We start from the raw sequence: 44,969 nt of genomic DNA on the forward strand, positions 1-44,969 counted from the left end.
ATTGACCTACTTCGACTCGGAGCGTCGACATCGACCTTCGGAAGATCGACATCCACCCTCGGAGCGTCGACATCGACCTTCCGAAGATCGACATCGAGCCTCGGAGCGTCGACATCGACCTTCCGAGCGTCGATATCGAGCCTCCGCGGGTCGACGTCGAGCCTCGGAACATCGACGTCGACCTTCGGAGCATCGACGTCGACCCTCCGAACCTCGACGTCGCCCCTCCGAGGCTCACCCGCCGTGCGGTGCACGAAAAACGGGCCGCCTCCCGGGGGAGCGCGGCCCGTCGTGGGGTGAGGGGGCGCCTCAGCCCAGCTTCTTCTTCAGGATCTCGTTCACCTGGGCCGGGTTGGCCTTGCCCTTGCTGGCCTTCATGCACTGGCCGACCAGGGCGTTGAAGGCTTTCTCCTTGCCGGCGCGGAACTCCTCCACCGATTTCTGGTTGGCGGCCAGCACCTCGTCGATGATCGCCTCGATGGCGCCGCTGTCGGTGACCTGCTTGAGGCCCTGGGCTTCGATGATGGCGTCGGCCGACTCGCCTTCGCCGCTCCACAGCGCCTCGAAGACCTTCTTGGCGATGGCGTTGGAGATGGTGTTGTCGGCGATGCGTGCGACCAGGCCGGCCAGCTGCGCGGCGCTCACCGGGCTGGCGGTGATGTCGAGCTCGGCCTTGTTGAGGCGCGCGGCGAGATCGCCCATCACCCAGTTGGCGCAGGTCTTGGCGTTGGCGGCGCCGGCGGCGGCGACCACGTCCAGGTAGTACTGGGCGGTCTCGCGGCTGGCGGTGAGAGTGGTGGCGTCGTAGGCCGAGAGGCCGTATTCGCCCTGGAAGCGCGCCGACAGCGCAGCCGGCAGCTCGGGCAGTTCGCCCTTCACGCGTTCGATCCAGGCACTGTCGATGACCAGCGGCAGCAGGTCGGGGTCGGGGAAGTAGCGGTAGTCGTGGGCGTCTTCCTTGCTGCGCATGGCGCGGGTCTCGCCGGTATCGGGGTCGAACAGCACGGTGGCCTGCTGCACCTTGCCGCCGTCCTCGATGAGGTCGATCTGCCACTGGATCTCGTAGTCGATGGCCTGCTGCAGGAAGCGGAAGCTGTTGAGGTTCTTGATCTCGCGGCGGGTGCCGAACTCGGCCTGGCCGCGCGGGCGAACCGACACGTTGGCGTCGCAGCGGAAGGAGCCTTCCTGCATGTTGCCGTCGCAGATGTCGATCCAGCGCACCAGGGCGTGCAGCGCGCGGGCGTAGGCCACGGCCTCGGCGGACGAGCGCATGTCGGGCTCCGAGACGATCTCGAGCAGCGGCGTGCCGGCGCGGTTGAGGTCGATCCCGGTCATGCCGTGGAAGTCTTCGTGGAGGCTCTTGCCGGCGTCTTCCTCGAGGTGGGCGCGGGTGAGGTTGACGCGCTTCTCGTAGGCGCCACCCTTGCCGTCGGGCACCAGCAGGTCGATGTGGCCGCCGACCACCACGGGCAGCTCGAACTGGCTGATCTGGTAGCCCTTGGGGAGGTCGGGGTAGAAATAGTTTTTACGGGCGAAGACGCTCTTCGGGGCCACCGTGGCGCCGATCGCCAGGCCGAAGCGGATGGCTCGCTCGACGGCGCCCTTGTTGAGCACCGGCAGCACGCCGGGCAGCGCGATGTCGACGCCGCAGGCCTGCACGTTGGGCTCGGCACCGAAGGCGATGCTGGCACCCGAGAAGATCTTGGATTGCGTGTTGAGCTGGGTGTGGATTTCCAGCCCGATGACGACTTCCCAGTCGGTTCTGCTCATGTTTTTTCTCTGGATTCCGGTTTGTTCAGTTCAGTCGCATTGGCCGGTGGCCTTGTCGATCAGCAGCGGCCACACATAGTCGTGGGCGCTGGCGGGGGAACACATCTGGTGGCAGTCGGCGAAGGCCACGGTGATCTGCTCGGCCTGCTCCCAGATGTGGATGCGGCAGTTGCGCGGGCCGGTGAGCTCGATGGACGGCAGGGCCTGGGTCTGGCGGAAGCTGCCCAGGTCGTAGCGGCAGCTGCCGCGCTTGGGCATCGTGAGCTCGACCTTGAGGGCGTTCACCTTTGAGCTGGCGATGTCCACCGTCGCCTTGCCGAAGTTGCCGGTCTCGTCGCGGAAGTTGCACTGGGTGTTCACCGAGAAGCTGCGCAGCGGCATCGGCTTGAGGCGGGCCTTGCCGCCGCTGGCCGGGCGTTCGGTGATGCCGCCCTGGTCGGGCTGGCGGCCGGGCAGCTCGACCGGCAACACCGAGCAGCCGGCCAGGCCGGCGAGCAGCCCGGCCAGGGCGAGGCGGCGGAGCAGGGCGGGCATCAGGCCTCCTGCACCGCCGGGGCGCGGGTGTGCCAGTCGGTGGCTTGCTGAAACTGGTGGGCGGCGCCCAGCAGGTTCGCCTCGTGGAAGTATTTGCCGATCAGCTGCAGGCCCACCGGCAGGCCACCGGCGCCGAAGCCGGCCGGGTGCGACAGGGCGGGCAGGCCGGCCAGGTTGACGGCCACGGTGTAGATGTCGCCGAGGTACATCTGCACCGGGTCGGACGTCTTCTCGCCGAGGCCGTAGGCGACGGTGGGGTTGGTCGGCCCGGCGATGATGTCGCACTGCTCGAAGGCGGCGGCGAAGTCCTGGGCGATCAGGCGGCGCAGTTTTTGCGCCTTGATGTAGTAGGCGTCGTAGTAGCCGTGGGAGAGCACGTAGGTGCCCACCAGGATGCGCCGCTTGACCTCGGGGCCGAAGCCTTCGGCGCGGCTCTTGCAGTACATGTCGTTGAGGTCGGTGTACTGGGCGGCGCGGTGGCCGTAGCGCACGCCGTCGAAGCGGCTGAGGTTGGAGCTGGCCTCGGCCGGGGCGATCACGTAATAGGCCGGGATCGCCAGGCGCGCGTTGGGCAGGCTGACCTCGACGAGGGTGGCGCCGAGCCTGCGGTATTCGGCGATGGCGGCGTCGACGGCGGCGCGAACGTCGTCGGACATGCCCTCGGCGAAGAACTCGCGGGGCAGGCCGATGCGCAGGCCGGCCAGCGGCTGGGCCAGGCTGGCGCCGCAGTCGTCGTAGCTGCGCTCGAGGCTGGTGGAGTCGCGCGGGTCGTGGCCCATCATCGCGGTGAGGAGCGTGGCGCAGTCTTCGGCCGAGCGGGCGAAGGCGCCGCCCTGATCGAGCGACGAGGCGTAGGCGATCATGCCGAAGCGCGACACGCTGCCGTAGGTGGGCTTGATGCCGGTGATGCCGCACAGGGCCGCCGGCTGGCGCACCGAGCCGCCGGTGTCGGTGCCGGTGGCGATCGGCACCATGCGCGCGGCCACCGCGGCCGCCGAGCCGCCCGACGAGCCGCCGGGCACCTTGGTGGTGTCCCAGGGGTTGCGGGTGGGGCCGGCGTGGGAGCTCTCGTTGGAGGAGCCCATCGCGAACTCGTCCATGTTGGTCTTGCCGACCATCACCGCGCCGGCGGCCTTGAGCAGGCTGACCACGTGGGCGTCGTAGGGGCTGGTGAAGTTGGCGAGCATCTTCGAGCCGCAGGTGGTGAGCACGCCTTCGGTGCAGAACACGTCCTTGTGGGCGAGGGGGATGCCGGTGAGCGGGCCGGCGCTGCCGTCTTTGATGCGCGCGTCGGCGGCGCGGGCGGCGGCCAGGGCGCCACCCTCGTCGACGGTGACGAAGGCGTTGATCTGCCCGTCGCGGGCCTGGATGCGGGCGAGGCTGTCGGTGGCCAGTTCGACGGCGGAGACGGTTTTCGCGCGGAGGGCCGCGGCGATGTCCTTGAGGCTGGAATCAATCATGGGCGTGGGCGACGATGAATGCGGTACGGGGCGCGGGCCGTGGGGCCCGGGCCGGGGGTCGGGGCGGCGGCTTACTCGATGACCTTGGGCACCAGGTAGAGCCCGGCCTCGGTCTGCGGCGCGACGGCCTGGAAGGCGGCGCGGCGGTCGGTTTCGGTGACCGCGTCGGGGCGCAGGCGCTGGGCGAGCTCCTGGGGGTGGCTCATGGGCTCGACGCCGTCGGTGTCGACCGCCTGCATCTCCTCGATGAGGCTGAAAATCCCGTTCAGTTTGGCCTGCGTGGCTTCGAGTTCGCCGGGGGCGAGTTCGAGACGGGCGAGCTTGGCGATGTGGCGGACTTCATCGAGGGAAAGTGACATGGCAATTTACAAAGTTGCTTAAACGACAAAGGTTTGTAGGTTATCATAAGCGATTCTGTTGCCCCAATTCCCAACCCTTTCAACGGTTTTTCCGGGATTTTTCTCCGATGTTTGGTTCTCTGCGCTCTTATTTTTCGAACGATCTCGCTATCGACCTCGGCACCGCCAACACCCTGATCTACGTGCGTGGCAAGGGTATCGTCCTCGACGAACCTTCCGTGGTGGCGATCCGCACCGAAGGCGGGCCGAACGCCAAGAAAACCATTCTTGCGGTGGGCATGTCTGCCAAGCAGATGCTGGGCAAGACGCCGGGCAACATCACGGCCATCCGACCCATGAAAGACGGCGTGATCGCCGACTTCACCGTGACCGAGCAGATGCTCAAGCAGTTCATCAAGAAGGTCCACGACACCCGCCTGTTCTCGCCCAGCCCGCGCATCATCATCTGCGTGCCCTGCGGCTCGACCCAGGTGGAGCGCCGGGCGATCCGCGAATCGGCCCTGGGCGCCGGCGCCAGCAATGTTTACCTGATCGAGGAGCCGATGGCCGCGGCGATCGGTGCCGGCATGCCGGTGGCCGACGCGACCGGTTCGATGGTCGTCGACATCGGTGGCGGCACCACCGAGGTGGGCGTGATCTCGCTGGGCGGCATGGTGTATGCGGGCTCGATCCGCGTCGGTGGCGACAAGTTCGACGAGGCCATCGTCAATTACATCCGCCGCAACTACGGCATGCTGATCGGCGAGACCACCGCCGAATCCATCAAAAAGGGCATCGGCTCGGCCTTCCCGGGTTCCGAGGTGCAGGAGATGGAAGTCAAGGGCCGCAACCTGGCCGAAGGCATCCCGCGCGCCTTCACGATCTCCTCCAACGAGATCCTCGAGGCCCTCACCGAGCCGCTCAACCAGATCGTCTCGGCGGTCAAGATCGCCCTCGAGCAGACCCCGCCCGAACTCGGCGCCGACATCGCCGAGCGCGGCATGGTGCTCACCGGCGGCGGCGCGCTGCTGCGTGACCTCGACCGCCTGCTGATGGAGGAAACCGGCCTGCCGGTGATCGTTGCCGACGACCCCCTCACCTGCGTGGTGCGCGGCTCTGGCATGGCCCTCGAAAAGATGGACCAGCTCGGCTCCATCTTCACCAGCGAATAAGCATCGGCTGAACGGCCGGGCGCCCACGTGAATCTCCCGATCCACCGTGAGCGTCAGCGACCCGGGCATGTCCCGGGTCGTGCCGTTTGTCGAGCGACCTGATCCCGCCCAGTCGTGGTCGGCCATTCGCCTCCTCCCTTCTTCAAGCGCGGGCCGGCTCCGCTGGCCAAGCTCGTCTTCTTCGTCATCGTCTCGCTGGCGCTGCTGATCTCCGACCTCAACCTGCGCTACCTCGACGCCTTCCGCCAGGGCCTGTCGGTGCTCGCCTATCCGCTGCAGATGGCGGCCGCCACGCCGGCGGATTTCGTGCGCAACGCCTCCAATTATTTTTCGTCGCTGGTGCGCTTGCAGATCGAGAACAAGGAGCTGAAGAGCCGCCAGCTGCAAGGCGCCGAGCGCCTGCTGCGGCTCGACCAGCTGGAGCAGGAAAACCGCCACCTGCGGGCCCTGCTGGAAGCGCGGGAGCGCCAGCCGGTGAAGTCGGTGGTGGCGGAGATCATGTACACCGCCAAGGACCCGTTCTCGCGCAAGGTCATCCTCGACAAGGGCGACCAGGCCGGCATCGCCGCTGGGCAGGCAGTGGTGGACGAATCCGGCGTGATCGGCCAGATCACCCGCGTCTTTCCGATGCAGTCCGAGCTCACGCTGCTCACCGACAAGGACCAGGCGATCCCGGTGATGATCGTGCGCAGCGGCCTGCGGGCGGTGCTGTTCGGCTCAGGCAATGGGCTGATGGAGCTGCGCTACCTGGCCGCCAACGCCGACGTGCAGCCGGGCGACAAGGTCGTCACCTCGGGCCTCGACGGCGTCTTCCTGGCCGGGCTGCCGGTGGCCACGGTGGCCAAGGTCGAGCGCGACCAGGCGCAGACCTTCGCCCGCATCCCGTGCCTGCCCGCCGCGGGGGTCGAGCAGTTCAGCCACGTGCTGGTGCTGGGACACCGGGAAAACCTGCCGCCGCGGCCGCCGGAGGCCGAGGTGATCAACAAGGGCAAGGGCGCCAAAGGCCGCAAGGCCAAGGCAGGCAAGGAGTAAGCCGTGCAACCGACCAACCGCTCGAGCCGCATCCTGCTCCCGGTGAAGATGTGGTTTGTCTACCTCACCCTCTTCATCGCGCTGTTCCTCAACTACATCCCCACCGGCCATCTGCCGGCGGTGCCGGATTTCGTCGCCCTGGTGCTGGCCTTCTGGTGCGTGCGCGAGCCCCTCAAGATCGGTATCGGCGCGGGCTTCGCGTTCGGCCTCCTGACCGACATCGGCGTCGGGGCAGCCCTCGGCCAGCATGCCTTCTCCTACGTGCTGCTGGCTTACGCGGCCAATGAGCTGTCGCGCCGGGTGCTGTGGTTCACGCCGGTCGAGCAGGCCCTGCATGTGCTGCCGCTGCTATTCATGTCCCAGGTGGTGATGGTGCTGGTGCGCCTGATGGCCGGCGCCGAGTTTCCGGGCTGGTGGATGTTCTTTGGCGCCTTCGTGGCCGCGCTGCTGTGGATCCCGCTGCATTACGTGCTGCTGCTGCCCCAGTATCAGCCCGTCTCGCGGGACGAGAACCGGCCGATCTAGCCCCCCATGACCGTCATGCGTACGCCCGAGCAGGAGCTCGCCCGTTTTCGCGGCCGTCTGGCGGTGGCCGGGGTGGTCGCGCTGCTGTGTTTCGGGCTGCTCGCGGCGCGCTTCTTCTACCTGCAGGTGATGCGCTACGACTACTACTCGACGCGCGCCGAGGACAACCGCATCTCCCTGGTGCCCATCGTGCCCAACCGCGGGCTGATCACCGACCGCCATGGCACCGTGCTGGCCCGCAACTACTCGGCCTACACGCTTGAGATCACGCCCTCCCGGGTTGCCGACCTCGACGCCACCATCGAGGAGCTGTCCACGCTGGTGGATATCCAGCCTAAAGACCGGCGCCGCCTCAAGAAGCTGATGGACGAGAGCAAGAGCTTCGAGTCCCTGCCGATTCGCAACCGGCTCTCCGACGAAGAGGTCGCCCGCTTCATCGCCCAGCGCTACCGCTTTCCCGGCGTCGAGCTGAAGGCGCGGCTGTTTCGAGACTATCCGATGGGCAGCTTCGCCTCCCACGTGATCGGCTATATCGGCCGCATCAACGACCGCGACCTCGAGCGCATCGAGGAGAGCGACGATTCCGCCAACTACCGGGGCACCGACCACATCGGCAAGTCAGGCCTCGAGAAGAGCTACGAGCGCGACCTGCACGGGATCACCGGTTTCGAAGAGGTCGAGGTCGACTCCGGCGGCCGCGCCGTGCGCCTCCTGCGGCGCACCCCGGCGATCCCGGGCAACAACGTGGTGCTGACCCTCGACCTCAAGCTCCAGGAGATCGTCGAGAAGGCCTTCGGCAACCGCCGCGGCGCGCTGGTGGCGATAGAGCCTTCCACCGGCGGGGTGCTGGCGCTGGTGTCCACCCCCAGCTTCGACCCCAACCTGTTCGTCGATGGCATCGCGCCCCAGGACTGGGACCAACTCAACACCGACCAGGACAAGCCGCTCCTCAACCGGGCCATCTACAGCGCCTACCCGCCGGGCTCCACCTTCAAGCCCTTCATGGCCCTGGGGGCGCTCACCACCGGCAAGCGCACGCCCGGCCAGACCCTCGCCGACCCCGGCTATTTCAACTACGGCGGCCACCGCTTCATGGACGACAAGGTCGGCGGCCATGGCGGCGTCGACATGTACAAGTCCATCGTGGTGTCGTGCAACACTTATTACTACGTTCTCGCCAACGACATGGGCATCGAATCGATCGCCAACTTCATGCGTCCGCTGGGCTTCGGCCAGCGCTCGGGCATCGACCTGCCGGGCGAGGCGGAGGGCGTGCTGCCCTCGCCCGAATGGAAGAAGCGCCGCTTCAAGCGCCCCGAGCAGCAAAAATGGTTCGGCGGCGAGACCATCTCGGTGGGCATTGGCCAGGGCTACAACGCCTACACACCCCTCCAGATGGCCCAGGCGCTGGGGGCGGTGGTGAACAACGGTGTGCTGTACCGGCCCCACATCGCCCGCCATGTGGTCGACGCCAAGACCGGTGAGAAGCGGACGATCGAGCCTGAGCCCCTGCGCACGATCCCCTTCAAGCAGTCCCACATCGACCTCATCAAGCGGGCGATGGTGGGCGTGAACAAGGCCGGCACGGGCTCGCGGGCCTTCGCCGGCGCGCCCTACGAGGTGGGCGGCAAGACGGGTACGGCTCAGGTGTATTCGCTGAAGGGCGGCAAGTACGTGGAGGGCCGGGTGGCCGAACGCCTGCGCGACCATTCGTGGTTCATCGCCTTCGCGCCGGCCGACAAGCCGGTCATCGCGCTGGCGGTGCTGGTGGAGAACGGCGGTTTCGGCGCCCAGTCTGCCGCGCCCATCGCCCGCCAGGCGCTCGACTACTACCTGCTCGGCAAGGTGCCGGCGGGCATCGCGGCCGAAGATCCGGCGGCCGAGGAGTCGGCCGAATGAACTCGCGCCTCGACCCCCGCCGCTGGCTGCACTACCTGCTGGCGCCGCTGGACGGCCCGCTGACCCTGCTGATCCTGATCCTCGTCGGCTACGCCGCGGTGGTCATGGTGAGCGCCTCGCCAGAGCGCCTCGGCACCCTCGCGCTGAATACCGCCGTCGCCTTCTCGGTGATGTGGATTGCCGCCAAGACGCCGCCGTCGCGCATGATGAGCGCGGCGCTGCCGCTCTACGCGATCGGGGTGCTGCTGCTGATCGCGGTGGCGCTGTTCGGCGATGTCTCGAAGGGCGCCCGGCGCTGGCTCAACATCGGCGTGACTCGCATCCAGCCGTCCGAACTGCTCAAGATCGCGATGCCGCTGACCCTCGCCTGGTACTTCCAGAGCCGCGAGGGGATGCTGCGGGCGCGGGATTTCTTCATCGCCGCCGGGCTGCTGCTGCTGCCGGTGGGGCTGATCGCCAAGCAGCCCGACCTCGGCACGTCCATCCTGGTGGCCGCCTCGGGTTTTTACGTGCTGTTTTTTGCCGGCCTCACCTGGCGCCTGATCCTGCCGGTCGCGGTGGTGGGCATCGTCGGCATCGGTGCCATCGTGGCGATGGGCGACACGATCTGCCAGCCGGGCGTCGACTGGCCAGGCCTGCGGGAGTACCAGAAACACCGGGTGTGCACCCTGCTCGACCCCACCTCCGACCCCCTCGGCAAGGGCTTCCACATCATCCAGTCCACCATCGCCATCGGCTCCGGCGGCGTGTTCGGCAAGGGTTGGGGCAAGGGCACCCAGACGCACCTCGACTTTCTGCCCGAACGGCATACCGACTTCATCTTTGCGGTGCTCACCGAGGAATTCGGGCTTGCCGGCGCCCTGTTTCTTGTTGTAGTCTATATATTGTTGATTTTTCGCGGCCTTTTTATTGCCGCTGGTGCCCCGACCCTGTTTTCGCGCCTCCTCGCCGGCGCACTGACGCTGATCTTCTTCACTTACGCGTTCGTAAACATGGGCATGGTGAGCGGAATCCTCCCCGTTGTCGGGGTCCCGCTGCCCTTCGTCAGTTACGGTGGCACTGCACTCGTTACCCTGTGTCTTGGTGTTGGAATGCTGATGAGCATCCAGCGCCATCGTCGCCGGGTAGGTACCTGAACCCGCGCGCGTCTTGCTGCGCGCGCCCGAACAGGAATGAGCGTCATGCCCCCTGTAGCGATGTTCCGTCGCGCCGGCTCCCTGCTGGCGCTCCTTCTGGCTGCCCTGTCGTTTTCGGCGCCTTCTTCCGCACTTGCCACTGATTCCGCGCCGCTGATGCCGGAAGCCTCCGCACGTTCCGGCCTCAAGCTCTCGTCGCCGGCCGCGTTGGCCGCCGGCCGCTTCAAGTTCGACGGCGAACCCGAAGCCGCCGAGGACGAACCGGCCGCAGACGTCGCACCGCGCCCGATCCACAACGTCGACAAGAGCGAGTATGCGCTGCCGACCACCTTGCCGGGCAGTGGCAGCCAGTTCCGTGAGAAGGGTGTCGCCAGCTGGTATGGCAAGATGTTCCACGGCCGCAAGACCTCCAGCGGCGACACCTACGACATGTACGCGATGACCGCAGCCCACCCGAGCCTGCCGATTCCCAGCTACGTGAGGGTGACCAACCTCAATAATGGCCGTTCGGCGGTGGTCCGGGTGAATGACCGCGGCCCCTTCCATCCGGGCCGCATCATCGACCTCTCCTACGCCGCAGCCTACAAGCTCGGTTATACCGACCAGGGTCAGGCCAATGTCGAGGTGGCGCTGGTGCTGCCTGAAGACGTGGCGCTGGTCCACCCGGCGCGCCCGATCCCGCCGGTGCGCAAGGCCAGGCCGGCGCTGCAGCCGACCATCGCAGCCGCACGTCAGCAAGCGGCTCCGGCGGCGGCCCCTGCCGAGGTGCCGCGCCCGATGCAGCCCGAGTTGCCCGTGGTGGCGAGCGTTCAGCCGGCCGTGGTGCCTGTCGCCTTGGCCACCGTCGCTGCCGCTGGCGGCAAGCAGCCCGAGCGCGGTGGTTCGCAGGTCTTTTTGCAGCTGGGGTCCTTCCCGTCGCTGCCCAATGCAGAGTCCTTCAAGGTCTTCGTCGAGAGTGAGCTCAAGTGGCTCCGCGAGTCGGTGCTGGTGCTGTCCTCCGAGGGCAAGTACCGCCTCCATATCGGCCCCTTTCCGTCGGCTGCCGAGGCTCGTTCGATGGCCGAGCGGATCGCCGGGACGCTCAAGCTCAAGCCTTTCGTCGTCCAGCGCTGACCCTTTTGCCGTGGCTGGCCACGCCCCGGCGTGGGCTGGTTTGCGGGTTGGGTTGCAGGGGTGCAACGCATGTTGTTTTTTTGCGAAAAGCATAAAACCATGCTGGTAACAAGGAAATTTTTCTCATCTCGTCTATAGTGAAATAAACACGCGAGGAGAAAGATCATGAGCTTCATCGATTCGCCCATCAGCCGTTGCGAAGCCGTTCGCGAAATGGTGCTGACCGACCAGACCCAGGGCCAATGTGCGCTTGAGCACGGATGTCCGCCAGGGCGTAACTGCCCGCTGGATGGTTGTTTTGCCGAAATCTCCGGTGTCACCGAAGCGGCCGTGGTTGCCGAGGTGCTCGCTGCCGAAGCGGCCCATCATGTTCAGGAGGAGTCTCCGACCTCATGGCAAACCGAACCCTCGGAACCCGTCAAAAGCTCGTTTTCCGCGGTCCCGACAAAGGACCAGGAAAGGCTGGCAGCCTGAGCAGGCCCCGAAACCCCCTTGTGGCGCCGGCGCTGCTGCGCAAGGCCGGTGCCCACGAGAAGACGGTGGGGGCTATGCGGCAGGCGTCAAAGCGCGAGCTTGCCCGGCAGCTTGAAAAGCCTGCCGGAGGTGAGGGGGCCAAGAAGCCAGGCTGAGAGTTCCGCTGGAAGCCCTGCGGGCTGTGGCTGTGGTGGTATTGACTTGCGAAACGCCTTGTCGGGCAGGCTTGGGAAGCGTTGTGTGCCGGGTTTATGGCCGCAGCGCTTTTTTGCTTTTTGTCGTGGCGCTGTTGCTGTTACCCGTGGCGTTTTCCGAAACACGTTTTTATCCGCCTTTGCTGCAGCCCCGATGCTGCTACAGGTGAGAACAAATTCGCACTTGGTCGGTAGAGCCGGGGTGGGGCCTTTATTTTGGCCTCCGTGCGCAAATGAATTCGCACCGACAGGGAGCCAGGCCGGTTTGGAGTATTGCCAGCGGATGGCTGGGGCAGAGCCTTTGTTTTTGGCTTGCCGAGGTTCGGCCACCCAGGTCGCCGATGAGCGAGCGCCTTCGGTAAAACCCAGGCGCTGCCTCAGCACCCGCTATCGTGTCTCCATCGTGCCCTTGACCCACTCGCCCGACACAGGATGCGGGCTTTCCGCCGGCTCGTCTGGTGAGGGCCCGGCTTTGCCGGCGGGGTGCCCGCGACGGCGCAAGGCAGCTCGGTGCCGTAGCTCGTATTCATGCGCCGCTGGGGGGGCGGCGTGGTGTTTTCGTAACGCCCGACATGCGTCGTTGCCGAGTCGAGGGCTCGCCGGGAAACGGCCGTCGACCGCTTCCCGGCTCCGCGATGAACGCTTGAATACCCGATGTAGTCAGGTTCAGCGCAGTTTCTCTAGCAGGCCTTCGAGCTGGTCCAGGTCACCGAACTGGATGGTGACGGCGCCGGCGCCTTTCTTGTTGGCCTTGATCTTCACCGTCGCGCCGAGGCGGTCGGCGATTTCCTCTTCGAGGCGCAGGATGTCCCGGCTCGGTTGCGGGGTCGGCAGCTTGGACTTGGGGTTGAGCGCCTGCTGGGCGAGGCGCTCGGCTTCACGCACCGACAGCCCGCGGGCGGCGATCAGGTTGGCCAGGCCGATCTGGGTGGCGCCGTCGAGGGGCAGCAGCGCCCGGGCGTGGCCCATGTCGATGTCGCCCGCCATCAGCAGCTCCTGCACCGGTGCGGCCAGCTGCAGCAGACGCAGCAGGTTGGAGGCAGCCGGGCGGGAGCGCCCGACGGCCTCGGCGGCCTGCTGGTGGGTCATGCCGAACTCGTCGATGAGGCGCTGGATGCCGCCGGCCTCTTCGAGGGGGTTGAGGTCTTCCCGCTGGATGTTCTCGATGAGGGACATCGCCAGCGCCGCCTCGTCGGGGATGTCCCGCACCAGGCAGGGCACCTCGGCGAGGCCGGCGATCTGGGCGGCACGCCAGCGGCGTTCGCCGGCGATGATTTCGTAGCGCTTTGCGTCGAAGAGCCCGCCCTGGGGCCCTTCCAGGCGCCGCACCAGGATCGGCTGCATCACGCCCTGGGTCTTGATCGAGGCGGCGAGCTCTTCGAGGGAGCCCGGGTCCATGCGGGTACGGGGCTGGTATCGGCCCGGCTGCAGCTCGGTGGCGGGCAGGGTCTGCAGTTCGCCCCCGGAGCTGTCGCCGTCGTCGTTGTTGGCGGCGAGGAGGGCGTCGAGGCCACGGCCGAGGCCTTTGAGTTTGGGAGGTGCCATGTTCGCTCTCAGGGATTCGCCGGGTGATGCGGCGATCCGGTGGCGCCGCTGTCAGGGGTGTGTCGTTGCATCAGAGGGTCTTGACCCGTTCGATCATCTCTTTGGCGAAGGCCAGGTAGGCCTGGGCGCCCTTGGCGCTGCGGTCGAAGACCACGCCGGGGATGCCGTGGCTGGGCGCTTCGGCCAGGCGCACGTTGCGCGGCACCACGGCCTTGAAGACCTTGTCGCCGAAGTGCGCCTCGAGCTGGGCCGAAACCTGCTGCTGGAGCGTGACGCGGGGATCGAACATGACCCGCAGCAGGCCGATGATGGAGAGGTCGCGGTTGAGGTTGGCGTGCACCTTCTTGATCGAGTTGACCAGGTCGGACAGGCCTTCGAGGGCGTAGTACTCGCACTGCATCGGGATGATCACGCCGTGGGCGGAGCACAGGCCGTTGAGGGTGAGCAGCGACAGCGAGGGCGGGCAGTCGATCAGGATGAAGTCGTATTCGCCGGCGTGCAGGGCGAGGGCGTCGCGCAGGCGGTTTTCGCGGCGGTCGAGGCCGACCAGTTCGATCTCGGCGCCGGCCAGGTCACGGTTGGCGGGGATCAGGTCGTAGTTGCCGGTCTCGGAGCGCACGCGGGCTTCGGCCACGGTGCACAGGCCGACCAGCAGGTGATACACCGACTGGCTGAGGCCGCGCTTGTCGATGCCGCTGCCCATGGTCGCGTTGCCCTGGGGGTCGAGGTCGATGAGCAGCACGCGCTGGCCGGCGGTGGCGAGGCCGGCGGCGAGGTTCACGCAGGTGGTCGTCTTGCCGACGCCACCCTTCTGGTTGGCGATGCAGAAAATGCGGGCCATGTCAGGTTCGTTTCACGATGAGGAGGTGACGCTCGGCGTCAAGGCCGGGCACGGCCAGTTCGATGCTCTGCTCCAGCGCGAAGCCGGCCGGGATGCGGGCGATTTCGTCGGCGGGGTAGATGCCTTTCATGGCGAGGATGCGGGTGTCGGGGCCGGCCAGGTGGGCGGTTAGGGCGACGAAGTCGGCCAGGTCGGCAAAGGCGCGGGAGATGATGCCGTCCGGCGCCTCGGGGGCGTAGGCGGGCTGCCAGTTTTCGATGCGCGCGTGGTGGGCGCGGAAGTTGGGCAGCTTGAGCTCGATGCGGGCCTGGTTCTGGAAGCTGGCCTTCTTTTGCACGGTCTCGACGGAGTCGACCTGCAGGTCGGGCCGGGCGATGGCCAGCACGACGCCGGGCAGGCCGCCGCCGGAGCCTACATCCACCAGCCGCTTGATGCCGGCCAGGGCCGGCAGCGCCGACAGCGAATCGAGCAGGTGGTGGGTGAGCACCTGGCCTTCGTCGCGGATGGCGGTGAGGTTATAGACCTTGTTCCACTTGATCAGCAGCCGGGCGAAGGCGTCGAGGCGCTCGGGCGTGTCGGCGGGCAGATCGAGGCCGAGGGCCTGGATGCCGCTGGAGAGGGCGTCTTGCAGGTTCATTCGGGCTTGTGCTCCGTGCCGCGGGCCAGCTCGCCGCGCTTGAGCCACACCAGCAGCAGCGAGATGGCGGCGGGGGTGATGCCCTGGATGCGGCTGGCCTGGCCGATGGTCTCGGGCTTGTGCTGGTTGAGGCGGCCCTGCACCTCTTTGGAGAGGCCGCGCACGGTGGTGTAGTCGAGGTCGGCGGGCAGGCGGGTGTTCTCGGCGCCGGCGTGGCGGGCGACTTCGTCCTGCTGGCGGTCGATGTAGCCCTGGTACTTGGCGGCGATCTCGAGCTGCTCGACCACCTGCGGGTCGGTCTCGGGGGCTTCGGGGGCGCCGGGCAGGGTCATCAGCGCGGCGTAGCTCACGTTGGGGCGGCGCAGCAGGTCGAAGTAGCTGTATTCGCGCTCGATGCTCTTGCCGAGCACGGCCTCGGCGGCTTCCGCCGGAACCTTGGCCGGGGTCGCCCAGGTGGCGCGCAGGCGGGCGGATTCGCGCTCGATGGCCTCGCGCTTGGTGCAGAAGGCGGCCCAGCGTTCGTCGTCCACCAGGCCGAGGCCGCGGCCGATTTCGGTGAGGCGCAGGTCAGCGTTGTCCTCGCGCAGGCTGAGGCGGTATTCGGCGCGGGAGGTGAACATCCGGTAGGGCTCGGAGACGCCGCGGGTGATGAGGTCGTCCACCAGCACGCCGAGGTAGGCCTCGTCGCGGCGCGGGCACCAGGGCTCGCGGCCCTGCACCTGCAGCGCGGCGTTGATGCCGGCCAGCAGGCCCTGGGCGGCAGCTTCTTCGTAGCCGGTGGTGCCGTTGATCTGGCCGGCGAAGAACAGGCCACCGATCGACTTGGTCTCGAGGCTGGACTTGAGCTTGCGCGGGTCGAAGTAGTCGTACTCGATGGCGTAGCCGGGGCGCAGGATGTGGCAGTTCTCGAGGCCCTTGATGGAGCGCACGATGTCGAGCTGGACGTCAAAGGGCAGGCTGGTGGAGATCCCGTTGGGATAGATCTCGTGGGTGTCGAGGCCTTCGGGCTCGAGGAAGACGTGGTGGCTGTCCTTGTCGGCGAAGCGGTGGATCTTGTCTTCGATGCTCGGGCAGTAGCGCGGGCCGACGCCTTCGATCACGCCGGCGTACATCGGCGAGCGGTCGAGGTTGGCGCGGATGATGTCGTGGGTGCGGCTGTTGGTGCTGGTGATCCAGCACGGCAGCTGGCGCGGGTGCTGGCTGGCCTTGCCGAGGAAGCTGAACACCGGCACCGGGTCGTCGCCGGGCTGTTCCTGCATCACCGAGAAGTCGATGGTGCGGGCGTCGAGGCGCGGCGGCGTGCCGGTTTTGAGGCGGCCCTGGGGCAGCGCGAGCTCCTTGAGGCGCTGGCCGAGGCTGATCGCCGGCGGGTCGCCGGCGCGGCCGGCGGAGTAGTTCTGCATCCCGACGTGGATCAGCCCGTTGAGGAAGGTGCCGGCGGTGAGCACCACTGCGGGCGCCTCGAAGCGCAGGCCGATCTGGGTGACGACGCCGGTGACCCGGTCGCCCACCACGGTGAGGTCGTCCACGGCCTGCTGGAAGATCTGCAGGTTGGGCTGGTTCTCGAGGCGGCGGCGGATCGCGGCCTTGTACAGCACCCGGTCGGCCTGGGCGCGGGTGGCACGCACGGCCGGGCCCTTGCTGGCGTTGAGGATGCGGAACTGGATGCCGCCTTCGTCGGTGGCCGCAGCCATGGCGCCGCCGAGGGCGTCGACCTCCTTCACCAGATGCCCCTTGCCGATGCCGCCGATGGACGGGTTGCAGCTCATCTGGCCGAGGGTTTCGATGTTGTGGGTGAGCAGCAGGGTGGAGCATCCGGCCCGTGCTGCGGCGAGAGCAGCTTCGGTGCCGGCATGGCCGCCGCCGACAACGATCACGTCGAATCGGGTGGGGTGAAGCATTGGGAAACCGGGGAAGGTGGATCGGGGGAGCCGAATAATACGGCCTTGCGCTGCAAAAATACAGCGCTGCGCACCCCGGTTGAGGCGAAAATCAACGCTTTTACAACGGCTTACCGTATTTTGAAGAGCGCTCTGGGGGCGTTGCCGGCAGTCCGATGGCGGGAGTTCGGGCCGTACGTTTCATGGGGGGCTCAATACCGGCGCCGTGCCGCCGTTAAAAAGTGAAGGTCAGACGGCGGTCGGCCGCTTTCCGCCAACCGGAGCGCCGCGAGGACGCTGGCTCTCTGCTGTGGTGATCGCCCGGTGGCTTTCTCCAGCCGGGCCCGGGTAGGGCCTGTTTTCTGGATAATCCGAAGTACGGTATTCGGCTGCAGCGGAAGCGGGTGTGGGTGGGGGTTTCCGGGGCTGAAGGTGCGAGTTCCGTAAGTGTGCAATCTGTGATGGTGATCGAGCGGGTCCATGGTCAATGTCTCCTTCGTCTAATCCTGCTGGTCAGAGCGCCGAGCAACGGCTTGCCGAATACATGCATGTGGAGCTGGTGGCGGTGTCGCCGGCTTTGCCTGTCGCCGAGGCCCTCCGGAGAATGGATGGCGGAGGGGCGTCGTGCGTGGTGGCGGTCGAGGACGGCCGGCCCGTGGGCATCCTGACCGACACGGATGTGCTGCGGCTGCAGGCGCGGGCCGATCTCGCGGGCGTCACGGTTGCCCAGGTGATGACGACGCCGGTGGTGCAGGCTGCTGCGGGCGGCCGCCTGGCCGATGCGGTGAGCCTGATGAGCGAGAAGCGTATCCGCCACCTGCCGCTGGTGGGCCCGGACGGCCGCCTGCAGGGTGTGCTCGGGCGCCAGTGGCTGCTCGACCTGCCCGGGCTGGAGCGGATCGCCAGCACCGAGGCGCTGCCGGAGGTGCAGCGAGCCCGCCTGTTCGGCGCGGCGCTGGCTGTCGAGGCCGAACGCAATTTTCTCAAGGCGATGGTCCGGACCTTGCCCGATCTCGTCTGGCTGAAGGATCCGGATGGGGTCTACATCGCCTGCAACACCCGCGTCGAAGCGCTGGTGGGGGTGCCCGAGGCGCAGCTGGTTGGCAAGACGGACTACGATTTCTTCAGCTGGCCGGAGGCCGATGGCTTCCGGGGCGGTGATCTGGCGGCCATCCATGCGGGCTGTGCGGTGCGTAGCGAGATGGAGGTGGTCTTCGCCGCCGACGGGCACTGGGAGCAGCTCGAGGTGATCAGGACCCCGATGGTCGACGACAACGGCCGCCTGATCGGTGTGCTGGCGGTGGCGCGGGACGTCACCGAGACGCGGGCGATGCAGGCCGCCTTGCGCGACCGCGAGGAGATCTTTTCGAGCATCGTCGGCCAGGCGGGAGATTCGATCGCCGTGGTGGATGCGCGAACGGGGCAGTTCGTCGAGTTCAACGAGGCGGCCCATCGCAATCTGGGCTATAGCCGCGCCGAGTTTGCCCGGCTGTCGGTCCGCGAGATCGACTGCCTGCTGGACGATGCGGTGCTCGGCGAGCGGCTGGCGCAGATGAACACGCCGGCCGGGCTCGTCCTCGAAAGCCGCCTGCGGCACCACAGCGGTCAGGTCTGTGATGTGCGGATCAGCGCCCGGGGCATCAGGATTCGCGGTGAGGCGCATTATCTCTCGGTCATCTGGAGCGACATCACCGAGCGCAAGCGGGTCGAACAGAGCCTCAAGCGCGCCAATCGTGCGCTGCGCACCGTCGGCGAATGCAGCCAGCTGCTGGCGCGGGCCGGCGACGAAATGAGCCTGATGCAGGATGTGTGCCGGCTGATGGTGGAGCTGGGTGAATATCGGATGGCCTGGTTCGGCCTCGCAGAAAACGGCCCGGGGCGCTCGGTGCGGCCGGTGGCCAGTGCTGGTTTTGCCCCGGATTATCTGGACGGGCTGCAGGTTTCGTGGGCCGACGATGAATCCGGCCAGGGCCCCACCGGTACCGCCATCCGTGAGCGTCGTCCGGTCCGCTGCCGCGACATCCAGGCTGATCCGGCCTGCGCGCCGTGGCGGGACGCCGCCGCCGGCCGGGGCTATGCCTCGTCCTGTGCGCTGCCGCTGGTGGACGGCTCGGGCACCTGCTTCGGTGCCCTCAATGTGTATTCGGTCGAGCCGGACGCCTTCGACGACGAAGAGATGCGCCTCCTCGAAGAGCTGTGCAGCGACCTGTCCTTCGGGCTGCGCGCCCTGCGTGACCGTGGCGAGCGCGACGAGGCCCAGCGCCGTCAGCGGGTCGCGGAGGGGCAGCTGGGCCGGCTGGTCGAGGCCAGCCCGACCATCCTCTATTCGCTGCGTCAGGTCGGCGGTCAGCGGGTGCCGACGACCGTCAGCGAAAACGTCCAGCGCATCCTCGGCTATACCCCCACCGAAATGCTGGCGGCCAACTGGTGGGTGGACCACGTGCACCCCGACGACGTGTCCCGGACCCTGCGTGTCCCGGGCGAAATCCTCGCCAGCAGCCAGGTTTTCTCGGAATACCGCTTCGCCCACCGCGACGGGCACTACGTGTGGCTGCGCGACGAGGTGCGGATAGGCGGGGTGGGCGCGGGGGGCGAGGTCGAGGTGTTTGGCGTGATGACCGACGTCACCGAGCACAAGAAGGTCGAGCAGTCCCTCGAGAACCAGCGTCAGGTGCTGGAGATGGTGGCCTCCGGGGCGAGCCTGTCGGCCACCCTAGACAAGCTCGCCCGCGGCCTGGAGGCGCTGCTGCCGGGCATGTGCGCGTCCATCCTGCTGCTCGACGCCGACGGCCTCCACCTGCGGCATGGTGCCGCCCCCACCTTGCCGGAGGGCTATGTCCGGGCCATCGACGGGATCGCCATCGGGGAGGGGGTTGGGTCCTGCGGAACCGCGGCCGCCATCGGCAAGGCGGTGATCGTCGAGGACATCGCCCGGCACCCCCTGTGGGCGCCCTATGTGACGCTGGCCGCCGCCTATGGCCTGTGCGCCTGCTGGTCGTTCCCGATCCTGAGCCGGGAAGGGCGGGTGCGGGGAACCCTGGCCCTCTACCCGCCGCGGGTTTCCCGGCCCACGCCGGCGCACCTCGAGCAGGTTCGGCTGGCCACCGACGTGGCCGCCATCGCCATCGGCCGCCACAACGAGGAGTCGGCGCTCCGGGCCAGTGAGGCGCGCTTCCGCAAGCTGTTCGATCTGGCCCCGGTGCCCTTTGTTTACATCATGGCCGACGGCCGGATCGGCGACGTGAACCGCAGCTTCGTCGACGCTCTCGGCTATGTACCCGCAGATCTTCCCACGACCGATGCCCTGTGGGAGCGGGCCGTGCCCGACCCGGAATACCGCAGGTGGGCCCAGGACGTGTGGGCGCAGTCGATGGACCAGGCCCGCCGCAGCGGCCGGCCCGTCGAGCCCCGTGAGTTGAGGGTGGTCAGCCGGGATGGCACCGAGCGAACCCTGATGGCGTCCGGCATCCCCGTGGACGACAGCCTGCTGGCCACCTTTTTCGACATCACCGAGATCCGCCAGCTCGATGCCCAGCTGGCCCATTACCATCACCATCTCGAGGAGCTCGTCGCCGAGCGCACCGCCCAGCTGGCCGAAGTCAGCCAGCGGGCCGAGGCGGCGAGCCGCGCCAAGAGCGCCTTCCTGGCCAACATGAGCCACGAGATCCGCACGCCGATGAACGCCATCCTGGGCCAGGCGCGGCTGCTCGAGCGCAGCCGCCTCGAAGCCGGCCAGCAGGACCGCCTGGCGCGTATCCGCCATGCCGGCGCCCATCTGCTGGCGATCATCAACGACATCCTCGACATCTCGAAGATCGAGGCGGGCAAGCTGCACCTGGATGCCGTCGATTTCTCCCCCGAGGTGCTGTTCAGCCAGACCCATTCGCTCATCCACGACCGCATCGTCGCCCGCAAGCTGGGTTTCCGCAGCGACACCGGCGACCTGCCGCCGGTGTTGCGGGGCGACGTGACCCGCCTTCGCCAGGCCCTGCTCAACTATCTGAGCAATGCGGTGAAGTTCACCGAGCACGGTGCCGTGACCCTGCGCGCGCATGTCGAGGACGACGCCGGCGATACGCTGCTGGTGCGCTTCGAGGTGAGCGACAGCGGCATCGGGATCGCGCCCGAACAGCTCGGCCGCCTGTTTCAGTCCTTCGAACAGGCCGACGCCTCGACCACCCGCAAGTACGGCGGCACGGGCCTGGGGCTGGCCCTGACCCGGCACCTGGCCAGTCTGATGGGCGGTGAGGCGGGGGCCCAGAGCGAGCCCGGCCGGGGCAGCGTGTTCTGGTTCACCGCACGCCTCCAGAAGCGGCCCGGCGTTGCGCTGCCGGCGGCCGAGCCCGATGCGCCGGTCGAGATCATGGCCTCGGCCGCCGGCCAGCTGGCGGGCGCCCAGGTGCTGCTGGTCGAGGACAATCCACTCAATCAGGAGGTCGCCGTGGACATGCTGACCGATCTCGGGCTCGCCATCGACCTGGCCAACAACGGCAAGGAAGCCGTCGAGCGCGCAGCCCGGGGCGATTACGACTTGATCCTGATGGACATGCAGATGCCGGTCATGGACGGCCTCGAGGCGACCCGGCAGATCCGCCGTCTGCCTGGCCACGCCGACATCCCCATCCTGGCCATGACCGCCAACGTCTTCGACGAGGACAAGGCCGCCTGTCTCGCAGCCGGCATGAACGACTTCATCACCAAGCCGGTGGCGCCCGAGGCGCTGCAGCGCGTGCTCTTCCGCTGGCTCACCGCTGACGATCCGGCACCGCCCCCCGAGCCGCCTCCTGCGCCGCCGGCAGCCCCGGCGCCCGGCAGCGACATCGACTGGACCGCCCGGCTGGCGGGTATCGACGGTTTCGATCCAGCCCGGGGCGTGGCCATCGTGCGGGGCAAGTGGCCGATCTACCTGCGCATCCTCGGGGTTTTCCTGAGCTCCCAGGCCGACGTGGCCGACGGCCTCCTCGCCTGTCTGGCCGACGGGCGCCTCAAGGAGCTCGAACAGCTGGCGCATTCGCTCAAGGGCTCGGCCGGCAACATCGGCGCGGTCCGGGTCTTCGAGCTGTCCGCCGAAGTCTGCGCCACGGTGCGTGGGCAGCGGGATGCGGCCGGGCTGGCGGCGACCGTCGAGGCCCTGGCCGGGAGCACCAAGGCTCTCATCGGGGCCCTGCGCGAGCGCCTGGCCGCGGAGGGCTGCCCATGAGCGCCCCGGCCATCAACCCCTTTGTGTGGGCCGACTACTTTGAAACCGGCTTCGATGATGTCGATGGGCAGCACCACAAGCTGGTGGACTTCATCAATGCCCTCGCCGGCCGTGCCATCAGCGGTGTCCCGATCCGGCCGGACGAGCTCTCCCATTCCCTCGACGGGCTGGCCCGCTATGCAGTACATCACTTTGCGACCGAGGAGGCCCTGATGGAGCGGGCCGGGCTGGACCCGCGGCACATCGGGGCCCATCGCAAGGCGCACGCTGATTTCGTCACCCAGGTCGAGGCGATGCGTGGCACCGCCGACCCGATGGGGGCGCTGCCGGGGCTGTACAACTTCGTGACCAGCTGGCTGAGCTTCCATATCCTGGACACTGACCAGAGCATGGCGCGTCAGCTGCGCGCCGTGGCGGCCGGCGCCTCGCCAGCGCAAGCCTTCGTCGCCGACCAGGCCCAGAGCCGCGACCCGGGCAGCACCGCCCTGATCGCTGCGGTGCGCAGCCTGCTCGGGCTGGTGGCCGAGCGCAACAAGGAGCTGCAGAACATCAACGCCAGCCTCGAGGCCCGGGTCGCCGAACGCACCGCGGCCCTGACCGCCGCCAACCGCGATCTGCTCGCGGCCCAGCGGCGCCTCCACGAGGCCGACCGTCTTGCCGTGGTGGGGCAGCTGGCCGCCGGCGTCGCCCATGAAATCAACAACCCGCTGGGCTTCATCACCGCCAACCTGCGGACGCTCCATCAATACGCCAGGCGTCTGCTCGCCCTGACCGAGGAGGCCGGCCGGCTGGCCGAGGCCGGCGGGCAGGGCGGCGCCTGGAAGGCCTTGCGGGGGGCGGCCGACCTGGACTACGTGGCGGCCGACCTGCCGGGCCTGCTCGAGGAGAGCACCGGGGGGCTGCAGCGGGTCGGCGATATCGTCCAGGTGTTGCAGGGCCTGGCCAGCCCGGGGCCGCTGGAGTTCGCTCCGGTGCCGATGGCCCAGCTTCTCGACGGGGTGGTCGCAGCGACGGCAGACAGCCGTCAGCCCGGCCAGGTGCTGGAGCGCGACTATGGCACCCTGCCGGTGCTCGAGGTCAATGCCGCGCTGCTCAGCAGCGCCCTGGAGGCCTTGCTCCACAACGCCGCCCAGGCCCTGGGCAGCGGTCCTGGCCGCATCATCCTGCGGGCGCGGGAGCACGATGGCGAACTGGTGATCGAGGTGGAGGACAACGGCTGCGGCATGGACGAAGCCACCTGCGCCCGGGTTTTCGAGCCCTTTTTCACGACCCGGCCGGTGGGGCAGGGGCGCGGGCTGGGCCTGTCTTCGGCCTATCGCTTCGTCGCCAGCCATGGTGGCCGCATCGTCGTGCGCAGCCGGCTTGGCCGGGGCACCTGTTTCCGGGTCACGCTGCCCCTCGAGCGGCCTCGCTGAGCGCCCCCAGGGAACCCATCCCCCGTGGGGGGGCAAGGAGACGTGGGGAGGCCCTGCGTTTCCTTGGGAGAACGATATGAAAAACCCGGCCGCGGCCGGGTTTTGCATCTGGGTATCCGGGGTTACGGGCGCTTCAGCGCCTGCCGCCCGCCAGGGCGCGCAGCCGTGCGACGCGTTCTTCAGTGGCCGGGTGGGTGCTGAAGAGCCCGCGCAGGCCGCCGCCGGAGAGCGGGTTCATGATCATCATCTGGCCGGTTTCCGGGTGGGCTTCGGCGGTCGGCATCGGGATGCCGCGGGCGAAGGCGTCGATCTTCATCAGCGCGTCGGCCAGGGCGTGCGGGTCGCCGGCGATCTCGGCGCCGCCCCGGTCGGCCTCGAACTCGCGGGCGCGGGAGATCGCCATCTGGATCAGGCTGGCTGCCAGCGGAGCGAGCAGGGACACGGCGATCGAGGCGATCATGTTGGTCGGGCGGCCTTCCTCGTCGCGACCGCTGAAGAACATCGCGAAGTTGGCCAGCGCCGAGATGGCACCGGCCATGGTGGCCGAGATCGTCGAGATCAGGATGTCGCGGTGCTTCACGTGGGCGAGTTCGTGGGCCATCACGCCGCGCAGCTCGCGCTCGGAGAGCATCTGCAGGATGCCGGTGGTGGCCGCGACGGCGGCGTTCTCGGGGTTGCGGCCGGTGGCGAAGGCGTTGGGCTGGTCTTCGTGGATGATGTAGACCTTGGGCATCGGCAGCTGAGCCCGGCCGGCGAGCTCGCGCACCATGTTGTAGAGGTAGGGCGAGGAGGTCTCGTCGACCTGCTGCGCGTTGTACATGCGCAGCACCATCTTGTCGGAATTCCAGTAGGCGAAGATGTTCATCGCGCCGCCGAAGACCAGCGCCAGCAGCATGCCCTGCTTGCCGCCCAGCATCATCCCGATCGCGCCAAAGAGGGCGATGATGCCGGCCATCAGGATCGAGGTTTTCAGCCAGTTGCCTAACATTTTTGACTATCCATCCTTTCGGGATGCTAAGTGGGGAACCGACGTTTAGATGATGCCGGCCGCAGAAAATTCAATCGGCCGGCAAGGTTTTCAGTCGAATCGGCTGCCCGCGGCGATCGGCATGCCGCGCAGGAACTCGGCGGCGGGCAGGCGCTTGCCGCCCGGCTTTTGCAGCTCGGTGATGCACAGCGCGCCTTCGCCGCAGGCGACGATCACGCCGGCGCCCTCGGCCAACAGCACTTCGCCCGGCGTGCCGGCGGCGTCGATGGCCCGCGCCCGCCACAGCTTGACGGGTGTTTGCTGCAGCGTGGCGACGGCCCCGGGGAAGGGGTTGAAGGCGCGGATGGCGCGCTCGAGCTCGGCGGCCGGGCGGTTCCAGTCGACGCTGGCCTCGGTCTTGCCGATCTTGGCGGCGTAGGTCACGCCGTCGGCGGGCTGGGGCGTGGCGGTGAGGCCGCCCGGCAGCGCCCGCAGCGCCTCGACGATCATGTCGGCGCCCAGCTGGGCGAGGCGGTCGTGGAGGCTGCCGGTGGTGTCGTCGGCGTGGATGGCTTCGGCGCGGGACAGCAGCATCGGCCCGGTGTCGAGGCCGGCATCCATCTGCATGATGGTGATGCCGGTCGCCGCGTCCCCGGCCTGGATCGCCCGGTGGATGGGGGCGGCACCGCGCCAGCGCGGCAGCAGCGAGGCGTGGATGTTGAGGCAGCCGTGGCGCGGCAGGTCGAGAACGGCCTGGGGCAGGATGATGCCGTAGGCGGCCACCACCAGCACGTCGGCCTGCACGGCCGCCAGCGGCGCCTGCTGCTCGGGCGTGCGCAGTTTTTCGGGCTGATGCACCGGGATGCCGGCGGCCAGCGCGACCCGCTTCACCGGGCTGGGCTGCAGCTGCATGCCGCGGCCGGCCGGGCGATCGGGCTGGGTGAGGACGAGGGGGACGTCGAAGCCGGCGGCGAGGATGGCCTCGAGGGCGGCAGCGGCGAATTCGGGGGTTCCGGCGAAGGCGACTTTCATCAGGCGGTGATCCGGGCCTTCTTGGCCAGTTTGCCCTTTATGCGGGTCTGTTTGAGCTGGGACAGGTATTCGACGAAGACCTTGCCGTCGAGGTGGTCGAGCTCGTGCTGAACGCAGACGGCGAGCAGCCCGTCGGCGTCGAACTCGATGGTCTCGCCCTTTGGGTTGAGGGCGCGCACGCGCACCTGCTCGGCGCGGGCGACCTTGTCGTAGATGCCGGGCACCGACAGGCAGCCTTCTTCACACACCTGTTCGCCCGAACGGGCGATGATCTCGGGGTTGATCAGGGCCAGCAGGCCGGATTTGTCCTCGGAGACGTCGATGACGACGACGCGCTTGTGCACGTCAACCTGGGTAGCCGCGAGGCCGATGCCGGGGGCTTCGTACATGGTTTCGGCCATGTCGTTGACCAGCTTGCGGATCTCGTCGTTCACCTCGACAACTTGGGTAGCGCGGGTGTGGAGGCGGGGGTCGGGGTAGCGGAGAATGGGTAGGAGAGCCATAAAGATTGCCGGATTAAGACTTTACGTGCAGAATTTTGAGCCAAATCTGGGATGCTCGCGTCGTGTCGAGGCGAACATCCGGCTCTGCACATCAGACCGCTGAAAGCGCGCGAAATTCGAAAGCGAGCAAAATTTCAATGATTCGCATTATATCCGCCCTCCTGATTGGCGTCGCCGCTCTGGTTCCTGCAGCTGCCGGGGCCGCCGGCCCCATCCAGATTGCCGATGGCGCGCCCGATAGCCATGAAGTCGTGCCCGGCGATACCCTGTGGGGTATTTCCGGCAAGTTCCTCAAGGAACCCTGGCGCTGGCCCGAAGTCTGGCGCCTCAACCGCGAGCAGATCCGCAACCCGCACCTGATCTACCCGGGCCAGATGATCTTCCTCGACCGCCGGGGGCCGACCCTCAGCCTGGGGCGGCGCATCGGCCAGGGCGGCAGCAATCGGGCGCTCTACGAAAAGCGCTTCCCGCAGGTGTATTCCGAACCCGCCAAGGCGGCGATCCAGAGTATTCCGGTGCGCGCCATCGCGCCCTTCCTCACCGAGCCGCTGGTGGTGAGCGACCAAGAGGACAACGGCGCCGGGATCATCGTCGCGACCCAGGAAGGTCGGGTGTTCACCAGTGCCGGCGATACCATCTTCGCCACCCGCATCACCCCGGGCGTGCCCACCTGGAACATCTACCGCAAGGCCAAGCCCCTCCGTGACCCGGTGACCGGCGAGGTCCTCGGCTATGAAGCCACCTACCTTGGTCAGGCGCGGGTCAGCTCCGAGGCGGGCGTGCTGTCTCCCGACGATGCCGCAGCCAAGGCCGATGATGGCAAGGTGCAGATTCCCGCCGGCCTCGTGGTGAGCAGCTCCAAGCAGGAAATCGGCAAGGGCGACCGCCTGCTGCCGGCCGGCCGGCCCGAGCTGTTCAGTTACGTGCCCCACGCGCCCGACCAGGATCTGGACGGCCGTGTCGTGTCCGTCGTCAATGGCGTGGCCGAAACGGGCCGCTACAACGTGGTGTCCCTCAGCCTCGGCAAGCGCGAGGGCGTCGAAGTCGGGCATGTGCTGTCGCTCCATCGCAACCGGGGCAAGACCGTCTATCGCGAAGACGACGTGGGGGCGCCGCAGCAGTTCCAGCTGCCCGAGCAGCGCTACGGCCTCGTCTTCGTCTTCCGTGTCTTCGAGCGCATCTCCTACGGGTTGGTGATGGAGAGCGTCGGGCCGGTGACGGTGGCCGACAGCGTCCGCAAACCCTGACGCGTCCAGCCCGTTCGCCTTGCCGTCCAGCGACCCCCTGGCGCCCTGGCTGCGCCTGATCCTCACCCCGGGTGTCGGGCCCGGCCAGCAGCGGCAGCTGCTGGCTGCCTTCGGCCCACCCGAGGGCATCTACGCCGCCGGGCATTCGGCGATTGCGGCGGTCATCGGCGGCCCCGCAGCGCGCACCCTGCTCGAGCACGATGCCACGCCAGCGGTGGAAGTCGCCCTCGAATGGCTGTCCCAGCCGGGCAACCGCCTGCTGACCCTCGGCGACGAAGCCTATCCCGCCGCGCTCCTCGAAATCCCCGACCCGCCCGTCGCGTTGTACGTGAAGGGCGACGCGGCGCTGTTGTCGCGGCCTTCGCTGGCGGTGGTCGGGGCCCGCAACGCCACGCCCCAGGGCGAGGCCAACGCCGAGTCCTTCTCCCGCGCGCTGTCGGAGGCCGGGCTGTGCATCGTCAGCGGCCTGGCGCTGGGCATCGACGCCGCTGCCCACCGGGGCGGCCTGGCCGGGCCAGGCTCCACGGTGGCCGTCATCGGCACCGGCGCCGACCGCATCTACCCGGCGCGTAACGCCGCGCTGGCCCGGCAGATCGCCGAGGCAGGGGTGATCGTCAGCGAGTTTCCCCTCGGCATCGGCCCGCTGGCCCACAACTTCCCGCGCCGCAACCGCCTCATCGCTGGGCTGGCCCAGGGGGTGCTGGTGGTCGAGGCGGCCTTGAAGAGCGGTTCGCTGATCACCGCGCGGCTGGCCACCGACTGTGGGCGCGAGGTCTTCGCGATCCCCGGCTCGATCCATTCGCCGGTCGCGCGGGGGTGTCACCAGCTGATCCGCGACGGCGCCAAGCTCGTCGAGACCGCCGTCGATATACTCGATGAATTACGGCTCGCGCCACGCGAAGCCGCACCGCAGCTTGATTCGGCGCCCGTCGACGACGAGGGTGACGAGGCGCAGGTGATACGTGCAATGGGGCACGACCCGGTTGATATGGATGCCCTGGTGCAGCGCACCAACTTGACGGCGGAAGCGCTCTACGCCATTCTGCTTGCGCTGGAGCTTGACGGACGGGTGTCGCGCCTGCCCGGCGGGCGTCTCCAGCGCCTCTGAAATCGACCGGCCCCAGGCCCCGAGCCATGTTCGACATCCTCGTTTACCTCTTCGAGAACTACGTCCACGCCGATGCGTGCCCCGAGCCCGCACAACTGGCGCGCAAGCTCACCGCCGCGGGTTTCGAGGAAGAAGAAATCGCCGATGCCCTCGAATGGCTGTCGGGCCTGCGCCAGATGTCCGACGGCGAAAGCCCGTCCCACTGCGCGCGCCCCGGTTCGCTGCGCATTTATGCCCAGGACGAGCTGCTGCGCCTGGGCGTCGAGTGCCGTGGCTTCCTGCAGTTCCTCGAAAACTCCGGCATCCTCGATGCGGCCTGCCGCGAGATGATCGTCGAACGCGCGCTGGCGCTGGGCGAGACCGAGATCGAACTCGAGAACCTGAAGGTCATCGTGCTGATGGTCCTGTGGCAGCAGGACAGGCCGATCAATGGCCTGATCCTCGACGAACTCCTCAACGACGCCGACGAGCCCGAGGACGACATCGAGGCCATCGTCCTGCATTAGCCGGCCCCCCGCTTGCAAGCCCGGCGCAGCCTTTCGTATGATGCGCCGCTCCCCCATAACCAGAGTCAGGCGTCTTCGGTCGCACCACGGGCATGAGCAAGCAACTGATCATCGCGGAAAAACCATCGGTTGCGGCGGACATCGCCCGCTCCATCGGTGGCTTCACCAAAGAAAAAGATTACTTCGAGTCGGAGCACTACGTGCTCTCGTCGGCGGTCGGGCATCTGCTCGAGCTCACCGTGCCGGCCGAGTTCGAGGTCAAGCGCGGCAAGTGGTCGTTTGCGCACCTGCCGGTGATTCCGCCGCATTTCGCGCTCAACCCCATCGAGAAGACCGAAGACCGGCTCAAGCTGCTCACCCGCCTCATCAAGCGCAAGGACGTCACCGGCCTGATCAACGCCTGTGACGCGGGGCGCGAGGGCGAGCTGATCTTCAGTTTCATCGTGCAGCATTCCGGCACCACCAAGCCTGTCCAGCGCCTGTGGCTGCAGTCGATGACCGCCACCGCGATCCGCGACGGCTTCTCCCAGCTGCGGGCCGCCTCGGATGTCGAGGGCCTGCGCGAGGCCGCGGTGTGCCGCGCCGAGAGCGACTGGCTGATCGGCATCAACGGCACCCGGGCGATGACCGCCTTCAACTCCAAGACGGGCGGCTTCCACCTCACCACCGTCGGCCGCGTACAGACGCCGACGCTGGCGATCGTCGTCGAACGCGAAGAGAAGATCCGCGCCTTCAAGCCCACCGACTACTGGGAGCTCGAGGCCAGCTTCGGCTGCCAGGCTGGCGCCTATGCCGGCCGCTGGTTCGACGAAGGTTTCCGGAAGCCCGAGGAGGGCGCCCCGCTGTTCGAGCACGCCACCGCCTTCCGGCTGTGGGACAAGGCCCGCGCCGAGGCTATCAAGGCCAAGTGCGAGGGCAAGCCGGGCACGGTGGAAGAAGAATCCAAGCCGTCCACCCAGCTCTCGCCGCTGCTGTTCGACCTCACCTCGTTGCAGCGCGAGGCCAACGGCCGCTTCGGCTTCTCGGCCCGCACCACGCTGCAGCTGGCCCAGGCCCTCTACGAAAAGCACAAGGTCCTCACCTACCCGCGTACCGACGCCCGCGCGCTCCCTGAAGACTACGTGGGCCAGGTCAAGGGCATCCTCGGCGGCCTGCCGGACACCTACGCGCCGTTTGCCAACGAGATCGTCAAGCACGGCTGGGCCAAGCCCAACAAGCGCATCTTCAACAACGCCAAGATCTCCGACCACTTCGCCATCATCCCCACCGGTACGGCGCCCAAGAGCCTGTCTGAGGCCGAGGCCAAGATCTACGACCTGGTCACCCGGCGCTTCCTGTCGGTGTTCTACCCTGCAGCCGAGTACCGCATCACCACCCGCATCACCCGGGTCGAGGGCGAGGCCTTCAAGACCGAGGGCAAGATCCTCGTCAATCCGGGCTGGCTGGCGGTGTACGGCAAGTCCGCCGCGGTGAGCGAGGATGAGGGCGGTGCGCCCCAGCTGGTGGCCGTCGAGCCCGGCGAGAAGGTGAGCACCGACGAGATCCTCGTGAAGTCCCTGGTCACCAAGCCGCCTGCCCGCTTCAACGAAGCCACGCTGCTGTCGGCCATGGAAGGTGCCGGCAAGATGGTGGATGACGAGGAGCTGCGCGCCGCGATGGCCGGCCGAGGCCTCGGCACCCCGGCCACCCGGGCCCAGATCATCGAGAACCTGATCGGCGAAACCTACATGCTGCGGGACGGCAAGGAGCTCATCCCGACCGCCAAGGCCTTCTCGCTGATCACCCTGCTGCGCGGCCTTGGCACCAACGAGCTCACCTCGCCCGAGCTCACCGGCGAGTGGGAGCACAAGCTGGCCCAGATGGAGCGAGGTGCGCTGTCCCGCGCCGAGTTCATGGAGCACATCCAGGCCATGACCCGGGACATCGTCGAGCGGGCCAAGCGCTACGAATCCGACACCGTGCCCGGCGACTTCGCCACCCTGGCCACGCCCTGCCCCAAGTGCGGCGGCGTCGTGAAGGAGAACTACAAGAAGTTCGCCTGCCAGAGCTGCGACTGGAGCGCCTGGAAGATCGTCGCTGGCCGCCAGTTCGAGATCGACGAGATCGAGATGCTGCTGTCGTCCGGGCGGGTCGGGCCGCTGCTGGGCTTCCGCAACAAGATGGGGCGCCTCTTCAACGCCGAGATCCGCCTCAACGACGACAAGCAGCCCGAGTTCGACTTCGGTCAGCCGAAGGAGGACGAGAACGCCGAGCCGGTGGATTTCTCCGATCAGCAGCCCCTGGGCGCCTGCCCGAAGTGCGCGTCGCGGGTCTTCGAGCACGGCCTTTCCTACGTCTGCGAGAAGTCCGTCGGGCCGGGCAAGTCGTGCGATTTCCGGTCCGGCAAGATCATCCTGCAGCAGCCCATCGAGCGCGAGCAGATGTACAAGCTCCTCGAAACCGGCAAGACCGACCTGCTTCGTGGCTTCGTCTCCAGCCGCACCAAGCGCAAGTTCTCGGCCTTCCTGGTGCGGGGCGACGACGGCAAGGTCGGCTTCGAGTTCGAGAAGAAGGAGCCCAAGGCGCCCGCCGCTAAAAAACCCGCAGCCCGCAAGAAGGCCGCGTCCGAGTAGCCCGGCCCTCGCGGCGTAAAAAAAGCCCGCCATCTCCGGCGGGCTTTTTTACGTGTGCGCGGCCTCAGGCGAGGGCGGCGATGATCGTCTCTCGGAAGTCGTCGATCTCGGCATCGGTGGTGCCGAGGAAGATCTTGGCGTTGTCCAGGGCGCGCTCGCTCACGATGTCCGCGTCGTCGACGAAATCGCTGATCACGTGCTCGGCGATCAGGGTGACCGCGATCAGCGCGAGGGCGCCGGCCGGCAGCTCCTTCTCGGGCAGGATATAAACTTCCGGGTCGTGGTGATAGCGGATCGCCGCGGCGATCGTCGGCGGCAGCCCCCAGTTGCGGGCCAGCAGCCAGCCGACCACCGCGTGGTCGCACTTGAAACGCTGCTGCTCCTGGGTGATCAGGGCGGCGGCACGATCCTGGGAGGCGGCATAGACGGCGGCGTAATCCGGGAAGTTGGCCAGCATCACCGGGATCGCCGCGTCGTGGAACAGGGCGTAGGTGTAGGCGCTCTCGGGTGAGATGCCCACATGCTTGCGTGCCAGCACACCGGTGGCCAGGGCCAGGGTCGAGGCGCGGGACCAGAATTTTTCCATCAAGGGCGTGGGTGGGTTGCCCGAGGCATTGCGCAGGGCAACCGAGATCACCACGTTCAGGATGTTGCTGATGCCCAGCCGGCTCACTGCCTGCTGCACGCTGCGCACCGGTGCCGCGCTGCCGAAGATTGGCGAGTTGGCCAGCTTCACCGCCATCGCCGACATGCCCACGTCAGACGACAGGATGCGGGTCAGCACCTTGATGGAGGGGTCTTCGCGCTGGGCCTCGAACATCACCTCGTTGACGGTGGCCGGGCAGGCGGGGATGCGGATGTTGGCGAGGACTCCCTCAAGTTCCGCTTGGGAGGGCGTCTGGAGTAAGGTGTCTGTATTCATGGCGGTGGGGGCCTGTAATGCTGGGTTTGGAACGCTCTCAAGAAACATCTTTCCATCTGGAGGCCATGGCCGGCCGTGTCTGTTCGCCCTTTTGCGGGGAGCGCCAGACCGGCCTTGCCGAGGAACGGAGGGCTGAGCCATGACACGCAAACCGCGCGGCGTGTTGATCGTCGCCAGCCTGGCCTTCGTGTCGTCCCAGACATACCTCGCTTACCTGCTCGGTGGTTTACGGCCAAATATTCTGACTCTGCAGTTAACTTTTCATGCCGGACGCTATTGGGAGATTCTAGGCCTATGGGGTGAGCTTGGGCAAAGAGCATACCAGGGGCATTTTGGTTACGACGGAGTGCACGCCGTCATTTACGCGGTTTTCGGTTACCTGCTGGCCACCCGCAGCGGCCTGTACCCGGCCGCCGAGGCGCAGGCCATGGCCCGCACGGCCTGGATGCTGCCCGGGGCCGCGCTCTTCGATCTGCTGGAGAACCTGCTCCAGCTACAGGTGCTGGCTGGCCCCTTCGGGGCGCAGACGGCGGCGATCCCCTTGTCGGCCCTGTGCGCGGCGTGCAAATGGGGCCTCGCGGCGTGGTTCGCGCTGCGGATCGGGCGCCGCGTGGTGTCTAAATTAGGGGTTTGAGGGCGTGCGTCACGGCGGACCGTCGGACGCCTTGTGTATAAATGGGGGCCGACAAACCGGACGAACACCTTCCCCATCCCCATGACCCAGCAGTCCCGATCCGGCGGCTCACCGGCCGAGCGGGCAGAGGCCCTGCTGACCCGCAGCCGGAGCCGCTTCCTGCAAGCACTCCGCGAGGCGGCGGAGGAGGTCATCCACCATCCCGACTGGCTGGATGCCTTCACTGGCGCGGCCGGGGAGTGTTTCGACGAGCTCTCCAGCCAGCGCCCAGGGCGTGGCCCCGAGGACGTCCGCGGGCTCACCGCGTCGCGGATGAATCTCGTTCACGACAACGAGACGGATTACTCGATCGCCCTGATCAACCTCGATCAGCGCCTGCACGATTACTGCGGGCGTGATCTGGCGGCCCTCCACATGCGCATGAGAATGCAGCTGGTCGGCACGCCGCTGGTGCTGCAGGACGAGTCGCCCCTCGGTACCGAGAGTGTCTGCCGGGCCCTGCGCGGCCTGAAGGAAGCCGAGCGTCTCAGCGCCACCGAGGCCCTGGGCCTCCTCCAGCAGCTCGAGGAGCCCTTGCGCCGGCATCTGTCCGGTTTCTACCGGGCCTTCGAGCACGAGCTGGCGAACGAGGGCCTGGGGGCCCGCGTGCGAGGCCGGCCCCAGCACGTGGAGCCGGACGAGGAGGCCCCTGATTCGGCGGACAGCCCGGCGGCCCGTGTGAAGCTCGGCGTCCATCCGGTGGATGCGCTGCGTCTCTCGGTGCTGGCCCGCCACAAGGGCAAGCCCCAGCCGGCGGGCGGCCTGGACCGCAGCCTCGCGTCGGCGCTCATCGATCGCATCGAGGCCTGGCTGGGCGAGCGCCAGCAATACGGCGCGGGTGTCCCGGTGTCGCTCGGGGCCAGCGAGCTGGGGGCCCTGCTCAGCCCGACCAAGGCGGCCGCGGTCGAGGTCATCGAGACCATCTGTGGCTATGCCGCCGAGGCGCCCAGGCTGCCGACCCCCTTCCGCTCCCTCATCGCCAGGCTGCGGGTGCCCTTGCTGCGCCTGGCTTTGCGTAGCGAGACCCTGCTCGCGGCCGAACGCCATGCGGCCCTGCGCATGGTGGATCAGATCGCCAACCTCGGGCGCACGGTGGCCCCCGATTGCTCGCCGGACCTGCCGGTCTGCCGCGGCCTGCTCACCATCGTGAACACCCTGGCCCAGGCCCCGCGCATCTCCGACAAGGATTTCGAGGCGGCGCTGGGGGCCGTGGAAGCCCTCGTCCTCAGCCGTCAGCGCAGCGCCGTGGCCCGGGCGGCGGCCTTCAAGAGCGAGGTCGAGCGCATGGAGCGGCGCGATGTGGCCCTGCAGCACGCCTGCCGCGCGCTGTATCTGGTGATCGGTCACGCCAAGCCCAGCCCGGTGCGCAACTTCCTCGAAAACTACTGGGTCCATGTGATCGCCAAGGTGGCCTACCGCCACGGCTCCGACAGCGCCGAATGGGCGACCCGCCTGCACACCGCCAACCGGCTGCTGGCCACGGTGGACGACAGCCAGGGCGCGCGGAGCCTGAAACGGCGCGTCGCCGAGATCCCCTATCTGATCGAGGAACTCAAGGAAGGCCTGGGCTGGGTCGGCCTGACCGAATCCCGCATCTGGGACGCCCTGGCGCCCTGCATGGCGCTCCACGCCAACCTGATTGCCGGCAAGCCGGCCCCCGAGTTCGTGCCGCGCCGCTCCTCCTGCCGGCCCACCTTGAGCAGCCGCGCCGAAAAGTCGGGGCTGCGCGTGCTCAAGCACAAGCAGTACGTGCCGGGCGAGCTCCCGCTGCCGCCCGCCTGGGCGGCCCTGGAGGTCGGCGACACGGTCTCCGTCGCGCTGCCCGACGGCAGCGTGATGCGCGGCTTCGTGGCCCAGTTCGCGCCGCTGCGGCAGGTCATCCTGATCGCCGACGGCGATGACAACGTGCAGCTGGCGATCACCGCCCGGGCCCTGTCCCAGCAGGTCGAGCTGCCCGAGACGCAGCTGTTCCGGCCGGTTTCCATCGTGGACGAAGCCGCCAGCAGCAAGCTGGTCCACACTTGAGGGGCTGAGCGGAGGGCCGAGGGCGCACCCGCAGCGCCCGGGCGCTCTACAATGCGGATCGCCCGCATTTATAGCCCCTCGCCATGTGCTCCGATCCCGCCTGCCCGGCCCCCCACGCTGCCGGCCCCGACGACAGCGCCGCCATCCGCATCCGCGGCGCCCGCCAGAACAACCTCAAGAACCTGTCCCTCGACATCCCCCACCACGAACTCGTGGTGGTGACCGGCGTGTCCGGCTCGGGCAAGAGCTCGCTGGTCTTCGACACCCTGTATGCCGAGGGGCAGCGCCGCTACGTCGAGACCTTCTCGCCCTACGCGCGGCAGTTCCTCGACCGCATGGACAAGCCCCAGGTGGATCGCATCGAAGGCGTGCCGCCGGCCATCGCCATCGACCAGACCAACCCGGTGCGCACCTCGCGCTCGACGGTGGGCACGATGACCGAGCTCACCGACCACTTCAAGCTGCTCTACGCCCGGGCCGCGCGGCTGCATTGCCGCGGCTGCGGCCAGCCGGTGAAGCGCGACACGCCGGCCACGGTGTTCGCCGAGCTGTCGGCCCGCGCCGCCGCGGCCGGCGACCCGCGCCTGGTGGTGAGCTTTCCGGTTACGGTGCCGGGCAATTTCAGCGAGGACGAGATCACCGAGCTGCTGGCCCGCCAGGGCTACACCCGCATCCACGCCCGCGACGGCAGCCTGCTGCATGTGGTGCAGGACCGCTTCCGCCTGGCCGGCGCCGAGCACGCCCGGGTGATGGAGGCCCTCGAGACCGCCTTCGCCGCCGGCCACGGCCGCCTCAGCGTGCATGCCCTGGGCGACGGTGACGAAACCCGCTGGAAGTTCAGCACCGGCCTCCACTGCGCCGACTGCGACATCGCTTACGCCGAGCCCACGCCCAGCCTGTTCTCCTTCAACTCGCCCATCGGCGCCTGCGAAACCTGCCGCGGCTTCGGGCGGGTTATCGGCGTCGATTTCGGGCTGGTCATCCCCGACGAATCCAAGACCCTCGCCGAAGGCGCTGTCAAACCCTGGCAGAGCCCCAGCTTCAAGGAGTGCCAGGGCGATCTCGAGAAGATGGCCAAGAAGTACGGCGTGGCCATGGACATCCCTTTCCGCGACCTGCCGGCCGAGCACCGCCGCTGGTTGCTCGAAGGCGACGACAAGTGGAAGAACTGGGATTCGTCGTGGCCGCGCTACTGGTACGGCGTGCGCCACTTCTTCGACTGGCTAGAGAGCAAGGCCTACAAGATGCACATCCGGGTGCTGCTGTCGCGCTACCGCAGCTACACCGAATGCCCGGCCTGCCACGGCGCCCGCCTCAAGCCCGATGCGCTGCTGTGGCGGCTGGGGAGTGGGGCGGTGGGAAGTAGGGAATGGGGAATGGGGGCGCAGGCTGACGCGTCCGCGCCTGACGATCGCCAGCGCACCGACGCCGAGCAAGGCCCACTTCCCACTTCCTGTTTCCCTCTCCCCATCCATCAGCTGATGGCCCGCCCCATCGACGAGATCACGCCCTTCGTCGCAGCCCTCGAGCTGCCCGCGCCGCTGGACGAAGCCACCGAGCTTCTTCTCGGCGAGATCCGCGGGCGCCTCAAGTACCTGCAGGACGTCGGCCTCGGCTACCTCACGCTGGATCGCCAGTCGCGCACCCTGTCGGGCGGCGAGGTGCAGCGCATCAACCTCACCACCGCGCTGGGCACCTCGCTGGTGAACACCCTGTTCGTGCTCGACGAGCCGTCCATCGGCCTCCATCCGCGCGACATCGGGCGCATCCTCGGGGTGATGGAGCGCCTGCGCGACGCCGGCAACTCGCTGGTCGTCGTCGAGCACGACCCGCAGCTGATGCTCGCCGCCGACCGCCTGCTCGACATCGGCCCCGGCCCCGGCGAGCGCGGCGGCGAGATCGTCGCTTACGGTGCGCCCACCTCCATCGCCAATGATCCCGCCTCGCTCACCGGCGCCTACCTGGCCGGCCGCAAGCGCGTCGACACCCGCCGCCAGATGCGCCCGGTGGCCGCCGATGCGCCGCGCCTCAGCCTCACCGGCGCCCGCCAGCACAACCTGCAGGGCGTCGATCTGGCAATCCCGCTGCGGCGCCTGGTGGGTATCACCGGCGTGTCCGGCTCGGGCAAATCCACGCTGATCCAGGACGTGTTGTTCCCGGCGCTGGCCAAGCACTTCGGCCAGCCGGCCGAGCCGCCCGGCGCCTTTGGCGGCCTCCTGGGCACCGAGCACATCAAGGGCGTCGTGATGGTGGACCAGTCGCCCATCGGCAAGAGCGCGCGCTCCAACCCGGTGAGCTACGTGGGTGCCTGGGACGCCATCCGCAAGCTCTTCGCCAACCTCGACGAGGCCAAGGAGCGCGGTTACACGCCGGGCACCTTCAGCTTCAACTCCGGCACCGGGCGCTGCCCCACCTGCACCGGCTCGGGCTTCGAGCACGTCGAGATGCAGTTTTTGTCGGACGTGTATCTGCGCTGCCCGGACTGCGACGGCAAGCGCTACCGGCCCGAGATCCTGGCCCTCGACTGGCGCGGCAAGTCGGTGGCCGACGTGCTCGAGATGACCGTCTCCGAGGCCCTGGCCTTCTTCGCCGATCAAAAGCCCGTGCTCGCCGCGCTGGCGCCGCTGGCCGACGTCGGCCTCGAATACCTGCGCCTCGGCCAGCCGGTGCCCACGCTCTCCGGAGGCGAGGCCCAGCGCCTCAAGCTCGCCGGCTACCTCGCCGAAGCCGCCCAGCTGGCGGCCAAGAAGTCGAAGAAGGGCGCGGTCGGCGCTGTGAGTGATGAGCCCGGCCTGCTCTTCCTGTTCGACGAGCCCACCACCGGCCTGCACTTCGAGGATGTCGCCACGCTGCTGTCGGCCTTCGAGAAGCTGCTGGATGCCGGCCACTCGCTGGTCGTCATCGAGCACAACCTCGACGTGATCGCCGCCGCCGACTGGCTCGTCGACCTCGGCCCCGAGGGCGGCAGCGGCGGCGGGCAGATCGTCGCCGAAGGCACGCCGGCTCAGCTCGTCGCCACGCCGGCCTCCCAAACCGGGCGGGCCCTGGCCGACTACGCCGCCCAGCTCGCCGCGCTGCAGGCGGCGCCGGTGGTGGCCGAGCCGCCGGTGCGCTACCGGGCGGTGCCCGACCCGGCGATCACCATCCGCCACGCCCGCCACCACAACCTGCAGAACGTCAGCCTGTCGATTCCGCGGGACCAGTTCACGGTGATCACCGGCCTGTCCGGCTCGGGCAAGTCCACGCTGGCCTTCGACATCGTGTTCGGCGAGGGCCAGCGGCGCTACCTGGAATCCCTCAACGCCTACGCCCGGCAGTTTGCCCAGCCCTCGGCGCGGCCCGACGTGGACGCCATCTTCGGCATCCCGCCCACCGTCGCCATCGAGCAGCGGGTCAGCCGCGGCGGGCGCAAGAGCACGGTGGGCACCCTCACCGAGATCCAGCCCTTCCTGCGCCTGCTCTACGTGAAGCTCGGCACCCAGTACTGCCCCGGCTGCGATGTGCCCGTCACGCCCCAGAGCTTCGAGGCCATCGTCGCCCAGATCATGCGCGAAGCGGCTGGCGAGTCGGTCGAGCTGCTGGCACCGCTGGTGGTGAACCGCAAGGGCCTGTACACCGACCTCGCCAAGTGGGCCCGCGGCAAGGGCTTCGAGCAGCTGCGCGTCGATGGCGACTACCTGCCCACCAAAAAGTGGCCGCGCCTCGACCGCTACAAGGAGCACAACATCGAGCTGCCGGTGGGCATGCTGGTGGTCGGCCCCGACACCGAAGCCGCCCTGCGCGAGCAGGTGCAGGCCGCGCTTGAGCACGGCAAGGGCGTGCTCAAGGTGAACCGCCTTGACGCCCCCGGCGTGCCGCTGCTCACCCTGTCCACGCTGCGCGCCTGCCCCGACTGCGGCACCAGCTTCCCCGAGCCCGACCCGCGGCTGTTCTCCTACAACGCCAAGCACGGCTGGTGCCCGGACTGCTACGGCACCGGCCTCAAGATCGCCGGCCGCGTCGAGAACCCCGACGAGCTCGATCTGGGCGAACTGGAGGCCGAAAGCGACGAAGCCTGCCCCAGCTGCCACGGCGCCCGCCTCAACCCGGTGGCCCGCGCGGTGCGCTTCCGCGACTTGGGACTGCACGAGCTCGCCTCGCTGCCGGTGGGCAAGGTGTCGGGCTTCTTCGGCGGCCTGCAGCTGGCCCACCGCGAGGCCGAGATCGGCCGCGACCTGGTGGCCGAGATCCGCGGTCGGCTCGATTTTCTGCAGCAGGTCGGCCTCGGCTACCTGGCCCTCGACCGCGCCGCGCCCACGCTGTCGGGTGGCGAGGCCCAGCGCATCCGGCTGGCGGCCCAGCTCGGCTCCAACCTCACCGGGGTGTGCTACATCCTCGACGAACCGACCATCGGCCTGCACCCGCGCGACAACCAGCTGCTGCTCGACACCCTGGAGGCCCTGCGCGGCCGCGGCAACACCCTGCTGGTGGTCGAGCACGATGAGGACACCATCCGCCGCGCCGACCACGTCATCGACCTCGGCCCCGGCGGCGGGGTGCGCGGCGGCCGGGTGGTGGCCGAAGGGCGCCTCGCCGACCTGATGGCGGCCCCCGAATCGGCCACCGGCCGCTGCCTGCTGGCGCCGCTGCAGCACCCGCTCGCCCCGCGCCGCGAGGTCAGCGACGATCACCCGGCGCTCATCGTCGAAGGCGCCACGCTGCACAACCTGAAGAACGTCACCGGCCGCGTGCCGCTGGGCCGGCTGACGGTGGTGACCGGCGTGTCCGGCTCGGGCAAGTCCACCTTCGCCCGCGACGTGCTGCATGCCAGCCTCGCCGCCGACGGCCCGGTGGGCTGCACCCGGCTCGCCGGCCGCGAGCTGATCGGCCGCCTGCTCGAGGTGGACCAGACCCCCATCGGCAAGACGCCGCGCTCCTGCCCGGCCACCTACATCGGCTTCTGGGACGCCATCCGCAAGCTCTTCGCCGATACCAACGAGGCGAAGATCCGCGGCTGGACGGCCTCGCGCTTCTCCTTCAATACCGGCGCCGGGCGCTGCCCGGTGTGCGAGGGCCAGGGCCAGATCACCGTCGAGATGAATTTCCTGCCCGACGTCAAGCTCCCCTGCGAGGCCTGCGGCGGCGCCCGCTTCAACCCCGAGACCCTGGCCGTGCGCTGGAAGGGCAAGAGTGTCGCCGAGGTGCTGAACATGGCCGTCGAGGACGCGGTGGAGTTCTTTGCCGCCCACCCGTCCATCGCCCACCCGCTCAAGCTGTTGCAGGACGTGGGCCTCGGCTACCTCACCCTCGGCCAGCCCAGCCCGACGCTGTCGGGCGGCGAGGCCCAGCGCATCAAGCTGGTCTCCGAGCTGGCCAAGGTGCGCGGCCGGGCCGGTGAGTCGCCCAGCGGCCCGGGCCGCCCGCTGCCGCCCGAAAAGCACACTTTGTATGTGCTCGACGAGCCCACCGTCGGCCTCCACATGGCCGACGTGGAGAAGCTGATCCACGTGCTGCACCGCCTCGCCGCGGCCGGCCATACGGTGCTGGTCATCGAGCACGACCTCGACCTGATGGCCGAGGCCGACTGGATCATCGACCTCGGCCCGGAGGGCGGCGACGGCGGCGGAGAGATCGTCGCCGAAGGGCCGCCGGAGGCGGTGGTGCAGGTGGCCCGCTCCCACACCGGGCGCATCCTCGGCGAGTTCCTGGCCGCCCGGCGGGCGGGCGGGTGATGTGCTCCGCTGCCACGTCTCGACAGGCTTCGGGCAAGTCGCCGACAATCGGGTCGCGGCGCCGGTATGGGTTTGCGGCCACGCAGAATGTGACGAAGAGGTGATGAAAATGTCGTTCGACAAGAACCAAACCACAGGTCGGCCACGCCTGGCCGCGTTGCAGCAGGGGGCTGGTGCGCTCGGCCTCGCCGTGCTGTCGGCCGGCGCGCTGGCCGGCAATCCGGGCGCCTGCGCGGCGATCGCCGACAACACCGAGCGCCTAGCCTGCTACGACGAATCGGTCGGCCGGCCGCACCAGGAGGCGCCACCCCCGGCCGCCGCCGTGCCGCTGGCCCGGGAGCCCTCGGCCCTCTCGAAGCGCTGGGAGCTCGACGCCGAGGACAAGCGCGGCACCTTTCTGATCACCCCCTACAAGCCCACCTACATCCTGCTCGGGCGATGGACCAATTCGGCCAACCGGATGCCGACCTCGCCCAACCCGGCCAACGCGCTGAACGAGCCCGTCGATGTCGATCCGGTGGAGGCCAAGTACCAGATCAGCTTCAAGACCAAGCTGTGGGAAGGCCTGGTGGGCCGCCATGGCGACCTGTGGCTGGGCTACACCCAGCAGTCCAACTGGCAGGTGTACAACAAGAGCTTCTCGTCGCCCTTCCGCGAGACCGGCTACGAGCCCGAGCTGATGGCGGTGTTCCGCACCAACCTGGATGCCGGCCTGGGCTTCAAGGTGAAGATGCTCTCCGTCGGCCTCAACCACCAGTCCAACGGCCGTGGCCAGCCCCTGTCGCGCAGCTGGAATCGGCTGATGCTGCAGGGCGGCATCGAGAGGGGCGATTTCGCGCTGATGCTGCGCAGCTGGAAGCGCTTCGAGGAGACGGCCAGTAAGGACGACAACCCGGACATCAGCCGCTACCTCGGCTACGGCGACCTGCAGGCCATCTGGCGCCTGGATGCCCACGAGCTCTCCTTCAACCTGCGGCCGGGTTTCAGCAGCCGTGGCTCGGCCCAGGTCGACTGGACCTTCCCCATTCACCGCAACCTCAAGGGCTACCTGCAGTTTTTCACCGGATACGGCGAGACCTTGATCGACTACAACCACCGCCAGAGCACCTTCGGCCTCGGCGTCTCGCTGGTGGACTGGCTATAGCACTGGATTCACGACAAGAGGGCACCCGAACGACATCCTGATGTGACGCATTTTGCTGCAAGGCGAAAAAATGCAATTTTGTGTCACGCGGCTTGCAGTTATCATGCTCGACGGAACCACGGTCGCAACATGGCCGAGGGTTAGAGACAGCAATTCAACCCGTCAGAGGTGAAAGTCATGCCCCAGCAAAATCCGTCGACACTCCCGTCGGCCTCCCTTTCTCCCAAGTCCGGAGGCTGAGCGGATGGTCAGTCAATACAAGCTCAGTGTCTGCCCCCACGACACTGCCAAGAACCTGCTCGGCTGGTTCACCCTCAACACCTACCTGCAGCGCAAGCTCGGCACGGGCATCCACTTCGAGCCCCAGGACAACTTCCTGATCGAACGCAAGGCCGTGCTGGAGGAGGAGCATCACGTGGTCGTGTATGCCAACCCGTACAGCGCCCTGTGTTTTGCCCGCGACAAGGGCTTCGTGCCGGTGGCCCGGCCGGTGAATGTCGTCGATGAGACCATCGTGGTGGCCCGTGCCGGCGCCGAGGTGCCGGCGGCGCCGCGCATCGCCAGCGCCACCGACAAGCTCATCATCCACAACCTGGGCCTCAAGGTGCTCGAGCGGGCGGGGATCGACAGCGGGGCGGCGGAGTTCAAGTTTGTCGGCAACCACCTCAATGCGGCCAAGGCCGTGCTTCAGGGCGAGGCCGACCTGGGTTTCGTCTTCAACGAAACCTGGGCCGGCATGAACGCCTCCACCCGCGCCGAACTGCAGGTGATCGGCGAGAGCCACGACGGCCACGCCTTCCACTGCTTCATGGTGGCGCCCGAGTGGGCCGACAAGCGGGAGGCGATCCAGCAGATCCTGTGCGGCATGCACCTCGACCCGGCCGGCCTGCGGGTGCTCGAAGACCTGAAGTTCAAGGCCTTCGAGCCGATCGGCGACGAGATCATCCCGGTGCTGATCAAGCTCGCCGGAGGCTGAGGGGCTCGGTGGCAACCGTCGCAGGGATGGGGGTCGGGGTAAAATCCGGCCCCCATCCACATCCGGCTTTCGCGATGACCGCCGCCCACCTCAAATACCTCGCCGGCTACTCCGCGCACCTCGTCGACCAGGTGGGCGCCTGCCTCGCTGACGGCAGCCTGGGCGAGCGCCTGCTCCGCCGGTATCCACAGCCCCACGCCGTGCGCAACGACGGGGCGCTGTACGACTACGTGAGCGGGCTCAAGGCGAGCCGCCTCAAGAACGCGCCGCCGCTCAGCAAGGTGCTGTGGGACGGCAAGCTCGCGAGCCTCCACAACGCGCTGGGCACCCATACCCGGGTGGCGCGGGTGCAGGGCGGCAAGCTGCGCACCCGGCGCGAGATCCGCATCGCCGATGTGTTCCGCGAGGCGCCGCCGGAGTTTCTGGGGATGATCGTCGCCCACGAACTCGCCCACCTGAAGGAGCCGGCGCACGACAAGGCGTTTTATCAGCTGTGCTGCCATATCGAGCCGGCCTATCACCAGCTCGAGTTCGACGTGCGGGCCTGGCTGTGCTGGGTCGAGGCGGGCGGGGCGGCGCCGTGGGGCGCGCCCGGAGGGAGCCCCGCCCCGTGAATGCATGACGCCAGCCGTGAGGGCTGGCGTCGGCGCCGATGCCTGCGGCGGGCTGGGCGGAGCCCGGCCCTGGGGGCGCTCAGAGCGTCAGGCTGCCCTTCAGCTTGTCGAGCAGCTTGTTGCCGAGGCCCTTGACCTTGAGCAGCTCGTCGAGGCTGGCGAACGGGCGGGCTGCGACGATGGCTGCGGCGACGGTCTTCGAGAGGCCCTTGACCGCGGCGAGCTCGGCGCTGCTGGCGGTGTTGACCGAGACCGCGGCGGGCTTCGCCTTGCTGGGCTTGTCCTTGGCGCTGGATTTGGCCGCGGCTTTGCCGGCCTTGGTGGCCTTGGTGGGTTTGGCGGCCGGTTCGGATCCGGGGGCGGCCGCAGCAGGTGCCGCGGCGGTGGTTTCGGGCCAGCTGACGGGCTGCGCAAAGTTGGCGTAGTCGCGGGTCACGAAGCCGATCGGCGTCCACTCACGCAGCAGCAGGGCGATGTGCCAGCTGCCGGCCGGCTGGCTGGCTGGCAAGCGGCACGTCGACGCGCACGTCGTGCCAGGCTTGCTGGCCGCCCAGGCAGCCGAGCTGGCTGGCGGCGAGCGGCACGCCGTCGGGCTTGCCGCTGGTGTAGGGTGCGGTGAGGGCCCACAGCTCGAGGGACAGGGTGCCGCTGAGGTTGTCCGGGGCGCGGGGGTTGGTGATGCCGGCGGCGTGGAGGGTGGCGCTGCCGTCGCCGAGTTCGAAGCCGGCGGGGCCGTTGATCTCGGGCTGGGCGAAGCTCTCGCGGCGCGGGTAGTTGGCGTAGTCGTGGACTTCGTCGAAACGGCCGTCGTGGCCGGCGGCGAGCACCAGCACCATGGTGTGGGTGCCGTGGCCTGCGGGCGGGAAGGCGGCGCCTTCGGCGCCCACGTACTGCTGCGACTCGGTGCTCAGCGGGCCGATGGGAACCTGGGCGACCAGCGTGCCGGCGCCGGCATGGCCATCGAAGGGTTCGGCGCAGGCCCACAACTGGAGCGCCCAGTCGCGGTCATCGACCTTGGCCGAGGCGGCGACGAGCAGCTCGGCGTCGAGGCGGACGTGGTCGCCGCTGAAGCCGTAGGCATGGGTTGAGCCGAGCCGGACGTCGCCGGTACGCGGGCCCGGGGTGACCCGGAGGAGCTTGGGGGTTTGCATCGTGTGCGGCCTGGCAGTCTGGAAAGCGCACGATTCTGCGGGGGCTGGCGGGGCAGCGTCAATCAAACGGCGATTGATTTTTTGGATGCACCGACAGAGGGCAGAAAACCCCCGAAACCCGCACCAACAAAGGGCTTGCACCACATCGGTGCGGGTCTCGGCGGAGGGCTTTCAGAGTAGCACTCTATCTAACAATGTCATGAAACCCGCGTCAGCAAAGGTGTTCAGGTTTTCACGTTGTGGCGATACCCCTAAATCTACCCCCAGGGCGAATTACGGGGCAGGGAAAGGGCTTAGGCTCGGTGCGTCACTCGCCCTTCGAGCAAGCCCGCTTCACACTCGCAGCCGAAATGCCGAAGTGTTCGGCCGTCGTCTTGATGCTGGCGGAGTTCTCGGCACGCCAGGCGCAGACGGCGGCATCGTCAATGCTCTTGGACCGCCCCAGGGCCTTGCCTTCGGCCTTGGCGCGTTCGAGGCCGGCGAGCTGGCGGGCCTTGAGGTTTTCCCGCTCCAGCTCCGCCACCGCGGCAAGCATGGTCAGCATCAGCTTTCCGGCGGGCGTGGCCAGGTCGAAGCCTTCCCGCATCGAAACCACCGACACGCCCTTGGCCTT

Annotated in this window: 35 protein-coding genes; 19 read left to right on the plus strand and 16 right to left on the minus strand. The window is 68.2% G+C overall.

Going from position 1 to position 44,969, the window contains the following annotated elements; all coding sequences use genetic code 11:
* The 5 genes from ZRA01_RS20860 to gatC form a co-directional block, all read right to left on the minus strand.
* On the minus strand, window positions 1–254 hold a 254-nt coding region (locus tag ZRA01_RS20860; RefSeq protein ID WP_218028714.1), incomplete at its 3' end, for a hypothetical protein.
* 55 nt (window positions 255–309) lie between these two features.
* A complete protein-coding gene (gene gatB / locus ZRA01_RS12285; protein WP_141352584.1) occupies window positions 310–1,770 on the minus strand; it encodes an Asp-tRNA(Asn)/Glu-tRNA(Gln) amidotransferase subunit GatB in 1,461 nt (486 codons plus the stop codon).
* 30 nt (window positions 1,771–1,800) lie between these two features.
* The gene (locus ZRA01_RS12290; protein WP_141352586.1) at window positions 1,801–2,304 is read right to left on the minus strand and encodes a hypothetical protein; all 504 of its coding nucleotides are present in this window, start codon (window positions 2,302–2,304) and stop codon (window positions 1,801–1,803) included.
* Window positions 2,304–3,764 carry an Asp-tRNA(Asn)/Glu-tRNA(Gln) amidotransferase subunit GatA gene (gatA, locus tag ZRA01_RS12295; protein WP_141352588.1) on the minus strand — a complete coding sequence of 487 codons (1,461 nt, stop codon included), beginning with the start codon at window positions 3,762–3,764 and terminating at the stop codon, window positions 2,304–2,306. Before gatA ends, ZRA01_RS12290 begins: the two co-directional genes overlap by 1 nt.
* Before the next feature lie 71 nt (window positions 3,765–3,835).
* The gene (gatC, locus tag ZRA01_RS12300) at window positions 3,836–4,123 is read right to left on the minus strand and encodes an Asp-tRNA(Asn)/Glu-tRNA(Gln) amidotransferase subunit GatC (protein ID WP_141352590.1); all 288 of its coding nucleotides are present in this window, start codon (window positions 4,121–4,123) and stop codon (window positions 3,836–3,838) included.
* A gap of 107 nt (window positions 4,124–4,230) precedes the next feature.
* Between gatC and ZRA01_RS12305 the strand changes: the two genes are divergently transcribed.
* From ZRA01_RS12305 to ZRA01_RS12335, 7 genes are all read left to right on the plus strand, one after another.
* Window positions 4,231–5,274, plus strand: coding sequence for a rod shape-determining protein (locus ZRA01_RS12305; RefSeq protein WP_141352592.1), 1,044 nt, complete (start codon window positions 4,231–4,233; stop codon window positions 5,272–5,274).
* Window positions 5,275–5,388: 114 nt separating this feature from the next.
* On the plus strand, window positions 5,389–6,306 hold the full coding sequence (mreC, locus tag ZRA01_RS12310; RefSeq protein ID WP_141352594.1) for a rod shape-determining protein MreC: 918 nt from the start codon (window positions 5,389–5,391) through the stop codon (window positions 6,304–6,306).
* A gap of 3 nt (window positions 6,307–6,309) precedes the next feature.
* Complete coding sequence (mreD, locus tag ZRA01_RS12315; RefSeq protein WP_141352596.1) at window positions 6,310–6,831, plus strand: rod shape-determining protein MreD; 522 nt, start codon at window positions 6,310–6,312, stop codon at window positions 6,829–6,831.
* Between the two features lie 6 nt (window positions 6,832–6,837).
* A complete protein-coding gene (mrdA, locus tag ZRA01_RS12320) occupies window positions 6,838–8,730 on the plus strand; it encodes a penicillin-binding protein 2 (protein WP_141352598.1) in 1,893 nt (630 codons plus the stop codon).
* The gene (gene rodA / locus ZRA01_RS12325; RefSeq protein WP_141352600.1) at window positions 8,727–9,866 is read left to right on the plus strand and encodes a rod shape-determining protein RodA; all 1,140 of its coding nucleotides are present in this window, start codon (window positions 8,727–8,729) and stop codon (window positions 9,864–9,866) included. The genes mrdA and rodA overlap by 4 nt, the downstream gene beginning before the upstream one ends.
* A gap of 45 nt (window positions 9,867–9,911) precedes the next feature.
* A complete protein-coding gene (locus tag ZRA01_RS21255; RefSeq protein ID WP_218028715.1) occupies window positions 9,912–10,979 on the plus strand; it encodes a septal ring lytic transglycosylase RlpA family protein in 1,068 nt (355 codons plus the stop codon).
* Between the two features lie 165 nt (window positions 10,980–11,144).
* Window positions 11,145–11,453, plus strand: coding sequence for a hypothetical protein (locus tag ZRA01_RS12335; RefSeq protein WP_141352604.1), 309 nt, complete (start codon window positions 11,145–11,147; stop codon window positions 11,451–11,453).
* Window positions 11,454–12,313: 860 nt separating this feature from the next.
* On the opposite strand, the gene ZRA01_RS12345 is transcribed toward ZRA01_RS12335, so the two are convergent.
* The 4 genes from ZRA01_RS12345 to mnmG form a co-directional block, all read right to left on the minus strand.
* Entirely contained in the window at window positions 12,314–13,192 is an 879-nt protein-coding gene (locus ZRA01_RS12345; protein WP_141352608.1) for a ParB/RepB/Spo0J family partition protein, read from the minus strand.
* 70 nt (window positions 13,193–13,262) lie between these two features.
* Window positions 13,263–14,033, minus strand: coding sequence for a ParA family protein (locus ZRA01_RS12350; RefSeq protein ID WP_141352610.1), 771 nt, complete (start codon window positions 14,031–14,033; stop codon window positions 13,263–13,265).
* Window position 14,034: 1 nt separating this feature from the next.
* Window positions 14,035–14,670 (minus strand): 16S rRNA (guanine(527)-N(7))-methyltransferase RsmG, encoded by a 636-nt coding sequence (gene rsmG / locus ZRA01_RS12355; RefSeq protein WP_141352612.1) that lies wholly within the window; start codon window positions 14,668–14,670, stop codon window positions 14,035–14,037.
* Window positions 14,667–16,571, minus strand: coding sequence for a tRNA uridine-5-carboxymethylaminomethyl(34) synthesis enzyme MnmG (gene mnmG / locus ZRA01_RS12360; RefSeq protein ID WP_141352614.1), 1,905 nt, complete (start codon window positions 16,569–16,571; stop codon window positions 14,667–14,669). Before mnmG ends, rsmG begins: the two co-directional genes overlap by 4 nt.
* Window positions 16,572–17,037: 466 nt before the next feature.
* Between mnmG and ZRA01_RS12365 the strand changes: the two genes are divergently transcribed.
* Together ZRA01_RS12365 and ZRA01_RS12370 are read left to right on the plus strand one after the other, a co-directional pair.
* Window positions 17,038–21,750 (plus strand): PAS domain S-box protein, encoded by a 4,713-nt coding sequence (locus ZRA01_RS12365; protein ID WP_141352616.1) that lies wholly within the window; start codon window positions 17,038–17,040, stop codon window positions 21,748–21,750.
* Window positions 21,747–23,165, plus strand: a complete 1,419-nt coding sequence (locus tag ZRA01_RS12370; protein WP_141352618.1) for a hemerythrin domain-containing protein — start codon at window positions 21,747–21,749, stop codon at window positions 23,163–23,165. The genes ZRA01_RS12365 and ZRA01_RS12370 overlap by 4 nt, the downstream gene beginning before the upstream one ends.
* A gap of 133 nt (window positions 23,166–23,298) precedes the next feature.
* On the opposite strand, the gene htpX is transcribed toward ZRA01_RS12370, so the two are convergent.
* From htpX to def, 3 genes are all read right to left on the minus strand, one after another.
* Window positions 23,299–24,153: a zinc metalloprotease HtpX gene (htpX, locus tag ZRA01_RS12375; RefSeq protein WP_141352620.1), complete on the minus strand. Its 855-nt coding sequence runs from the start codon at window positions 24,151–24,153 to the stop codon at window positions 23,299–23,301.
* Between the two features lie 90 nt (window positions 24,154–24,243).
* Window positions 24,244–25,164 carry a methionyl-tRNA formyltransferase gene (gene fmt / locus ZRA01_RS12380; RefSeq protein WP_141352622.1) on the minus strand — a complete coding sequence of 307 codons (921 nt, stop codon included), beginning with the start codon at window positions 25,162–25,164 and terminating at the stop codon, window positions 24,244–24,246.
* A complete protein-coding gene (def, locus tag ZRA01_RS12385) occupies window positions 25,164–25,667 on the minus strand; it encodes a peptide deformylase (RefSeq protein WP_141352624.1) in 504 nt (167 codons plus the stop codon). The genes fmt and def overlap by 1 nt, the downstream gene beginning before the upstream one ends.
* A gap of 137 nt (window positions 25,668–25,804) precedes the next feature.
* Between def and ZRA01_RS12390 the strand changes: the two genes are divergently transcribed.
* The 4 genes from ZRA01_RS12390 (at window position 25,805) to ZRA01_RS12405 (ending at window position 31,140) form a co-directional block, all read left to right on the plus strand.
* Complete coding sequence (locus ZRA01_RS12390) at window positions 25,805–26,914, plus strand: LysM peptidoglycan-binding domain-containing protein (RefSeq protein WP_141352626.1); 1,110 nt, start codon at window positions 25,805–25,807, stop codon at window positions 26,912–26,914.
* A gap of 19 nt (window positions 26,915–26,933) precedes the next feature.
* Window positions 26,934–28,022 carry a DNA-processing protein DprA gene (gene dprA, locus ZRA01_RS12395; RefSeq protein ID WP_141352628.1) on the plus strand — a complete coding sequence of 363 codons (1,089 nt, stop codon included), beginning with the start codon at window positions 26,934–26,936 and terminating at the stop codon, window positions 28,020–28,022.
* A 26-nt stretch (window positions 28,023–28,048) separates the two neighbouring features.
* On the plus strand, window positions 28,049–28,528 hold the full coding sequence (locus ZRA01_RS12400) for a Smg family protein (RefSeq protein WP_141352630.1): 480 nt from the start codon (window positions 28,049–28,051) through the stop codon (window positions 28,526–28,528).
* A 92-nt stretch (window positions 28,529–28,620) separates the two neighbouring features.
* On the plus strand, window positions 28,621–31,140 hold the full coding sequence (locus tag ZRA01_RS12405; protein WP_141352632.1) for a DNA topoisomerase III: 2,520 nt from the start codon (window positions 28,621–28,623) through the stop codon (window positions 31,138–31,140).
* Between the two features lie 64 nt (window positions 31,141–31,204).
* Here the strand turns inward: ZRA01_RS12405 and ZRA01_RS12410 are convergent, their stop codons facing one another.
* Window positions 31,205–32,062, minus strand: coding sequence for an HDOD domain-containing protein (locus ZRA01_RS12410; protein WP_170182971.1), 858 nt, complete (start codon window positions 32,060–32,062; stop codon window positions 31,205–31,207).
* A gap of 139 nt (window positions 32,063–32,201) precedes the next feature.
* Between ZRA01_RS12410 and ZRA01_RS12415 the strand changes: the two genes are divergently transcribed.
* The 6 genes from ZRA01_RS12415 to ZRA01_RS12440 all read left to right on the plus strand — a co-directional run bounded on the left by ZRA01_RS12415 (window position 32,202) and on the right by ZRA01_RS12440 (window position 43,205).
* Complete coding sequence (locus ZRA01_RS12415; protein WP_141352636.1) at window positions 32,202–32,696, plus strand: hypothetical protein; 495 nt, start codon at window positions 32,202–32,204, stop codon at window positions 32,694–32,696.
* Window positions 32,697–32,777: 81 nt separating this feature from the next.
* Window positions 32,778–34,760, plus strand: a complete 1,983-nt coding sequence (locus ZRA01_RS12420) for a DUF1631 family protein (protein ID WP_141352638.1) — start codon at window positions 32,778–32,780, stop codon at window positions 34,758–34,760.
* An 83-nt stretch (window positions 34,761–34,843) separates the two neighbouring features.
* On the plus strand, window positions 34,844–40,471 hold the full coding sequence (uvrA, locus tag ZRA01_RS12425) for an excinuclease ABC subunit UvrA (protein ID WP_141352640.1): 5,628 nt from the start codon (window positions 34,844–34,846) through the stop codon (window positions 40,469–40,471).
* 109 nt (window positions 40,472–40,580) lie between these two features.
* The gene (locus ZRA01_RS12430) at window positions 40,581–41,615 is read left to right on the plus strand and encodes a phospholipase A (protein ID WP_141352652.1); all 1,035 of its coding nucleotides are present in this window, start codon (window positions 40,581–40,583) and stop codon (window positions 41,613–41,615) included.
* A gap of 244 nt (window positions 41,616–41,859) precedes the next feature.
* Window positions 41,860–42,591, plus strand: coding sequence for a phosphate/phosphite/phosphonate ABC transporter substrate-binding protein (locus ZRA01_RS12435; RefSeq protein ID WP_141352642.1), 732 nt, complete (start codon window positions 41,860–41,862; stop codon window positions 42,589–42,591).
* Between the two features lie 74 nt (window positions 42,592–42,665).
* Window positions 42,666–43,205 (plus strand): M48 metallopeptidase family protein, encoded by a 540-nt coding sequence (locus tag ZRA01_RS12440; RefSeq protein ID WP_141352644.1) that lies wholly within the window; start codon window positions 42,666–42,668, stop codon window positions 43,203–43,205.
* Window positions 43,206–43,284: 79 nt separating this feature from the next.
* Here ZRA01_RS12440 and ZRA01_RS12445 read toward each other — a convergent pair whose 3' ends face one another.
* The 3 genes from ZRA01_RS12445 to ZRA01_RS12455 all read right to left on the minus strand — a co-directional run.
* The gene (locus ZRA01_RS12445; RefSeq protein ID WP_141352646.1) at window positions 43,285–43,713 is read right to left on the minus strand and encodes a ComEA family DNA-binding protein; all 429 of its coding nucleotides are present in this window, start codon (window positions 43,711–43,713) and stop codon (window positions 43,285–43,287) included.
* A complete protein-coding gene (locus tag ZRA01_RS12450; RefSeq protein WP_141352648.1) occupies window positions 43,661–44,356 on the minus strand; it encodes a hypothetical protein in 696 nt (231 codons plus the stop codon). Before ZRA01_RS12450 ends, ZRA01_RS12445 begins: the two co-directional genes overlap by 53 nt.
* 307 nt (window positions 44,357–44,663) lie before the next feature.
* Window positions 44,664–44,969 (minus strand): recombinase family protein (locus tag ZRA01_RS12455; RefSeq protein WP_141352650.1); only part of this gene is annotated, 306 nt, incomplete at its 5' end.

The organism is Zoogloea ramigera, from assembly GCF_006539865.1.
Taxonomy (GTDB): Bacteria; Pseudomonadota; Gammaproteobacteria; order Burkholderiales; family Rhodocyclaceae; genus Zoogloea; species Zoogloea ramigera.

What these genes read in the sequence shown, in the direction of transcription:
- ZRA01_RS12350 (WP_141352610.1), bottom strand. Translation starts at nt 14,033, where the DNA reads ATGGCCCGCATTTTCTGCATCGCCAACCAGAAGGGTGGCGTCGGCAAG.
- ZRA01_RS12305 (WP_141352592.1), top strand. Translation starts at nt 4,231, where the DNA reads ATGTTTGGTTCTCTGCGCTCTTATTTTTCGAACGATCTCGCTATCGAC.
- ZRA01_RS12420 (WP_141352638.1), top strand. Translation starts at nt 32,778, where the DNA reads ATGACCCAGCAGTCCCGATCCGGCGGCTCACCGGCCGAGCGGGCAGAG.
- rodA (WP_141352600.1), top strand. Translation starts at nt 8,727, where the DNA reads ATGAACTCGCGCCTCGACCCCCGCCGCTGGCTGCACTACCTGCTGGCG.
- ZRA01_RS12345 (WP_141352608.1), bottom strand. Translation starts at nt 13,192, where the DNA reads ATGGCACCTCCCAAACTCAAAGGCCTCGGCCGTGGCCTCGACGCCCTC.
- ZRA01_RS12405 (WP_141352632.1), top strand. Translation starts at nt 28,621, where the DNA reads ATGAGCAAGCAACTGATCATCGCGGAAAAACCATCGGTTGCGGCGGAC.
- fmt (WP_141352622.1), bottom strand. Translation starts at nt 25,164, where the DNA reads ATGAAAGTCGCCTTCGCCGGAACCCCCGAATTCGCCGCTGCCGCCCTC.
- gatB (WP_141352584.1), bottom strand. Translation starts at nt 1,770, where the DNA reads ATGAGCAGAACCGACTGGGAAGTCGTCATCGGGCTGGAAATCCACACC.
- htpX (WP_141352620.1), bottom strand. Translation starts at nt 24,153, where the DNA reads ATGTTAGGCAACTGGCTGAAAACCTCGATCCTGATGGCCGGCATCATC.
- ZRA01_RS12450 (WP_141352648.1), bottom strand. Translation starts at nt 44,356, where the DNA reads ATGCAAACCCCCAAGCTCCTCCGGGTCACCCCGGGCCCGCGTACCGGC.
- ZRA01_RS12440 (WP_141352644.1), top strand. Translation starts at nt 42,666, where the DNA reads ATGACCGCCGCCCACCTCAAATACCTCGCCGGCTACTCCGCGCACCTC.
- ZRA01_RS12290 (WP_141352586.1), bottom strand. Translation starts at nt 2,304, where the DNA reads ATGCCCGCCCTGCTCCGCCGCCTCGCCCTGGCCGGGCTGCTCGCCGGC.
- uvrA (WP_141352640.1), top strand. Translation starts at nt 34,844, where the DNA reads ATGTGCTCCGATCCCGCCTGCCCGGCCCCCCACGCTGCCGGCCCCGAC.
- rsmG (WP_141352612.1), bottom strand. Translation starts at nt 14,670, where the DNA reads ATGAACCTGCAAGACGCCCTCTCCAGCGGCATCCAGGCCCTCGGCCTC.
- ZRA01_RS12435 (WP_141352642.1), top strand. Translation starts at nt 41,860, where the DNA reads ATGGTCAGTCAATACAAGCTCAGTGTCTGCCCCCACGACACTGCCAAG.
- ZRA01_RS12415 (WP_141352636.1), top strand. Translation starts at nt 32,202, where the DNA reads ATGACACGCAAACCGCGCGGCGTGTTGATCGTCGCCAGCCTGGCCTTC.
- mrdA (WP_141352598.1), top strand. Translation starts at nt 6,838, where the DNA reads ATGACCGTCATGCGTACGCCCGAGCAGGAGCTCGCCCGTTTTCGCGGC.
- ZRA01_RS12335 (WP_141352604.1), top strand. Translation starts at nt 11,145, where the DNA reads ATGAGCTTCATCGATTCGCCCATCAGCCGTTGCGAAGCCGTTCGCGAA.
- ZRA01_RS12390 (WP_141352626.1), top strand. Translation starts at nt 25,805, where the DNA reads ATGATTCGCATTATATCCGCCCTCCTGATTGGCGTCGCCGCTCTGGTT.
- ZRA01_RS12365 (WP_141352616.1), top strand. Translation starts at nt 17,038, where the DNA reads ATGTCTCCTTCGTCTAATCCTGCTGGTCAGAGCGCCGAGCAACGGCTT.
- ZRA01_RS12430 (WP_141352652.1), top strand. Translation starts at nt 40,581, where the DNA reads ATGTCGTTCGACAAGAACCAAACCACAGGTCGGCCACGCCTGGCCGCG.
- def (WP_141352624.1), bottom strand. Translation starts at nt 25,667, where the DNA reads ATGGCTCTCCTACCCATTCTCCGCTACCCCGACCCCCGCCTCCACACC.
- gatC (WP_141352590.1), bottom strand. Translation starts at nt 4,123, where the DNA reads ATGTCACTTTCCCTCGATGAAGTCCGCCACATCGCCAAGCTCGCCCGT.
- mnmG (WP_141352614.1), bottom strand. Translation starts at nt 16,571, where the DNA reads ATGCTTCACCCCACCCGATTCGACGTGATCGTTGTCGGCGGCGGCCAT.
- gatA (WP_141352588.1), bottom strand. Translation starts at nt 3,764, where the DNA reads ATGATTGATTCCAGCCTCAAGGACATCGCCGCGGCCCTCCGCGCGAAA.
- ZRA01_RS12400 (WP_141352630.1), top strand. Translation starts at nt 28,049, where the DNA reads ATGTTCGACATCCTCGTTTACCTCTTCGAGAACTACGTCCACGCCGAT.
- ZRA01_RS12370 (WP_141352618.1), top strand. Translation starts at nt 21,747, where the DNA reads ATGAGCGCCCCGGCCATCAACCCCTTTGTGTGGGCCGACTACTTTGAA.
- ZRA01_RS12410 (WP_170182971.1), bottom strand. Translation starts at nt 32,062, where the DNA reads ATGAATACAGACACCTTACTCCAGACGCCCTCCCAAGCGGAACTTGAG.
- ZRA01_RS21255 (WP_218028715.1), top strand. Translation starts at nt 9,912, where the DNA reads ATGCCCCCTGTAGCGATGTTCCGTCGCGCCGGCTCCCTGCTGGCGCTC.